This is a genomic window from Clostridium sp. AM34-11AC, from assembly GCF_003435375.1.
Taxonomy (GTDB): domain Bacteria; phylum Bacillota; class Clostridia; order Lachnospirales; family Lachnospiraceae; genus Pilosibacter; species Pilosibacter fragilis.
In genome coordinates, this window is the sequence record NZ_QWGL01000003.1 from 57,672 (window position 1) to 115,342 (window position 57,671).

Here is a 57,671-nt window from a genome sequence, read left to right on the forward strand (position 1 = left end):
GTACCGTCGCGGACCTCTGCGATCTCAGCCTCAAACAGACGTCTTACGAGGTCCGGATGCGTTCTGGATACGGAGATTCTCGGTCCCTTCGGGCTGTCCTTAACTTCCAGGATATAAACCTTGATGCGCTCAGTTCTCTGGAATACTTCGCCCTTTACCTGCTCAGCTTCCGGAAGGATCGCATCGATCTTTCCGAGATCTACGCTGACATTGCGGCCAATATAACGCTGGACAATACCCGTAACGACCTCTTTCTCCTTGCACTGCCACTCGCTTAACTGGGACTTACGGCTCTCCTCGCGGATCTTCTGTAAGATCACGTTCTTCGCGTTCTGCGTCGCGATTCTGCCGAAATCATGGGAATCAATGGGGATCTGGACGATATCACCAAGGACATGTCTCGGAGCGATCATTCTTGCGTCAGCGAGGCTGATCTGTGTGATCGGGTCCTCCACAGTCTCAACGACCTCTTTTTCCATATATACAGAATAGTCGCAGCCATCCGGATCAATGATGACTTTCACATTGTCAGCTTTGCCGAAATGGTTCTTGCAGGCTGTGAGAAGTGAATTCTCAATTGCCTCCAGCAATGTGTCCTTACTGATGTTGTACTCTTTTTCGAGTATATTCATCGATTCCATCAGTTCCTTGTTCATTTTTTATCCTCCTTATTAAAAATCGAATGCCAGACGGATTAAGGCAATGTCTTTTCTATTAAATGTGCTCTCGGAACCGTCCTCGTAGCGGATCGTTACGGTGTCCGCGTCATATGCCGTGAGAATTCCGGAGAAATCTTTCTGTCTCTCGATGGCGCGGTACAGCTTGATATCGACTGCTTCGCCGAGACTTCTCTTGAAGTCCTTCTCTTTCTTTAACGGTCTGCCGAGTCCCGGGGAGCTTACTTCCAGGATATAGCTGTCATCGATAAAGTCTTCTTTATCGAGCCAGTCGCTTAAGCGTCTCGATACCATCTCACAGTCATCTACCGTGAAGCCGCCCTCTTTGTCGATATAAGCTCTCAGATACCAGGTGCCCGCTTCCTTCACGTACTCCACGTCCACCAGTTCAAAATTATTCTCTTCCATGATCGGAATTAAAAATTTCTCGACCCTGGATTCATATTCATCTCTTCTTGCCATGGGTTTCCACCGCCTTTCTGCCGGAATATTCCGGTTATGCAAAACGAAAGAGTGGACTTTTTCGTCCACTCTTTTGACCGGTTACTTATGTTATCGTCAAAATCATAGCATAGAACATCTGAAAAATCAAGGGGTTTGCTGGGAAAAGTGCCTGTTTGCGGGATTTCTGTGCAGTTTTCCGGGTGTTTTCTATGATTTTGGGGCAATGACCAGCCCGACAGACCTGTCCGTTTACGCAAATCATGCTGATCCTGGTGAATCCTGTGCCGGTGCCTCGTTGCATGGGATTCTGTTTTCTGATATACTATGTTTACGCTGCCGCCTTTTATTTTCTTTCAGGAGGCAGGTCACTTATTATATCTATATTACAGAAAGCAGACCTTATTGTATATGAAACGATTTGTTATCGGTATCCTCGCGCATGTCGACGCTGGAAAGACGACCATGTCCGAGGCAATTTTATATGAGACAGGAAAATTAAAGAAAATGGGGCGCGTAGACAACCGGGACGCGTTTCTCGATACGTTTGCACTGGAGCGCGCCCGTGGCATCACGATCTTTTCGAAACAGGCGGTCTTTCCGTTAGGCGATGCCTCCGTGACACTTCTTGATACGCCGGGTCATGTGGACTTTTCGGCGGAGATGGAGCGGACACTGCAGGTGCTGGACTACGCGGTGCTCATCGTCAGCGGGGCTGATGGGGTGCAGGGACATACGGAAACGCTCTGGAGACTTTTAAGACGATACCGGATCCCGGTGTTTATCTTTGTGAATAAGATGGATCAGAAATGGACGGATCGAGATGCGGTGCTGGCATCGCTGAAGGAGCGGCTGGATCATGGAGTCGTGGACTTCAGCGGGGTGATCGGGAATGAGGATGTGTTGACATTTTCAGCTTCTGCTGAACCGTTTGCGGCGGTCTGCAGAGATCCAGAAGAGGCAGCCGAGGAGATCGCCACCTGCGATGAAGCGCTTCTGGAAGCTTACCTCGCAGACGGTACTTTAAAGACAGACGATGTGCGGAAAGTCATCCATGACCGGAAACTCTTCCCGTGCTTTTTCGGCTCTGCGTTAAAACTTTCCGGCGTCCGGGAATTTCTGACCGCCCTCGGGGAGTTTGCGTCATGTCCGGACTACACGAAGGACTTCGGCGCGAAGGTGTTCAAGATCTCCCGCGATGAGGCAGGCGTCCGGATGACACATCTGAAGGTCACGGGCGGAAGTTTGAAGATCCGCGATTCGCTGTCCCCTGATTCTGAGGAGAAGATCAACCAGATCCGGCTCTACTCCGGCTCAAAGTTTGAGGCATTGAAGGAAGCGGAACCTGGCATGGTGGTGGCCGTCACCGGAATCTCCGACACGAGGCCTGGACAGGTCTTCGGAACTGCCTCCGAGAGTGCTCTTCCGCTTTTAGAGCCGGTCCTCACCTACCGGATCCTGCTGCCCTTTGGAACAGACTCCCACACCATGCTCAAAAACATGCGCATGCTCGAGGAGGAAGACCCGCAGCTCCATATCGTCTGGAACGAGGCGCTTGGCGAAATCCAGGCACAGGTCATGGGCGATGTACAGATGGAGATCCTGAAAAGTCAGGTACAAGAACGATTCGGCGTGGAGATCGAATTTGGCGAAGGAAATATTGTATATAAGGAAACGATCGCTAAGATTGTTGAGGGCGTCGGGCATTTCGAACCGCTGCGCCACTACGCGGAAGTCCATCTTTTAATGGAACCGGGTGAGCCGGGAACCGGACTCGTCTTTGATACCAACTGCAGCGAAGATATGCTGGATAAAAACTGGCAGAGACTGATTCTGACACATCTGGAGGAAAAGCGGTTCCGGGGAATCCTCACCGGTTCCGAGATCACCGATATAAAGATCACTCTGATCGCCGGGCGTGCCCACCAGAAGCACACAGAGGGCGGCGATTTCCGCCAAGCAACCTACCGCGCTGTCCGTCAGGGACTCTGCGAGGCGGGGTGTGTGCTCTTAGAACCCTACTACGCGTTCCGGCTGGAAGTCCCATCGGAAAACCTTGGGCGCGCAATGGCGGATCTTGACCGGATGCAGGGTGAATTTTCCGCACCGGAACAGGACGGCTCCATGGCTCTTCTTACGGGGACCGCTCCGGTTTCCACCATGAGAAATTATCAGCGCGATGTAATCTCCTACACGAAAGGCCGCGGACGGCTGACCTTGAGTCTTTCCGGCTACGAACCGTGCCACAACGCCGAGGAGGTGATCGCGGCCTCCGGCTACGATTTCGATTCCGACCTTCAGGATCCTGCCGGATCCGTCTTCTGCTCCCACGGGGCAGGCTTCGTGGTGCCGTGGAGCGAGGTGAAGCAGTATATGCATGTGGAGAGTCCGCTGGCAAAGCAGCTTGCGAAGGAACAGCAGGAACGGGAGCTTAAGGAAGCGAATGAACGGCTGCAGGCGATGGCAGCGGATGTAGCTGCGGGGAAAGTTCCGAGTGGAGCGGCTGGCGGCAGCGCTGCTGGCTCTGGTTTTTCTGGCAGTAAAAATTCTGGCTCTGGAGCTGGACCTGGTTCGAGCGGCTCTGCCGCTTCTGGTAACGGTATCGACTCTGGAGCTTCCGCGAATGGCACTGCCGGTTCTTCCTCCGACAGCCGCGGAAATGGAGATTCTTCCCTTTCCTTCTATGACGACAAGGAACTCCAGGCCATCTTCACCCGTACATACGGCGAGCCGAAGCGGAAGCTTGCCTCCGACTACGACTCCCGCACCGTGATCCGCGCAAAGAACGCCAGCCCGGTGAAGCCGGTGAAGGAAAAAGAGGCGCCAGAGGACGAGTATCTTCTCGTTGACGGCTACAACATCATCTTTGCCTGGGAGGAGCTGAGCGACCTGGCGGCAGTCAGCATCGACGCAGCCCGCTACAAGCTCATGGACATCCTAAGCAACTACCAGGGATTCCGGAAAATATGTGTCATCGTCGTCTTCGATGCCTACAAGGTCCCCGGCGGTGTGGAGAAGGTCCAGAAATACCACAACATCAACGTCGTGTATACAAAAGCGGCGGAGACCGCCGACCAGTACATCGAAAAAGTCGCGATCCGCATCGGCAGACGATACCGCACCACAGTCGCTACCTCCGACGGCGTGATCCAGCTCATCATCCGCAGCCAGGGCTGCATCCTCTGGTCCGCGAGGGATTTCCGTGAGGAGATCGAACGTGTCGGAAAGCTGATCTCTGAGGAAAAGGGAAAGCACACCGGCAATGCAAAAAATTATCTGTTCGCGCATGCGGACGAGGAGACACAGAAGTATTTAGAGGCAGTACGACTGGGAAAAAAATCCTGAAATGCCACAAAAGAATGTGCCTTGGCACATTCTCGCGCCTCGCGCGGTCGCTTGCGACAGTCTACATCTTCGCGCGAGTGCGCATCTTTGGCACGTCAGTGCCTTTTTCTGACCTCATTTCAGACATTTCCCACACTTTTTCCGTCCTATTTCCAGCCATTCTCTACATTTTCCGACCTGCCCTCAATATCTCTCCCTTGAACCACCAACACGCAATCCAGCGAATTTTCGAAATTTTCGAAATAGAGCGCGATTTTAAACCTTCAGACTCAAGCACATAACTTCTCCTCGCTCCTGTCAACACACCGCGCTGATACGCAATCTTCCAAACCGCCAACGCACAGCGCCGGTGAGTCTTCGGGCACGGACGCTTTGTGCAGGGAGCCTGGCTTCCTCTTGGCTCGCAGGAGAATGCGTTGGAGGACAGGCGGCACTAGTCTGAGCGTCAGCGAGTTGTGCCGACTGTTCTCCGCCCTTAGCATTCTTCTGCAAGCTTAGAGGAACCGCTCCCGAACCCCTGCGTTCGCGCCCGAAGACTCACCGGCGCGTACCTCTAGCCAATCTATTTCCCACAAACCTCAAGGATCTCCCCGCAGATTTCTTCTGCCGTCTTCCCATCCGTAGCTATAGTCACATCAGCCGCCGCCTCATACTTCGGCCTGCGCTTCTCCATCAGCTCTTCAATATACCCAACATTCATATTCCCATTCAGTACCGGTCTCTCCGTACTGTCCTTCACACGCTCGTAGATCGTCCCCGGCTCTGCCGTGAGAAGCACGATCTTCCCAGACTCCTTCATAAGCCGCACATTCTCCTCCTTCAAAACAGCACCTCCCCCACAGGAGATCACCGCCGGCTCCACTCCCGCAAAGCTTTTGATCAGCTCCGTCTCCAGCTCCCTGAAATACGCTTCCCCCTTCTCCTCAAAAATATCCGCGATCGCCATCCCCTCATTCTCCACGATCATCTGATCCATCTCCACCTGCCTCGCCCCGGTCATCTCCGCCAGGCACTCCGCGTTCGTACTCTTCCCGCAGCCCATAAATCCGATCAGAAAAATATGTTCCTTCAATCCCGCCATAATCTAAATTCTCCTTTTCGTACTAATAGTCTCTCAAAATCTCTAACTGTTTTCTCCCACACCCAAAACACTTTTCCACTTTCATGCGTCATTTAGTGCAAGTATACCAGATTTTAACATACTCTGCAATCAAAGAACCTTCACATTCCTGATCTATTCCGCTTTTAGCCCTCTTTTTTAAATTTTTCTGCTTTTTACATTTTCACACTTTAAAATCATAAATTTTCTTTTGCATTTTCTTTCCTGCACTGTTATAATAAGGCAAGAAAAATCACTCCCCGGAGGTACACATAAAATGGAAAACACCACACCTGCAGCTTCACCGATCACCGGACACACCGGTCTTATCTGTCTGCTCGGCAGCCCCTGCGCCCACAGCGTCTCCCCGATGATGCACAACGCATCCTTTGAGGCTCTTGGGCTCGACTACCGCTACCTCGCATTTGATGTCAATGAGGAGACACTTCCCACCGCAGTTGCCGGTTTAAAGGTTCTCGGTGCCCGCGGCTTCAACCTGACCATGCCGGATAAAAATCTCATGGTCTCCCTCTGCGACGAACTCTCCACCGCTGCCCGGATCATCGGTGCTGTCAACACGGTCGTAAACGAAGATGGACGCCTCATCGGCCACAACACCGACGGAATCGGTTACATGCAGTCCGTAAAAGATGCCGGTTACGATATCATCGGCAAAAAAATGACACTTCTGGGCGCAGGAGGCGCTGCCACCGCAATTCTGGTACAGGCTGCCCTCGACGGCTTAAAAGAGATCTCCGTCTTCGTGAGACCCACCAGCCGCTTCTACGACCGCCTGGTACATACCGTCGATGAACTCACAGAGATCACTGACTGCAGGATCAGGATCTGCGACTTCTCCGATGCAGACCTCTTAAAGAAAGAGCTTGCGGACAGCGCTATCCTCACAAACGGGACCTCCGTCGGCATGGCCCCCCACGAGGACACCTGCCCGATCCCGGAAAATCTGACTTTTCCGAAAGACCTCATCGTCTCCGATATCATCTACAACCCGCGTGAGACAAAGCTCCTCACCATGGCTAAAAATCAGGGCAACCCGTTCTTCAACGGCTCCTATATGCTCCTCTACCAGGGTGCCGAGGCTTTCCGCCTCTGGACCGGAAAGGAGATGCCAGTGGAGAAGATCAAGAAGGAATTTTTCTCTGATCCTTTTTATTCAAAAAGCAACTTAGATCACTTACGCCGTGTCATTGCTGCTTTAAACGCCGGAAACGGTGTTTCACATGAGTTAATCACTGACGAAAAATAAATACTCTACTTTTAAAGTTTCTATTTACACATGACCTCCAGAACCTGCCACCGACAGTTTTCTCTGGATGCATGGCATCAAAAAAGGAAAACGATCTGTCTGTGCAAACCATCAATACCACAAACAGATCGTTTTCCTTAATCAAATCTTTTATTTCAGGCTTTCATCATCTATCTTATGAACTGCCAGTTGTTTTATCTTCTACTTACTCTGTCCCGCAATAATCTCTTCCGCCATTCCAAACATCTCCTCAGCGCCGAGATCCTCACCAAACTTGAAGAGGCTGTAGCCCTGTCCGTCCATGTTCCACTCTACCGTGTAGGAAGTCATAACTTCGACCTTATCGCTGCCGTAAGCCAGGTTAAAATTGCCGTCTTCCTGGGCCTTTTTGTCCTCCTCGGTGAGCTCATAATCTGCCGGAACGAACTTGTTGGTCAGCTTGTAGAAACAGAGTTCTGTACCATCCTCGCATGTCCTCACCTCTGCCGGGGTGAGTTCTCCATCCATGCCGACTTCCGCGGAAAACGTGACATCCTCCATGCCGTCTTTTCCGTATGTGACGGAAAGCTGTGTTCCGTTTCCCAGTTTATTTCCATCTTTATCTTCCGTCTCATAGTTTACCGGCACAGCAGCCTTAAACGCGTACCCGTTGGAGAATTTCTCCGGGAAATCTACCATCGGTCCATTCTCCTTCTGAAGCTCCAGCGCCTGTTCATAGGTGTGGACTTCATCTCTTATATCGGTGCGGGATGTGATTCCCGCGATCTTTCCAATCGCGAACGCCGTCATGCTTCCAAATACACAGATCGCTGCAACTGCTGCTACCGCTTTTTTCATAAAACCTTTCTTCATATAATTTTCCTCTCTTTCTATCTTCTCATATACATTTCTCCGGATCCGCGCCTCCCGCACCGATTCGTCCGGAAGTTCGCCTGCGCGGCTCTCAAACATATTTTTCAGTCTCTTTTCTAAGATAGGATCGTCCATGTTTTTCCTCCTTCCTCCTGTGTGAGGATTTGCTTCAACTGTTCCTTCGCGTGGAACAGCCTGGATTTCACCGTTCCCTCAAACACTCCGCAGACCCTTGCGATCTCGCGGATCGGCATATCATTGTAATAGTACAGGATCAACACGGTCTTCTGCTTCGGCGGCAGCTTTTCCACCGCCTCGTAGAGGATCCGCTCCTCTTCCTTCATAATGCAGTTTTCCAGGACGGACCTTCCGGTGTCCGCCTGCCCGGATGCAGGTTCCTCCTCCGGCTGTTCTTTCCGCGACTTTCTGCTGATCTTCCACGCGGACCTTGTGAGTATCCTGTAAAACCATGTCTTAAAGGCTGCCGGATCCCGGAGCTTCTTTCTGTTTAAATAGCAGGCGGTGAATGTCTCCTGGACAATGTCCTCGCTGTCCGCCGCGTTCCCGGAGATCAGCCAGGCCGCCCTGAGCGCCGGCCTCTCATACTTCTCCATCAGCTCCCCGAAGGCATCCATGTCCCCGTTGATCATGCGTCTCACGATATTCTCTTCATCCATGTCCTGCCTCCTCTCTTTTTTGATGCATCTGTCTTATAGAGACAGGCAATTGGGAGAAAGTTCATTTTTATCGGAAATTTCTTTTCTTCTTTATTCTTCCAAATATATAACTTATTTTTCCACCAGACATATTTATTTTTGTTTTTCTATCTACACTGACTTCCACCGCGTCTACCGTCAACCATTTTCATAGAGCCGCAAAAAACAGGACAGCCACCCGCATCCACGCAGATGATCTGTCCTGTTTCGATTGATGCCTTAATATGATTTTTCGTACTAATACCTTAACTTGATCCTAGAAAGCTCCACATCCACCTCATATCCATGGCTGTGAAGATACTCCTTCATGCCCTCCCGCGCGAGGTCGATATGATTCTTCGGGGCAACGGTAATGCTGCGGATCGGAAGCTTCTTCCTGCCTCCGCTTAAGTCGATCGCGATATATCTTATTATAAAAAAGAAGATGAACCTGAGGAAATCACGCAAAGTTCCGGTATGTTCGGACTGCCTCCTCCTCTGCCTCCTTCATGATCTCTTCCACGGAATTGCCCTCGATGTCAAGTCCCTCTGCGGTATAGCACACAGTCTTATTGATTCCGTAATATACCTTGCAGAGTTTCTCGACATACTCATATCCGAGATTCAGATCCCCGATGGAACCACCGCTGGTGGTCACATAATGGAGACTGTCGGCATGGCACAGCCCACCTGGGATTCCCTTGGAAGAAAAGGTAAAGGTCAGCCCTGTCACACAGATCTGCTCCAGATAACATTTCATTCTCGCCGGGAAAGTAAAATCCCAGTACGGAGCCGCCACAAGGATCCGGTCTGCGGATGCAAACTGCTTTGCATAGTCAAACATCGGTCCCTCATAAATTCCGGCTCTCGTGAGCTGTTCCCGTCCTGCACTCTCTTTTCCGGTAAAAAGCTTCAGATCTTCATCCTCTAGGCACATGGTCTCGACCTCATATTCCCCGTTCTTGTTCATTTCCTTTAATAAAGCCTGCGCAAGTCTCTCCGTTCTTGAAACATCGCGGTTCACGCACGCGTCAATGTACAATAATTTTTTCATACCTTTCCCCTCCAGATATTTTTGGTATTACATGTATCTATAAATTCAACAGTCTTCTCGAAAGCTCCAGCACATCCTCCGTATTCTTGCTGTTAAAGATCTTCACCTCACCTCCGGACTCTTTCCCCGATAACAGTCCACACTCAGTCAGGCGCTTTCTCGTCTGCTTCGCGGTTCCGAATCCGCCGTCATAGATCGCCACGCCGGGCAGATGTTTCTGGATCTCATTTTTTACTAACGGGTAATGCGTGCAGCCGAGTACCACCGCATCGATTTCCGATTTTTCATACGGCTCGAACTGTTTTTCCAGATACTCGTCCAGAACAGGTCCCTCTAACATTCCGCCTTCGATATACTCCACAAGTCCCGGGCACGGCATCTTGATGATATTCGCCTCGTCCTCGTAGACATGCAGCATGGAATTAAATTTTGTCTGGGAGAGAGTCATCGGAGTCGCCATAACGACAACCTTTGAGTGCTCTTTCGCAAGCACCGCCGGCTTCAGCGCCGGTTCGATTCCAATCACCGGAATATCCTTCTTCTCATACTCCTCCCTCAGTTCCCTAATTGCCACACTGGTTGCCGTGTTGCAGGCTACAACTATGGCTTTCGCCCCGCGTTCCAGCAAAAAATCCACATCCTTTTTTGTGAGGTCAATGACCTCCTCCGGGGTACGTGTGCCGTAAGGGGCATTTGCGGAGTCCCCGTAATATAAGAAATCCTCACCCGGCATCAGTTTCACTAATTCTCTCAAAACACTGATCCCACCGAGTCCGGAATCCAAAACACCGATCGGCCGATTGTCTGTATTCATAATGTACACCTCATTGACTGCCGCAGAGATCCGCCGGATCTCATGCAGCATATTATATGAATCCTCGTGTTCTCAGGCTGTCATGTTTCATTTCCATGACCGCACATCTCTTTCCTGCACAACACCAGTTATTTCATCGAATTATTCTTTGTGATGATCTCTTATATCTTATCACACTTTCCCCGTTTTGAACATCCACAGACTTTCTCCGCTCTGTTTTTGTGCACTTTTTAAAATTTAGGCCTTGATTTTTTTTATTTTTGGTTAATCTGTTTCTCAAAACACTGCTATACTTACGCTGTAACAAGAAAGAAGCGGTAACTGTTCAGTACCTTCACGGTTACGCAAAAATCCATTCCGAATTGCCTGCGGCAATGGGATTTTTGCCTGCTGGCCAAAATTATGTTACGGTCAGCGCAGTAAATGCGCAGACCTATTGAACAGTTATTAGTCACAAACTTAACAAAACCCCTTTATACACTAAAGCTGAGGGCTGCTAAGCGAATCCGGCAGAACGAATACTGGTTCGTTTGCCGGGAATCAGATTTTTGGAGGAAAAGATAAATGACTACTTTAAAAGCTGAAAAAAGAAGCATGGATGTAAAGGCAAAGAGATTAAGACGTGAAGGATTTGTTACAGGTAATGTTTTCGGACATGCCATCGAAGGCTCCATTCCGGTAAAGATGAACTCTGTAGACGCAGAACGTCTTTTAAAGACCGAACATAAAGGCGGTCAGATCAACCTCGACATCGAGGGTCAGGTATATGATGTCCTGATCAAGGAAGTGGACTACAATGCAATGACACGAAAGATTGATGAGATTGATTTTCAGGCACTTGTAAGCACTGAGAAGGTTACTTCCACGGCCGAGATCGTTATCCTGAACCGTGAAGCTGTTATCGGCGGCGTTCTTCAGGAAGACTTAAGCGAAGTTGCTTACAGAGCATTCCCGTCCGCACTGATCGAGAAGACAACACTGGATGCTGCAGGTCTCAAGGTTGGTGACATCGTACATGTCAAGGATCTTGACATCGCAAAGAACAAAGACATCGACTTAAAGACTGATCCGGAGGCTGTTGTGCTCTCCGTCATCCCGGTTCACAACGTTGTTCCGGAAACTGAAGTTACAACTGCACCTGCTGCAGCTGCTGCTGAGGAGAAAGAGACCAAATAATCTCCGCGTCCATATATAGAAATGGATATAAAAATGGCGGTATCGCTTCAATGGTGAGCGATGCCGCCATTTTTACATCCGTAGGAAATGAACACTCCTTGTACTTCCCGCTGGAATCAAGTATAATAAAAACAATCAAAGACGCTTTTTCTGATGGGAGGAATTTGCATGGGAAGTTATCTGAATCCGGGGAATCTTTCATTCCGCGGTAGTCTCCGCTCTAAAATTTATGTCGACAAAAGCGAACTGATCGCCAGAACCAATGAAGCGCTTTGTACCGAGCAGAAATATATCTGTGTAAGCCGTCCAAGAAGATTCGGAAAATCAATGGCCGCTAATATGCTCGCCGCATATTATGACCGGAGCGAGGATACAACGGAATTATTTCAAAATCTTGCTATCAGTAAAGACAGATCGTATAGGGAAAATCTGAACCAATATGATGTGATCAAAATCAATATGCAGGAATTTTTAAGTATGTCTGAAACAATGGAAGAAATGCTGGAGATGCTTAAAAATTATCTGATTTTGGATTTTAAGGAGACATTTCACGAAATACAGTTTCGTGATGAAAAGAATCTGATTCAGGTCATGAAAGACGTATTCCGTTATACTAAATGTCCTTTTGTGATCCTGATCGATGAGTGGGACTGCCTGTTCCGGGAGTACAAGCAGAATAAAGAGGCTCAGAAAAAATATTTAGATTTTCTGCGCGCATGGCTGAAGGATAAGGATTATGTGGCATTGGCCTACATGACCGGCATATTACCCATTAAAAAATATGGCTCCCATTCCGCATTAAATATGTTTACAGAATATTCCATGACCGATCCAGGCGATCTGGCCGGGTATTTCGGCTTCACTGAACAGGAAGTATCCAGACTCTGCGATACATACGATATGAATTTCGAGGAAGCGAAAACATGGTATGATGGATATCATCTGATCGCACATCGCCAGAATGGTGATGAACATTACTCTATTTACAGTCCTAAATCGGTTGTGGAAGCCATGCTGCGACACAAGTTGGGAACTTATTGGAATCAGACGGAAACATATGAAGCCTTAAAAATTTACATTCAGATGGATATGGACGGACTGCAGGACTCTGTGGTCAGAATGCTTGCAGGTGAAGCAGTACAAATCAATATAGGTACTTTCAGCAATGATATGACCACATTTGCCACTAAAGATGATGTCTTGACATTACTGATCCATCTCGGCTACCTGACATACAACAGCGTAGATGGTACCGTTGCCATTCCTAATAAAGAAGTCTCACAGGAATATGTGAATGCAATCAGCACCATGAACTGGCATGGCGTGATCGACTCCGTAGAATCATCCCGTAAACTTTTAGAATCATTGTGGGCCATGGACGCCGACGCAGTTGCGGCAGGAGTTGACAAGGCTCACGATGAAATTTCGATTCTTCAGTACAACGATGAAAATTCTCTGAGCTGTACCATAAATCTTGCATTTTACTTTGCACGTGAATATTATACGATAATCCGTGAACTGCCTACAGGTAAGGGTTTTGCTGATATATGTCTGATTCCGAGAAAACTGCATTTAGATAAGCCTGCGGTAGTGATCGAACTTAAATGGGATAAAAGCGCATCTGGAGCTTTAGACCAGATCAGAGAAAAACAGTATGGAAATGCATTGAAAGATTATCATGGTAGTATATTACTTGTTGGAATTAATTATAACAAAACAACGAAGAAACACGAATGCATGATCGAGACTATGCAGAAATAAATATAGTATCACGTGAACATCAGCAATATCTTTCAGCTTAAAAGATCAGAAAAGTCGCTGAGTTGACAATTCTGTATTTCCCTGCTATACTGTCTTACAGCTCATCGGAGGGCTTGTAAACGCATTTACAAAGCTGGATAAGATGCCGAAGGATCGTTCGGTATTTTATCCGGCTTTTTTGTATAACTGGAACCTTCCATATCTTCTCATCCTGCAGCACAAGCCCTTCCGTCAGGATTATATTTCCGTCATTACCAAGTACTATATCAAGTCCAAACAGATCATGATAAAACCTTATCGATCTCTCAATATCTTTTACGATAACCAGAATATTTCTCAATCTCATTCTACTTTTCCTGTACCTCCTTGCCGCTCATATGCTCGATCTCGATTTCAAACATCTGCACAGCCCTTCCCGCCTGCGCGATCTCCTCATCAGCCAGCTGTTCATTCGGATAATATTTCATCGCAAACCGTTTTAACATTTCCATTGCTTTCTCACTGCCATTTTCCATCAAATGACATTTCCCGAACACAACCGTACTCTGCATAAACGGTGCCCAGGCTTCCTCCCTGATCGTCTCATTTCCATAAACCGTAAAACATACCTTATCACACACCCGCAGAGCATCGACCTTATGCCCCGCGCGCGCACCATGAAAATAGATTTTCCGGTTCTCCCTGTCATAAAAATAATTGAGCGGGATCGCATACGGATATCCATCATCCCCATTCACCGCAAGAACACCTCTCCTGCTGTTTTGCAGAAGTTCCTCCACCGCGCTATCCTCGATCTTATTTCTCTTTTTTCGAATCTCTCTAAACATAATTCTACACTCCTGATTCATAATATTACCAACCTCATCTTTTCCTTCTCCAAACACCGGCAAATTCTTCCAGATCCATTATATCTCACACGATTGGATTCGTCATCCTCTTCCTTCTCCAACGCGTTTTCCATCCCCGGTCATCCTTCATATTTTATCAATATCTGTTTTTCACTTTGCCGCATACAAGCGCTCACACTGTAACGTGCACGTTTGACAACTGTACATTTTTCACATATGATTGACACGCAAATACTAATACGAAAAAGGGAATCTCACCATGTTTGAAAAACTAAAATATTTCTCCACGATCTTCTTCGGCACCTTCATCATCGCCGTGGGAGTCTATTTCTTCATGAACCCGAACCATATCATCAGCGGAAGTATCTCAGGACTCGCCGTGGTTCTCGTAAACTTTGTCCCGCTGTCCCTGTCCGCCATGACGCTGCTCTTAAACATCATCTGCATCATCCTGGCATTCCTCTTCGTGGATAAGACCTTCGGGACAAAGATCATCTTTATCTCCGTCCTGCTGCCGGCGCTTCTCTTTGTGTTCGAGATCCTGTTCCCAAATCCGGGTTCTCCCACAGGAAATATCGCCCTGGACGTGGTGGGAATGATCGTCGTGATCTGCTACGGACAGGCAGTCCTCTTTAACGCCAACGCCGCGTCCGGCGGTCTCGACATTATCGCGAAGATCATGAACAAGTACCTCCACATGGATCTCGGAAAGTCCATCATTATCGCCGGAATGGTGACCGTCGCAAGCTCCTATTTCGCCTACGACCTCCAGACCGTGATCATCGGCGCCCTGTCCACCTACTTCAGCGGCCTCGTCCTGGACTACTTTATCGACGAGTTCACCGGAAAGATCCGCGTCTGTGTCATCTCCGAGCACAATGATGATTTTAAACGTTACGTCATCGAGACGCTCCAGCGAGGTATCACCGTCTACACCGCCACCGGCGGCTACAGTGATGCGCAGAAGGAGGAGATTCTGGCTATTCTCACCAAAAAGGAATATGGTCAGTTTATGGACTACGTCCAGGCAAAGGACCCCAACGCCTTCGTAACGATCTCCAACGTGAAGCGCGTGGTGGGAAGCTGGAATACGCCGAAGAGACGGACGTACTTCTAAGACCATGCGCCTCCAGAACCTGTTACCGGCATTCTCTGCAGAACACACACAATTCCTACAGATCCTGCCGCCAGCAGTTTCTTCCGAATTTATGCAGCAAAAAGGCTGATGCAGTTTCAAACCAACGCATCAGCCTTTTTTTTATTTCCTACTATTCTTCCATCCATTGATCGTCCTCCAATACACTCCCATCCCGGTCACTCCAACAAGCACCTCTGAGATCGGAAACGCAAACCAGGTAAACTGAAGTCCCAGAAGAGACAGCGCCCAGAAAATCGGGATCAGACAGAATATCTGGCGCATCACAGACAGGAACAGACTGACTCTTCCATTTCCGATCGCCTGAAAGAACACCGGTGTCATCAGTGAAAATACCGCCGGAATAAAACTCGATCCAATGATCGGAAACGCCGTTTTTCCGATTGCAATGACCTCACTGCTGTCCGAAAAGATCCGGAGCAGTTCCACCGGAAAGAACACGAAACAAACCCCCCCGATCAGCATAAACCCACAGGAAAACAGATAACTGTCCTTCATGGTCTCCCGGCATCTCCCATAACTCTTCGTCGCGTAGTTGAAACTCAGCACCGGCACAATACACGTCTGCAGTCCCATCAGCGGGATAAAGAAGAAGGTCTGCATCTTATAATAAAGTCCTAAAACCGTCACCGCGGAATCCGAAAATCCCGCGAGGATCGCGTTTAAGATCACAATATACACCGTGTACATGGCCTGCTGTAAAATCGATGCGTATCCAAGCCAGTAGATCTGTTTTATGTAAACCTTCATTTTCCGAAACTCCGGCGGCCTGCGCACTCCCCCGAAGGCCGTGATCACAGCCGCGGCCACCTGACCGCAGACTGTAGCGTAGGCAGCTCCCGCCACGCCCATCTGCGGCACAGGACCAAGTCCGAAGATCATGATCGGATCCAGGACGATATTAGTCAGCGCGCCAACGGTCTGGGCGATCATCGGGCGCCGCATATTTCCCTTGGACTGGTGTACTTTCGTCCAGTTTCCCTCTAAAAACGCGCCAATACTGCCGATGCAGACGATCCGCCCGTAGATCACCGCGTCCTCGATCGCCTCCGGAGACTTCGCGCTTGTCATGACATAGGGACGCATAAACACGGCCGCGAGAACCGCAAATATAAGCCAGGTCATGAATTCCAGAACCATGCCGGTTCCCGCTGCCTCCTCGGCTTTCTGCTGGAATTTCTGCGCATACTGTCTCGCCATGTACGTGTTGACACCGACACCGGTTCCCACCGCCAGGGCAATAATGATAAGCTACAGCGGATAGATCACCGACAGCGCTGTCAGCGAATTTGCGGAATACTGACCGACGAAAAAGCTGTCCACGATGTTGTACATGGCCTGAATGAGCTGCGCCAGCATGACCGGCGGCGCGATCTTCAAAAGAATCTTCGGAATCTTTTCCGTGCGGAAGAGATCCGTTCCAGTCTCCATCTTCTCCTTCATCACTCTTCCTCCTCCAGCGCGTCTTCCAACACCCGGTCATACTCCATGAACAGCTCCGTCATCATCCGGATCCGCTCTGCTCCGAGCTGAGCCGCCGCCCGCTCCTCCATAAGACTTAAAGAATGCAGGAGCCGTTCCGAATACTCTTCTCCGCTCTCCGTCAGCACCAGCGCCTTCTCTTTTCCGCGGCTCATCTCCTCGCTGACCGCAAGGATCCCCTCTTTCCGCATCTCCGTGATCACATGGTTCACCGTCTGCCGCGGCAGCATATAAGAATCGCAGACCTGTTTCTGTGTGCAGGATCCATATTCCCGGATCGTATAGAGCACCAGCATCCGGTTATAGCTGACCTTATTTTTCTTCGCCCACACCGAGTAGACTCTTCGGCACCGGATGATCGCCTGGTTTACCTGGTCGTGAAGCTTCTGTATTTCATGGTCCATAATCGTTTTCTCCTTTTCAATCCCATTTGAGACTGAAAAGGAGTATACTCCCGTCACCATGATTTGTCAATCCCCGCAGCTCCGCTTCCACCATCAAAGTTCCACCTGCAATTCATGCCGATTTTCGACATCTTGTGCAGCGTTTATTGACAACACCCGAAAAAATGATATCCTAAAGATAACCGATTCCGTTGCAGGATCAGTTTTTTATACCATTTTTCAGCTTTTCTTACGAAAATAAAGGGGGAATCTCTATGAGAAGTACATATAAGAAACCACTGGCGCTCCTGCTGTCCGCGGCATTGAGCTTTACACTGTCCGGCAGCCCCGTCTATGCGTCAAACAGCAGCTTACTGCCAGAAACAGGCACACGGAGCGCACTTCCGGCGCAGACGGCAACCTCTTCCAATGCTGTGGAAAACCAGGAGCCCGTTGTTTCTGTGGACTACATTTCTGGAACAAAAGAATTCACCGATATCTTTGAGGCACTCGACTGGATCGTTCCGGGAGTGACATTCACCCTGCTCAGAGACACCACGATTACACGCCAGCTGAAGCTTGACGCCAACGTATGTGACTGGGATAATATAACCTTCGATCTCAACGGTTATACCCTGTCCGGAAATTTTGATGATGAGGCCGTTGTGTATTTCGATCCTGCGACAGCATATCATGTCGCATTTAAAAACGGAACCATCGAAAATACAGCGGAAAATGGTACTGCCGTTCAGTTATGGGACGGCCAGATAACCATGGAAAATGTAACTATCAACGGTGATTTTGTTATTAAATATGATTTTCTTAACCTCTACAAGAGCTATACACCGACCTTCCTCGGCGGCGGAACGATCAGTAAACTCCGCACGGAATCCGAAAATCCGGCGAATTTCGGCAATTCCCTGGCCCCAGGATGTTACTTTGTTGGTTCCGATGGCCGCCGCGTGCAGGGAAATGCCCTGGAACGCAGCACCAAACTGGAAAACGTCACAGTCATGACGTGTGAGCATGAAAACGGATTTGTCAGGGATCCTGACACCTTCTTTACCAGATATATCTGTCCAGTCTGCGGCAATGCCTGCACACATGATACCCGCAGTTCAGATGACAGGGAATGTGAGATCTGTCATATGAAGATCAACGACATTGTGTACAATCCCGGAGAGACGGAATATGTCACCTCCTTTAACGATGCAACGACTGCCGCGAATCCTTTCAGCAGCAGGATCCTTCTGTTAAGCGATCAGGATTCATCCTCCAATTTCATCCGCGATCATATGACCGTTGATTTTAATGGTCACACAATGACATGGACCGGAAGTTACGGTAACACCACGGTCTCTCTTTCCGGTACAGGGGTAACATTTCTGAATACCGGTACCTCCCAGGGACACTTTATCGGCACGATCAACCTTTGGGGATCTTCCCCCAGACTGATCATCCCGGCTGGCGCAAACCTTCTCATCGATGCTCTCGAGGTCAAAGAAGGAACTGCCTCCCTCTCCGGCGGCACCTTCGGCACGATTACCGTTTCAAATGGCAATACCCTCAACGGCCTTCTTGCGCCAGGATACTGCTACGTACAGAATGGTCAGATCATCGTTCCGTCTGACAGCGACACAAAACTCACCAATGTGTCCGTGGTTCCCTGCGACCACACTTCGGCAGCCGTGACGACCACTAACGGATCCACGATCACCTACAAATGCCCCTGCGGCGAAGTGACCTACACAGGCAGCGTGACAAAAGACGGAAAGACTCTGTACTATGCGGATCTTCAGGACGCCCTCGATCATGCGTCCGGCGGTACATTCCATTTCCTCACTCCGTCTCTCAATACCCGGCTTATTGTCCCGGACAATGTGACGATTGATTTCACCAATATGTCACTGTATCACGATACTTCAGACTCAGAATTGGTCCTCAGTGGCAGAGTCACGCTCCTCAACCGTGGAACTCCATATGCGCTCATCCAGAATATTCCTATCGTCGTCCAGTCCGGCGGTACACTGATCGTTCCAAAAAATTACAGCATTTCAGAAGAAAATCAATTAGACCTGTCCTCCGGATCATCCATCACCATTGAGCCTGGCGGACATGCTGAACTATACAGCGGTACATACAGTTATATCTACGCAGACACAGACAGTGAGATCCATATTTCCGGCTGCAGCAACCCTGTCCTTGTTATGAAGGACGACAGCAGGGCAGTCCTGACCGGCGGCAGCTACCGGTCGCTCTATCTGGAAGGGATCTGTGACGTAAAGATCTCCGGCGGAAGTTACGGCAGAATTGAGATCTATGAGACGGACCTTCAATCAGCTCTGGTTCGTCCGAAAGTCACTTACGCGGATTTCTCCGCTCTGCTGACGAATGGATCAGGATTTCAGAAGTCTGACGGCAGCTGGCTCTCCAAGAACGATGTAACCAGTTCTCCCGAATATATGAACAGAAAAAGTAAATATATTGAAGATGTGACCGCTGTGGATGCGCCTGTCCAGGATGCAGCCGTATATGCCCGGATTTCCGGTACAGAGTACAAAGAGTCTGTGAACGTCCAGTACAAAGCACGGACCGGCAGGGAATTCAGCCTGATGCCTGATATCCACTTCAGATCAGATGTAACTCCGTCTGCCTCCTGCCAGTGGTACCAGGTAAATTCCGACGGCAGCATGACGGAGATCGAAGACGCCTCAGACATGGCTCTCCACCTCTCTCCGACGATACCCGTCGGCACATACACCTATGCCGCGGAGATCACCTGCGGCGGATATATCTGCTACAGTGACCCGTACACCGTGACCGTCACTCCCCGGGAACTGGAGCTGACCGTCGATGAAGATTTCATCTCAAAAGTCTATGACGGTACAGCGAATGTACCCGACATAAAGCCTATATTCATTGCGGCTGGCGGCGGAGATCTCCCGGATGCAGACGAGATCACATGTCTGATCGGCGATTCCTGGTACTTTAATTCTCCAGCACCAGAAACACCAAATCCAGATTTTTCCGATGAAAAAGGGGTAAGCTTCCTCTGCACCCTGACAAACCCGAACTACTCGTTTGCAGGCGGGGAAACGGAAAAACGTTTTTTCTGCGGTCAGGCACCGTACATCAAAAAAGCCACCGCATCCAATGCAAAACCAGGAACCATGACTGTCCTCAATCATACGGAAGCCGCGTACCGCTTTGACCTCAGTTCCCTTCTGCCGGAGCTCGACACGCCGAAGAAATACGGCACGGTCGAATACCATCTTGAGGACGTGGCTCTCGGAGACTATTACGACAGCGGCGCGTCCATCTGTGATGGAGTACTGACACTTCCGGTCCGTCCGGTGGATTCTGCGCTGGAGCAGCAGATCGGCACCGTGACAGTTAAAGTCATCTCCCAGAATTACCATGACTTTCTCCTCACGCTCCAGGTCAGCGCTGTCAACAATAAGCTGCCCGACAGCGGCGAAGACAATAAGCCAGGCGGGAACTCCGGCGGCAATACTTCCGGCGGTGGAAATTCTTCCTCCAATGGCAGTAATTCCGGCGGAAACAGTTCTTCCGACAGTGACAGCGATTCTTCCTATGAAGATACGTTCCTGTCCTCAGACTACTCCGGACAGGCACAGTCCAAATCTCCGTCCACGATCAGCATTCCATCCGCTGTACCGGATAAGAACGGTAATGTAACTCTCGATCACAATATGATCCAGTTCGCCATCAAAGCCGCCCGGAAAACTGTGAAAAAGAATGGCAGATCTGCAAACGGCATCGCGGTGTCCATCCCTGTGGTATCAGAAAAGAGTCATTCCGCATTCTCCGTGACGATAAGTGCCCGCATTCTCGACACACTGATCCGCGAAAACGTGACTCATTTAGCACTCGGACTTAACGGCGCTTCGACCGCAGACCTGGATGCAGACCTGTTAAGATGGCTGGATGCCAGATCTGCCGATGCAGATATCCTCATCAGGATCCAGCCAGCAGTCCAGATCACCGGCAGCGCAAAACCGGCTTATACGCTGTCTGTATTTCTCTTTACTGGCGGAAAAGAGACACCTGTCACTGATTTTGGCAATCTCTCGATCACAATAAAATAATTATGCGTATGTTTTCTTACGGTCAACGCAGCAAGTGCGCCGACCTACTGAACAGTTACAATTCTGCTTACATCTGCATTTCTGACGTGTAATTGCGAAAAAAAGCAGGTCTACATCGGTGTTTTTCACCTGCAGACCTGCTTTTATTATGCATAACCTTTCGATTTTAGTTCAGGAAGTTCTCAATAATAACGCTCTCCGCCTCTTCCTCGGTAAGTCCAAGTGTCCTAAGCTTTAAGAGCTGCTCATCGTTGATCCTTCCGATCGCCGCCTCGTGAATGATCGCCGCGTTTAAGTCGCGCGCACGGATCTCCGGAATGGATCCGATCTCGGCGTGGTCCATAATGATGGAGTCACACTGGATATGGGCCTGGCATTTGTTGTTTCCGACCGCCTTCGGGTGGAAGGTCTGGACGGAATTGCCTTTTCCGACAGATCTGGAGATGATCTGGGCTGAGCTGTCCTCGCCGTTTAAGCGTACCTCGATGTTGGACTCCGCCGTCTGGTCTCCCTCGGTCATGAGGCGCTCTGTCACATACAATCTGGAGTTTTTATCCATCTCCACAAGCGTCTCGCGGACTGTGGAGTCAACGCCCTTGATCTGTGCCGTATCCAGCGTAAATACGGAATTTTCTCCGACATAGATATTCGTCACCGGATTCAGCACACGGCCGCCGGTTCCATTTCCCTCTCCATAATGTTTTTCCTGATAACAGACGTTCGCGTTCTTTCCAACATGAAAGGTGTGGATCCCGTCATGTCTGCTCTCATTGCATCCGCTGTTGTGGATCCCGCAGCCCGCAACGATGGTCACGTCCGCGCCGTCCGCGATATAGAAATCATTGTATACAAGGTCTGTCATGCCGGAAACGCTGACGACCACCGGGATGTAAACTTTCTCGCCCTTTGTATCGCCATCAATATAGATATCGATCCCCGGCTTGTCCGTCTTCTTCTTGATCTTAATATGTTCACTGTCACCGTGACAGATGGATGTTCCGTTCTGGCGCAGATTGAAAGCGCCCTTCTGGGAAAATCCGTTGTCATTGATGACTTTCAGTACTTCTTCTACTACATGATCCAGCTCTACCATTACGCTCTCACCCCCGCATTTCCTGCACATGCATGACATTTATCAAGACCTTCTAAACACGGCAGGACATCTTCCTTCCGTCCTTCCGCCTTGATCTTCCCGTCATCGATCACCATGATCCGGTCTGCCATGCTGATGATCTTCTCCTGATGGGAGATGACGATCAGACTCTGTTTTTTCTCTTTGTGGATCTCCTCGAATTTCCGGATCAGCATGGAAAAACTCCAGAGATCGATCCCGGCTTCCGGCTCATCAAAAATACATAAGGTATGTTCCTTCGCAAGAACCGTCGCGATCTCGATCCGCTTCATCTCGCCTCCGGAAAGCGTTCCGTCGATCTGACGGTTTAAATATTCCTCCGCGCAGAGTCCCACGTCGGACAGAAGCCTGCAGCACTCCTGATCTTCCAGCTCTCTTCCTGCTGCCAGCGCAAGAAGTCTCTGCACCGTCATTCCCTTAAATCTCGGCGGCTGCTGGAACGCATAGCCAATCCCGGCGTTGGCGCGGTGGTTGATATCAAAATCCGTGATATCTTCCCCGTTTAAAAAGATCTTTCCGCTCTCCGCCTTCTCAATTCCGATCAGGACTTTCGCCAGCGTGGACTTTCCGCCGCCGTTCGGTCCCGTGATCACCAGCATCTCCCCATCGTCCACCTGGAAAGAAATATGATCCAGAAGACATTTTTTCGCCCCGTTATCCTCCACATGAAGGACTAAGTTTTCTGCTTTTAACACGATTTCACCTCTCTGTATCTCTAAACGAGTCAAACCTCATTTTCACTGCCGGAACACAGCGTATCCCCATCTCACTTTTTGCGCATGCTGAACCCATCCGCGTATAAACTGTATTTATCCGGTAGGTATAATCGCATTATAACGCAAAACTGCCAATTTCGCCATCAAATTATAGGATTCTCCGGATGTTCCTTTTTTTATACATTCTATTTTCCCCTCAACACTGGTTTTTCCGCGATATGACAAGGCCATATTTCCCGTTCCATCATCTGCTCCGCCATTCTGCCTCCTGATTATACCTCTCGCCGGTTCTATTCCAATTTGAGCGTCTGCGGCAGATTAAATTGCCTTTTCCCATGTTCTATGGTAGACTATCTCTTACACGCACAAATGTATTTGTGACAAAAACACGAGGAGACCTTAATTATGAATCATAAACGAAGTTCGTTCTCCGGAAAGCTCGGTTTCGTCTTATCGGCGGCGGGCGCGTCCGTAGGACTTGGAAACATCTGGCGTTTCCCCTATCTCGCAGCAAAGTATGGCGGAGGAATCTTTCTGCTCGTCTATATCATTCTGGCACTGACCTTTGGCTACACGATGATCGTGGCGGAAACTGCTCTCGGCCGCATGACCAAAAAGAGTCCTGTGGGTGCCTATGAATCCTTCGGAAAGTCAAAATGGCTGTCCTTCGGCGGCTGGATCAATGCTGTGATCCCGATCCTGATCGTCCCGTACTATTCTGTGATCGGCGGCTGGGTCATCAAATATCTGGCTGAATACCTTCTTGGACATGGACAGGCCCTTGCCACAGACGAATATTTCTCCGCGTTTATTTCCAACGGTCGTTCTACGGAGATCTGCTTTATTCTCTTCACCCTGTTTACAGTTGTTATCATTTACGCAGGTGTACGCAACGGGATCGAGCGTGTATCGAAGTTTATGATGCCGATCCTCGTGGTCCTTTCCCTGCTCATCGCGGGCTATTCCGTATCGAGACCAGGGGCTATGAGTGGTGTGAAATATCTTCTGGTACCAAACCTTGAGAACTTCTCATGGATGACGGTGGTATCCGCTATGGGACAAATGTTCTACTCCCTGTCCATCGCTATGGGAATCCTTATCACCTTCGGTTCCTACATGAAAAAAGATACTTCGATCGAAGATTCCACCCAGAATGTTGAGATCTTCGATACCGCGATCGCGATCATGGCCGGTCTCATGATCATCCCGGCCGTCTTCGCCTTCTCCGGCGGTGACCCGGATACCCTGCAGGCCGGTCCTGCGCTGATGTTCATCACGATCCCGAAGGTGTTCGCAAGCATGGGACTCGGAGCCGCAGTCGGCATCCTGTTTTTTGTCCTGGTCCTGTTTGCGGCTGTCACAAGTTCCATCGCCCTGACCGAGAGTGCCGTCTCCACTTTTGAGGATGAGCTGCACTGGAGCCGGAAAAAGGCGACGGTATTTATGGCTGTCATTATGCTCCTGCTCGGAACACTCTCCTGTCTCGGCTATGGTCCACTGGCCGGTGTGACCGTGATCGGAATGCAGTTCCTTGACTTCTTCGATTTCCTGACAAACTCTGTCATGATGCCGATCGCGGCGATCGCGACCTGCCTTCTCGTATCGAGAGTCATCGGAGTTGCAAAGATCGAACAGGAGGTCACAGACGGCGGTCATCCATTCCGCAGAAAAGTGATCTTCCAGTTTATGATCCAGTATCTCTGCCCGATCTTTGCGGCTATCATACTGATCAGTTCTGTGGCGAACGCGTTTGGGTGGATCTCGATGTAACGTATCTTTATATTTGTGGTTATCGACCTTTGCCGTCCCTTCCGTCAGGATCAGGACGGCTTTTTTCAAGTGACATGATTCTATTTCTCCTTTGTTGATAATCCGCTGACTGGATTTTCGATCTCCGTAATATCAGCATCCAAATAACTTTGCAGTCTTCTCCATCCGCTCCGCGATCGGAACGCCAAACGGGCACCGTGCTTCGCACAAATGACATCCGATGCACTCCGATGCCTTATGTTCCAGAAGCTCATAGTGGGATTGCACTGTCGCCGGGATCTGCGGCTGCATGGTTGCCAGATCATAAAACTTGTTGATCATGGCAATATCCAGATTTGCGGCACACGGCTTGCAATGTCCGCAGTATGTACATTCGCCCCGGTAGGAATGGAACGGCGCATTCGCGATCACAGACGCATAGTCTTTCTCCGTCTCTGAGGCAGTCTCATATCCCACTGCCGCATCTACCTGCTCCTTTGTGTCATATCCACACATGATGGAGCAGACAGCCGGTCTCGTCAGCGCATAGTGAATACACTGGACCGGGGTAAGACAGACACCGAACGGAGATCTCTTCGCATCGAAAAGTCTTCCGCCCGCGAATCCCTTCATGACCGTGATCCCCACATCGTTCTCCTCACAGGCCTTATAGAGCATCGCCCGGTCCGGATCGATCCCCTTAAGTCCCGCGTCAAACTCCTCCGCAAACATCGTATCGATATCCTCACTCGCCGGCAGCATATCAAACGCCGGGTTGATACTGAAAAGGATCATCTCTATATATCCGGACTCAACCGCCTTCATAGCTACCTTCGGATTGTGGGAGCTCATGCCGATGTGCCGGATCACGCCTTTTTCTTTCAGCTCCATCACATAATCCAGATAATCAGAGTGCTGGATCTTCTCCCACTCTTCCTCTGAATCCACATAGTGGATCATTCCGAGATCGATATAGTCGGTCTGCAGTCTCTTTAAAAGGTCCTCAAAGGCCGGACGCACATATTTCATCTCCCGCGTGCGGAAATACTGGCCGTCCTTCCAGGTAGATCCGATGTGTCCCTGAATGAACCACTGATCCCGGTTCTCTTTAATTCCCTCGCCGATGATATTTCTCGATTTCGGATCCGCCATCCAGCAGTCCAGCATATTGATCCCTTTCTCTGACGCATACCGGATCAGCTCAATGCCCTCAGTTTCCGTATGCCGTTCCAGCCATTCCCCGCCAAATCCGATCTCACTCACCATGAGCCCTGTTTTTCCCAATCGTCTTGTCTTCATGTGTTCTCCTCCGATCATCTGTTGCCTCCGGCATTTCTCCCATCAGGATCCTACTGAAATGCCCCCGGTCCGTCGCTCTCCGACACGAATTTTGCGATCTTCACCGCTCCATTTCCATTCTTATCCACAGCATAGAACGTATACGTTCCTTTTTCCGTGATCTGGAACGCCGCCATATCCTTCTCATTCACCGTAAACGCCGTTCCTTCCACAGTCCCGTTCGCAAACTCCCCGGCTGTATGCTCGCCCTTTGCATAGAAGAGCTTATCAAGATCCCCGTCAATATCGAGGACGCGGACCGTCAGATACATTCCACCATTCCGGTTCGAGGTCTGCATCTCCAGATATGGAGCCGTTCCGTTCGCCGGTCTCGTTCCACCGTTCTGAAATCCCCTTCTTAATAAACTGCCGATATCATAGGAAAGGGCTGCGCCCACATTCAGCATACCGCCGGACACCGTCACGTCCTTGAGACTCTCCATCGGTGTCACCGTGGACATCAGGATCTCCTTCACATCCGCAACCCCGATCCCGTCAAAATACGAATAGATCATTGCCGCCGCCCCGGACACCATCGGTGCCGCCATGGACGTTCCGCTCATGTATCCATAGGTGTTTCCAGGGGTCGTACTTAAAATATAACTTCCCGGCGCCGCAAGATCCACAGTCGTTTTTCCATAGTTGGAGCTTGCGGACAGTGCCCCATCAAAGCTTAGATTCGCGACGGAAATAATATTGTCCAGATCATACGCCGCCGGATAAAACGGGATCATATCCGTATCAACGCCTTTTCCCGTCTTCGGATTTCCGTTTCCCGCTGCCACTACAAACAGCATACCGGAATTCTTCATCGCCTCATATAACGCCTTATCATCTGTCGTCGACGTCAGGCTCAGGTTGCAGATCACCGCTCCGTTATCCTCCGCATATTTGATCGCCTTGATGACAGCCGCCGTGCTTCCGCCGCCGTCATTTCCCCCAAGAGCCTTTAACGCCATCACCCGAACCCGAGTTCCCGGCACGATTCCCGAGATTCCGATCCCGTTTCCTGTCCCGGCACTGATCGTCCCGGCCCCGTGGGTTCCATGGCTGTCCTCATTCCCGGTGAAGATCTGATTGTTATTATTGTAGAAATTCCACCCATACCGATCATCCACGTAGCCGTTTCCGTCATCGTCGATGCCGTTTTCCGGAATCTCATCGGTATTGACCCATAAAGTGTCCTTCAGATCTTCATGCGTATCATCAATTCCCGTATCGATCATTGCGACGATGGTATCATGGCTTCCGTTCCCATATGTCTCCCATGCCTGTTTTAGGTTGATATCCACGCCGGAAACCGCCTGTCTCTTCTTTACCTCCACGAGAGTTCCAAGAAGCTCCGTGTTCTCCGACGGCTGCCCGAACGGATCCGAGTAGACCGGATACTTCGTAACCTCTTCCGACGTGAACGATCCATCGTTGAAGAATGCCCACTGCTCCGATGCGGACGGGTCATTCGTCTGAAGTTTTTCAGACGCATACACCATAGACGGCTGTCCCGCTGCCGCGAGTATCACCGCCGCCATAAATCCGGCCGCACGTCTGCAGACCGCTTTTCTCTTTCCATAATCATTCTGATCCATAAAAATTCTCTTTTCTCTCTCCATTTCCAGCCCTGCAAAGCGGACATTCGCAATTCGTTTCTGCTGTCTTCTGAGCTGGGTTCAAATCTGTATTTTATTTTACCAGATATTCTTGTCTTTTTCATGAATTATTTCTTTTAATTTGCTGATATAGAAAAATGGGCAGGATGACACTTTTTGTCACCCTGCCCACATTTATCCATATTTAGTTCTGCTGCTCCGGATTCTGCTCCGTCGGGGCCTCCAAAGCCTCAGCAGCCTGTACCGGCTGGCTCGCCGCGTCCTCCGCGAACTCGCCTCCCATACGGCTCTTCTCTTCTTTCTTTCCTTCCTCCGGCTCCGGGATTCCCTTCACCTGGCGGAAGATCTTCATGAACTCCTTGCCTGTGATCGTCTCTTTCTCGATCAGGAACGCGGCGATCTGATCCATCGCATCACGGTTTTCGGAGAGAAGACGCTTTGCCTCAGCATAGGCGTTCTTTAACATCTTCATGACTTCCGTATCGATCTCAGCCGCCGTAGCGTCACCGCAGTTTAAGACGGTGCGTCCTGTCAGATACTGGTTCTCCTGGGTCGCAAGCCCCATAAGACCGAACTTCTCAGACATACCATACTGGGTGACCATCGCTCTCGCGATCCTTGTCGCCTGCTCGATATCGTTCGCAGCACCTGTCGTCACCGTGTCAAACACGAGTTCCTCAGCCGCACGTCCGGCAAGGGAAACCACGAGCATTGCCTCAAGTTCTTTTTTCGTATTTAAATATTTTTCCTCTTCCGGAACCTGCATGACATATCCCAACGCTCCCATGGTACGCGGAACGATCGTGATCTTCTGGACCGGTTCAGCATCCTTCTGAAGCGCGGTGACAAGCGCGTGTCCAACCTCATGGTAGGAGACGATCCGGCGCTCCTCTTTGCTTAAGATCCGGTCTTTCTTCTCTTTTCCGACGAGAACAAGCTCCACAGCCTCAAAGAGGTCTTTCTGGGAGACAGCCTGGCGTCCGTTCTTGACTGCGTTGATAGCCGCCTCGTTCATCATGTTCGCGAGATCCGCGCCCACAGCACCGGAAGTCGCAAGGGCGATCTCCTCGAAGTCGACAGTCTCATCCAGGCGCACATCCTTGGAATGTACCTTTAAGATATTGACGCGGCCCTTCAGGTCCGGCTTGTCAACAATCACACGTCTGTCAAAACGTCCCGGTCTCAAAAGTGCCGGATCCAGGATCTCCGGACGGTTCGTCGCGCCCAGGACGAGAAGTCCCTTAGAGGAATCAAATCCATCCATCTCGGAAAGCAGCTGGTTTAAGGTCTGCTCTCTCTCATCATTTCCGCCCATCCGGCTGTCACGGCTGCGTCCGATGGCATCGATCTCATCAATAAAGATGATACACGGTGCGGACTGCTGTGCCTGCTTGAAGAGGTCACGGACACGGGACGCACCCACGCCGACAAACATCTCCACGAAATCAGAACCGGAAAGGGAATAGAACGGAACATGGGCCTCACCGGCTACCGCCTTCGCAAGCAGAGTCTTACCTGTTCCCGGAGGTCCCACAAGGAGCGCTCCTTTCGGCAGTTTTGCACCGATCTTTGAATATTTCTGCGGGTTATGCAGGAAATCAACGATCTCCACAAGGGATTCCTTCGCCTCGTCCTCGCCCGCTACGTCAGCAAACGTAACTCCCGTCTCCTTCTGGACGTAGACCTTGGCGTTGCTCTTTCCAACGCCCATCATTCCTCCGCCGCCCATCCGGCTGTACATCATATAGAGAAGTCCGATCATGAGCGCCGACGGGAGTACCCATCCCATCAGAAAGTTTAAAATACTCGCGCTCGTACTCGTATCTTCCGCCACCACATGGACCCCGTTGGCATCTAAAAGACGCTCTGCAAGATCAACATCCGGGATTCTTACCGTATAATACTGGATGAAGCGGGAAAGCTTCGTGGAAGAAGTCTTTGGCGTTAAGTAGATCCTGTTGCTGGAGATCTTCGCCGTATCGATCTCTCCCTCTTTTAAGTATTCCACAAATTCCTCATACCCGAGTTCCTGGGTCTGGTTTTTGCGGACCATGTTGTTCATAACGGTCACAGCGATCAGCGTGATCACTAGGATCAGGGCGAGCACCCCGATATTCTGTCCGCTTGGCCGCTTTCCGCCATTTCTGTTCTGATTGTTATTGTCCATTGATTTTCTCCACTTCTTTTGCGCATATATCACATTTGGGTATATTGACCCATGATTTTGTGATACCTAATCATTATAAGTTGAGTTTCCCCATAAGGCAATAAAAAAAGTATGAAATTTCTATGTTTACAAAAAATATCAGAAACGCTACAATACAACATGGATAGCAATTTTATCATTTAAAATATATCTGAAAGGATATTTATCATGAATACCGTCACACACCCGATTCCGCCTGTTTTTGACAGCGCCTCCAGGATTCTGATCCTCGGTTCCTTCCCGTCCGTCAAATCCAGGGAAGGACATTTTTTCTATCACCACCCGCAGAACCGTTTCTGGAAGACCCTGGCCGGAATTCTCGCGGTTCCGGTTCCAGGCAGTATTGATGAGAAAAAGGAATTTCTCCTCTCCCATCATATTGCCCTCTGGGATGTGATCGCATCCTGCTCCATCGAAGGTTCCAGCGACAGCTCCATCCACGATGTCGTGCCCAACGATCTCTCCCGGATCCTGTCTGCCTCCAGTATTCAGGCAATCTTCTGCAATGGGAAGACCTCCTGGAACTATTATAAAAAATATCAGGAGGCCGTGACCGGAATCCCGGCAGTCTCCCTTCCCTCCACGAGCCCGGCGAACGCGGCGTGGACGCTGGAGAAATTAGAAGGAGCCTGGGGTGTGATTTCAGATTATCTCGAATAAAAAATTATGAATTACTTTCCTGTTTTATTTTCCTTTTTCGATGGAAACTATCATTCAGGAGGTGATTCCATGAAAAACTCATCAAAGAAACTGCTTACCAGCGCCGACTGGGACATCGACATCCAGGCCTGCTCCGCCACCGACTGCACCGGCCTGATCCCGGCGCTCCCGGAGACCGACGCAGAATTAGAACATTATCAGGAGCTCTACCACTACCTGCCGGATTCCCCGGACCAGACAGCTGATGATTCCGACCATTATAAATCCTAAACCAACACGAAAGAAGCATTTAAAGTTATGTTAACCGAATCCATCTACAAATCATGCACTCTCTGTCCCAGGGAATGCCACGCCGACCGTACAATCTCCACCGGCTTCTGCGGCGCCGGGCACGAGCTCCGCGCCGCCAGGGCCGCCCTGCATATGTGGGAAGAACCCTGCATCAGCGGCACCACCGGAAGCGGAACCGTCTTCTTCTCCGGCTGTACGTTACGCTGCGTCTTCTGCCAGAACTTCCAGCTGAGTCACGAAAACTACGGAAAAACCATCTCCGTCTCCCGCCTCGCCGATATCTTCCTGGAACTCCAGGAAAAAGGCGCCGCAAACATCAACCTCGTGACCGGGACCCAGTTCGCCCCCTCCATCATCCGGGCTTTGGATCTCGCAAAGCCGAAGCTTCAGATTCCAGTTGTCTTCAACTGTGGGGGATATGAAAAGACCGAGACGATCCGGGAGCTCGCCGATTATGTCGATATCTGGCTTCCGGATCTCAAATACATGGACAGCAGTCTCGCAAAAAAATACTCCTCCGCACCGGACTATTTTGAAAAAGCTTCCACTGCCATAAAAGAAATGATCCGCCTCACCGGCGGACTTTCCTGGAATAAAAAGAACCCGGCTATGTTAGACCGCGGTGTCATCATCCGCCATATGGTCCTTCCGGGCGCAAAAGAAGACTCGATCCATCTTCTTCACTGGATCAGGGAAAATCTCCCGGATCACCAGTATCTTATCAGCATCATGAGCCAGTATACGCCGTTCTACAGGAGCACCGAATATCCGGAGATCAACCGGCGGATCACCTCCTATGAGTACAACAAAGTCGTTGACACCGCGATTGACCTCGGTCTCACGGAAGGGTTTGTGCAGGAAAGAAGCAGCGCGAAAGAAGAATATACGCCACCGTTTGACTGTGAAGGGCTTTAATACAGATTAATAAGCCTGCCCGGTTACAGACCTGCACCTGGTTCATACAGACAGTTTGCTACTCTCCCCCCAAAAGCAAGGGGCAGTAATTCTTTTCTGCGCATAAAAAGTGGGTACCGAATCAATTTTCTTGTTTCGATACCCACCTTAATGTTCTGCGTTATCCAATGGATCTTACCTCGTTTTCATTAGATTTTTTTCTATATGAAGTTTTCCTTTTTCACTCCACCGGCTTTTTCCGAAATCTTATCTTTCTTTTCGTTCTCATATCGATTATTGTATTTCTCTTTTTGATACTTTCTCGTCATATCTTGAAGGATTTCAAATAATCTTTTTTCGATTAATTACCCGGTTTTGTGTTTTTCCTTTGTTCCGGATTTTTCAAATTTGAAAAACGGAACGAGACTTATGTGTTCGGTGGACTGTACCTCCTTTACTTAGATTTTTTTAAGTACGAACCTTTTCGTCTTCTTTGCTTTGTTCTCTCTTTCTTTTTGTTGTCTTCATTATATTCGATAACTTCTTATTTGTCAATATGTTTTTAGAAAAAATATTTTTTATTTTATTGTTATTAGTTTATTGTTTTATTGTGTATAATTATTCAAATAATTATATTATTTCGCAAAAGAAATTCCCTCTCTTTTTTCATCCTTCTCCCATCCGCAATGACCTTTCTATATGGCTTCTACAGCTTTCTTCTTTCTCCGCACCCGCGAAACAGGACAGCAAAGGTGATGGAGATCCCAGCTATCATGAGAAACAGATCCGAATACACCCCAAAGGCCGCCGACACCTTCTCCCAGGAATCCCCAGCGATCCTCCCGGCATAGACGAGGACCGTGTTCCACAGAAGACTTCCCGCCGCCGTAAAGACAAGAAACGGCACAAACGGCATCCTGGCAATCCCTGCAGGGATGGAGATCAGGCTGCGGACGATGGGGATCAGCCTGCACAGGAACACCGCCGATCTCCCGCGTTCCCTGAACCATCCTTTCGCAAGATCCACATCTTCCAAGTGGAAGTGAAGCAGATGTCCGATCTGTCCGCAGAGCAGTTTCCGGAACACCTCATCCGGCAGAAACCGTCCCACGCTGTATAGAATGACAGCCCCCGCTAGCGATCCGGCAGTGGAAAACAGGATCACACCGACGGGCGTCATGTCCGTGCAGACCGTCATGACGCCCCCAAAGGTCAGGATCACCTCCGACGGGATCGGAGGAAAGAGATTTTCAACTAAAATAAGGAGGAACACAGCAAGATTGCCGTATTCCCCCATCAATTCCAGTACCAGCTCCCGCATACAGACACCCCCGCTTTACCATGGGTATAATATATGCAGCATCCAGTCTGTTTTATTCACTTTTCCCGAATCCATTCATCTGCAGATTCAGCTTTTATATTAACCGTTATACTTCTTACTCTGCTCCGCAATCAGCGCCGCATCGTCAAAGTAGTTGATCTTCATAGCCGCACGCATCTCCTTTAATGTCTGTGCAGCCACGCGCTCTGCCTTCTCGCTTCCGCTCTTTAAGATCTCGTATACAGCCGGGATGTCCTGCTCCCATCTCTTTCTTCTCTCGCGGATCGGACGGAGCTCCTCCTCAAGCACACGATTCAGGAACTTCTTGACCTTTACATCGCCAAGTCCACCGCGTTTGTAGTGCTCTTTCACCTCGTCGAGGTTCTTGTAATCCGGCCAGAACTCTGCGAAGTATTCGTCCTTGCAGAATGCGTCCAGATATGTGAAGACGGTATTTCCCTCAACCTGTCCCGGATCGCTTACCTTTAAGTGGTTCGGATCTGTGTACATGGACATGACTTTCTTCTTTACGTCCTCCTCTGTATCGGAAAGGTAGATGCAGTTTCCTAAGGATTTGCTCATCTTTGCCTTTCCGTCGGTGCCCGGAAGACGGCGGCATGCGTCGTTTGTCGGAAGAAGAATATCCGGCATAACAAGAGTATCTGTATTGTATACCGTATTGAATTTGTGAACGATCTCTCTCGTCTGCTCCACCATCGGCATCTGGTCCTCACCAGCCGGAACCACGTCTGCCTTGAAGGCTGTGATATCGGCAGCCTGACTGATCGGATAGGTAAAGAAGCCAACCGGGATGCTGGCCTCAAAGTTTCTCATCTGGATCTCACTCTTTACGGTTGGGTTTCTCTGTAATCTGGAAACCGTAACGATGTCCATATAGTAAGCGGTCATCTCGTAGAGCTCCGGCACCATGGACTGGATAAAGATCGTGGATTTTTCCGGATCAAGACCTGCAGACAGGTAATCGAGCGCAACCTCCAGAATATTCTGGCGGACCTTCTCCGGGTTATCCGCGTTGTCTGTGAGCGCCTGGGAGTCAGCAATCATGATATAGATATCGCTATACTCTCCGGAATTCTGAAGCTCTACTCTTCTTCTAAGAGATCCTACATAATGTCCTACATGAAGACGACCTGTCGGACGGTCTCCTGTTAAAATAATCTTTCCCACAACAATATTCCTTTCTCTCCTGTGATGTCAGGTTTCTGTGATACCGGCGGCTCCACGACTGCAGTCCCATTTCGATCTCCAGAAATCCTGTCGGCTGACCCCAAGTTTCAGGCTACAGCCGGTGGATGAAAATTCCGCTTCGCAGTTTCGGTTCAAACCAGGTCGATTTCGGCGGCATCAGAAGCCCCGCGTCCGCAACAGACAGCAGTTCTTCCATCGATGTCGGATACATGGAAAAGGCGATCTTCATGTCCGCCTCACAGCGGCGCTCCAGTTCTTTCACGCCGCGGATCCCGCCCACAAAGTCGATGCGCTTATCCGTTCTCGGGTCTCCGATTCCAAGCACCGGAGCCAGGAATTTCTCCTGGAGCACGGACACGTCAAGTCCCTTCACCGGATCATCCGGTCGGACTCCCGCCTTTAATTTCAGATCATACCATGTTCCTCCGAGGTACATGCCGACCTCACCGCGTTCCTTCGGCTCCACAGCTTCCTTTAAAGGTCCGGAGACCTCAAAAAGCTTCGAAGCTTCCTTTAAGAGCTCCTCCTCCGAGTGTCCGTTCAGATCCCACACTACACGGTTATACGGCAGGATCGTCAGTTCATCCTCTGAGAACAGTACGGAGAGGAAGTAGTTGAACGGGGCGTCCTTCGGCGCGTCCGGGTGTTCCGCCCTGCGCTTTAAGGCAACCTTCACGGCAGAAGCCGCGCGGTGATGACCGTCTGCGATATATGTCGCCGGGAGCTTTTCAAATTCCTCCCGGATCTCTTTTATCATATCACCGGATCCGATTTTCCATACCCGGTGTCTGATTCCATCCTCTGAGATAAAATTATAAAGCGGATTCTCCTCTTTTGCAAGTGCAACCAGTTCTTTTAAGCGTTTTACCGGGCGATATGCGAGAAAAATCGGTCCGGACTGGGCGTCCATCACATCGATATGGCGGATCCGGTCCAGTTCCTTCTCCTCTCTCGTGTTCTCGTGCTTCTTGATCACGCCGTTTACATAGTCATCTACGCTTGAGCATGCCACGATTCCTGTCTGGGGATGATCGTTCATCGTGAGTTCATAGAGATAGTAGGTCTCATTCGGATCTTCCACATAGTTTCCGTCCTTCACCCATTGTTCGAAAAGATCCTTTGCGTGGGCATAGACCTCCGGCGCGTACATGTCCGCCGTGTCCGGGAATCCCGTCTCCGGGCGGTCGATGGCGAGGAAGGAAAGCGGATGGGACTTCACCTCTCGCTTTGCCTCCTCCCTGTTGTATACATCATACGGAAGTGCCGCGATCTCTGCCGCATGTTCTGCTGCCGGGCGCACGCATGAAAACGGTCTCACTACTGCCATGCCTGTTACCTCCCCATATTATTTTATCCTGCCTCTATATTACACTCAATTCTCTATAAACGCAATTCATCCATGACGATTTTTCGTACATGGATGAATTACAATTACATTTCACAGCTGCCATCTTCTTATGCAGCCGTATTATTCTCTTTTCGACTATATTTTTTAGCCCTTGATCACGCGGACCTTATACATTCCATTGATCTTTTCAAGATGGGAAACTGCCTCCGCTTTCGCCGGATCTTCCAGATCAAGAAGTGTGTACGCGTACTTGTCACGGCTCTTGTTTGTCATGTTGGCGATGTTGATTCCCTCAGCAGCCAGGATCGACGTGATCTGTCCGATCATGTTCGGAACGTTCGCATGGAGCAGACCGATCCTTCCTGCAACCTGGCAGATTCCCATGTCGCACGCCGGATAGTTTACAGAGTTCTTGATATTACCATTTTCTAAGTAATCCTTTAACTCATCCGCGGCCATCACCGCGCAGTTGTCCTCGGATTCCTCCGTGGATGCGCCAAGATGCGGTGTAGCGATCACGCCTTCCATTGCGGAAGTCTTTGCGTTCGGGAAGTCGGTGATGTATTTTTTTACCTTTCCGCTCTTTAACGCCTCTGCCATATCATCATCATTTACAAGCAGGTCTCTCGCGTAGTTTAAGATCACAACACCGTCCTTCATCTGGTCAAAAGCATCCTTGTTGATCATTTCCTTCGTGGAATCAAGAAGCGGCACATGGACTGTAATGTAATCACAGTCTTTGTAGATCGTGTTCACGTCCATGATATGTTTTACGGAGCGAGACAGCATCCATGCGGCGTTGACGGAGATAAACGGGTCATACCCGTAAACTTCCATTCCGAGAGCCGCGGCAGCGTTTGCGACCTCACAGCCGATCGCACCGAGACCGATGACGCCGAGCTTCTTGCCCTTGATCTCGTTTCCTGCAAAGGCCTTTTTGCTCTTCTCCATCTTCTTCGCAATGTCCTCTTCCCCGGCATGTTCCCTGCACCACCCGATACCACCGACAACGTCCCTGGATGTCAGGAACAGGCCTGCGAGAACAAGCTCCTTTACACCGTTCTTATTTGCGCCCGGTGTATTGAATACGACGATGCCTTTCTTCGCACATTCGTCGAGCGGGATATTGTTGACTCCGGCTCCGGCTCTGGCAATGGCCTGGAGTCCGGACGGGAATTCTGTCTCGTGGAGAGACGCGCTACGGACCAGGATTCCTTCCGCGTCCTTAATATCATCTACAAGTTTATAGTCTCCCGTGAGGCGGTCTGTGCCATAGTGGGAGATCTGATTTAAACAACAAATATTTCTCATGATTTTTCCTCTGATATTTTCATCCGGCAGTCTTACGCGTCCGCGTGCTCCGCCTCAAATTTCTTCATAAATTCTACAAGCTTCACAACGCCCTCCTCCGGCATTGCGTTGTAGATGCTGGCTCTCATGCCGCCGACGGTACGGTGTCCTTTTAAGTTCACGAATCCGGCTGCCTCTGCCTCTTTTACGAACAGGGCATCCAGATCCTTATCGCCTGTAACGAACGGCACATTCATGATGGAACGGTCCTCTTTGCGGACAGTTCCGTGGAAGAGCCTGCTCTGATCCAGATAATCGTAAAGGATCTTTGCCTTTCGCTCGTTTCTCTCCTTCATAGCTTCCAGTCCGCCCTGCTTCTTCAGCCATTTGAAGACCTTGCCGCAGATATAGATTCCGTAACACGGCGGAGTGTTGTAGAGGGATCCGGCCTTCGCCTGGACATCGTAGCGCATGATCGTCGGTGTCTCCGGAAGAACATCCTCGCGGATCAGGTCTTCACGGATGATCACGATCACAACACCTGCCGGTCCGATATTTTTCTGGACACCGCCATAGATCACACCGTATTTTGATACATCCATCGGTTCAGAGAGGAAACAGGAGGACACATCAGAGACGAGTGTTTTTCCCTTTGTGTTCGGGAGTGTGTGGAATTTTGTTCCGTAGATCGTATTATTTTCGCAGATATAAACATAGTCAGCATTCTCATCGACCGGAAGATCGGAGCAATCCGGAATATAGCTGAATGTCTTATCCTCACTGGATGCAATGGCGTTTGCGGTTCCGTAAAGCTTTGCTTCCTTCCATGCCTTCTTTGCCCACTGTCCGGTGATAATATAATCGCCGACACGGTTCTTGAACAGGTTCAACGGTACTGCAGCGAACTGCTGGTGAGCGCCGCCCTGTAAAAACAGGACTTTGTAGTTATCCGGAATCTTTAAGAGGTCTCGGATGTCCTGCTCTGCTGTCTGGATGATCTCCTCAAAAGCTTTTGAGCGGTGGCTCATCTCCATGACGGACATTCCGGTTCCATTGTAATCAAGCATCTCGGCTGCTGCTTCTTTTAAGACTTCTTCCGGCAGCACGGCCGGACCTGCGGAAAAGTTGTAGACTCTGCTCATAGTTTTGTTCCCCTCTCTCTGATTGCTCTATGATCGGTCCTTTCAGGAATGACCACACATCCATCCTTTGTCTCGCGATCCGGCGCCACACTTTACTCTGTCTCTTCTCTACCATTGCAACGCGACGCCTTAGGATGATTTGACATATATCCTAACACAAGTGCCCGGGCAAATCAATGATAAATTTTTGCTTTGCCCCGAATTATGCAAACTTTTTTCCATTTTTGGTAATTTTTTTTAAAATATATGACTGCCGTCGGCAATTTCTTCCGGATTTCTATAAAAAGAATGTGCCTTGGCACATTCTCGCGCCTCGCGCGGTCGCTTGCGACAATCTATATCTTCGCGCGAGTGTGCATCTTGGACACGTTAGTGCCTTTTTATGTAACAGGGAATTTCCTGTTACATAAAAAGGCAGAACACATGAACTCATGTATTCTGCCAGTCTCGTTCTGCTTTATTTTATCAGATTCTATCACAGATCAGATTTCCCATCTCGGTGGTTCCAACCTGCTTTTTGCCCTCGTCCATGATATCGACGGTGCGGTAGCCCTCTGCGAGGACCTTTCTGACCGCATCCTCAATAGCATCTGCTTCCTTGTCAAGGTCGAAGGAGAAGCGGAGCATCATAGCTGCGGAGAGGATCGTCGCGATCGGATTTGCGATGTCTTTTCCTGCGATATCCGGTGCGGAACCATGGCTCGGCTCGTAGAGACCAAATTTGCTCTCATTTAAGCTTGCGGAGGACAGCATACCGATGGAACCGGTGATCATGCTCGCCTCGTCGGATAAGATGTCGCCAAACATGTTCTCTGTTAAGATAACATCGAACTGGCGCGGGTTCATAACGAGCTGCATTGCGCAGTTGTCGACCAGCATATTTTCAAGAGTGACTTCCGGGTAGTCCTTTGCGACTTCCGCAACGACTTTTCTCCAGAGTCTGGAGGAGTCAAGTACATTTGCCTTATCGACGCTGGTTACTTTCTTCTTTCTCTTCATGGCGATCTCGAATGCCTTGATCGCTACGCGGCGGATCTCCTTCTCGCTGTATACGAGAGTATCTGTCGCCTGCTCAACACCGTTTACGGTCTCTGTGTGGCGCTCACCGAAGTAAAGGCCTCCGGTCAGCTCGCGGACGATGACCATGTCGAAGCCGTCACCGATGATCTCCTGTTTTAACGGGCATGCGCCTGCAAGATCATTGTAGAGGTATGCCGGGCGGATATTTGCGAAGAGATTTAATCCTTTGCGGATCGCAAGAAGTCCTGCCTCCGGTCTTAAGTTCGGGGCAACATCGTACCAGCGGGAGTTGCCGACATTTCCACCGACTGCACCGAGAAGAACAGCGTCACTCTTCTTTGCAGTCTCCAGCGCCTCGTCTGTCAGCGGCACACCGTAGGTGTCGATGGAGATTCCACCCATGAGGACCTCTTCATAGTTGAATTTATGACCGTATTTCTGACCTGTTTTATCTAAAACTTTCTTTGCTTCTCTCACGATTTCCGGACCGATCCCGTCACCGGAGATCGTTGCAATTCTATATTCCATGTCTTTTTCCTCCATATCCCGCCTGAAAATTCACGAAATGCTGCCGTCATTTCCATATTTTTCGGGTATTTTACTTTTCATATTTGTACCGGACTAATTCCTTTTCTGTCCGATTATCTCTTTGTAATCATACTCTAATTTTTCTTAATTTTCAACAAATTGGAGGAATTACTGGCATATATGTTTTCTATTATTTATATGAATCACAGTTATACTTTAGCGGGGTTCACTCTCACTGCTTCTCTTCATGATAAAAGGCACATCACCCGGAACCAATGTTTATTCCATGGCATGTGCCTTTTTCGTTACTGTTCACGCTTTGCGCAAACAGTAACTGATTTTGCCGATGCTTCGCATTCCGAATCGGCAAAATCCACTACCACCACTGTATTGTACGGAATTTTCAGTTCAGAAAATTCCTACCCGTGTACAGTAACCCTTTTTCTTCTCAGAATTTTTCTTACTCGTGGTACATCTCCGGTCTTCTATCGCGGAAGAGTCCCCATGAGAATCTCTCGCGCTCCAGCTCATCCAGATCAAACTCCGCTGTGATCACGCCCTCGCTGTCGCGGTCCATGGACTGGATCACTTCGCCGACACCGTCCGTGATGAAGGAGGAGCCATAAAATTTCAGGGCTGATTTCTGGTTTCCATTTGCCTCACATGGCGTTACCTCTTCCAGTCCCACACGGTTTGCCGCGATCACCGGCATCAGGTTCGACGCGGAATGTCCCTGCATACAGCGTCTCCAGTGGGGCATGCTGTCCACGGAGAGGATCGGCTCGCTGCCGATGGCTGTCGGGTAGAATAAGAGCTCTGCGCCCTTTACCGCCATAAATCTCGCGGTCTCCGGGAACCACTGGTCCCAGCAGATGCCCACGCCGATGGTGCCGTAGCGGGTCTTAAATGCCTTAAATCCCGTGTCGCCCGGTGTGAAGTAGAATTTTTCCTGATAATAGTGGTCATCCGGGATATGGGTCTTCCGGTAGATTCCAAGATTTGTTCCATCTGCGTCAAGGATCGCAACAGTGTTGAACAGGCGCTTTCCGTCCTTCTCGTAGAAGCTGATTGGAAGAACGACTTTGAGCTCCTCCGCCACCTTCGCGAAGTGTTTTACCGCGTCGTTCTCCTCCACCGGCTTTGCAAACTCATAGTATTCGTACTGGCGCTCCTGGCAGAAATACTGGCGCTCAAAAAGCTCCGGGAGCAGGATGATCTGGGCTCCGTCCGCTGCCGCTTTTCTCACGAGTCTCTCCGCGTTTGCGATATTCGCATTCACGTCTCTTGTGCAGCGCATCTGTACCGCTGCGACTTTTACTTTTCGCATTTTATATTTCCTCCTGTGGGGTATCCGTTTTATTGTCCCTATGTGCTGTCTATATTCCAGCTCTATATTGTTCTTTCATTTTTAATTTTTTGAATTGCTCCTCAGGTACAGCGTCTATCCTGGTTCAATACACGTTTTCTGATTCTATTTTTTATCGTATTCTTTTCCTATCTTCCCTGCGGGATCTGCTGCGTAATACAGTGGATATTTCCGCCGCCGAGCAGAATATCCCGGGCCGGGATCGGGCAGATCTTTCTTTCCGGGAACACTTTTCCGAGGATCTCCACCGCCGTCTTATCATGCTCATCCCCAAACTGCGGCACGATCACCCCGCCGTTTGAGATATAGAAGTTTACATAACTTGCCGCCAGACGTTCCCCGACTTCTCTCGTGTCCTCGCCGTCCTCAAACTCATAACCGCCGAGGTCTTCCTCCGTCACACAGATCGGTGTCTTTGGGATTGGAAGCTTGTGGACTTTGATTTTTCTTCCCATTGCATCTCTTTCCCGTTCCAGAATGTCCAGGCAGCTCTTTGACATGGAATACTGTGGGTCTGACTCGTCGTCTGTCCAGCCTAAGACCACCTCGCCCGGGCGCACGAACGCGCAGATGTTGTCCACATGTTCATTCGTCTCGTCATTGTAGATTCCATGTTCCAGCCAGATCACCTTTTTAGCCCCGAGGTAAGCACAGAGCTTCTTTTCGATCTCGTCCTTTGTGAGCTTCGTATTTCTTCCTCCGCTCAGGAGGCACGCTGCCGTCACAAGAACCGTCCCCTCTCCGTCAGAATGGATCGAACCGCCTTCCAGAACGAAGGGGTGGGCCTCGTAGCAGTCATAGCCAAGCTCCCCACAGACTTTTTCCGCCACAAGATCGTCCTTCTCCCAGTGGGCGTAAAGTCCGTCCACGGTTCCACCCCAGGCGTTGAACTCCCAGTCAATGCCACGGACAGTGCCTTCCCCGTTCACCACAAAGGTCGGTGCCACATCCCGCGCCCAGGCATCGTCGGACTCCATCCGGATCACGTGGATCCCGTGTCCCGGATTCCCGGCTAACATCTCGCGGGCATTCTCCTCCACATCCGGCTCCGCCAGCATAAAGACCTCCTCGCTCTCCGCGATGGCCCATGCCACGCGCTTGAATGCCTCTCTCGCTTTTTTCGCGCCGTAGTTCCAGCTTCCCGGACGCTTTGGCCAAATCATGATGCAGCCTCTGTGGGGTTCAAATTCTCCCGGCATGCGGAATCCATCTGCTGCCGGTATCGTGTGAAGTTTGTTCATTCTTCAGTTCCTTTCCTGACTTATCTTCATTAACTACTAATTATACCAATCTATCTCATGTCCATCTTCCCGCTGTTCGACCCGGAAACAACTCTCACTTCCAGGTTTTTTACCGCCACTTTTTTATATAACCGCCTTTTTCCTTGTCACAAGGCGGAGAGCAGCCACAATCCATATTACACGGCGGTGGACAGTCACATCTTCCTCCCGGCTCACATGGAGGTGGGCAGGGACAAAACGGCGGCTTTGGCGGCGGTGGACACGGCTTCGGGGGCTTCGGCGGCTTTTCCTTCTTCTCCTCAACCCGGACCAGAATAATATCGTCCCCGATCTGGCAGATATCCCCAAAAGGGATCACAAATTCCTTTTCCCGTCCCAGGAATCCGCAGACACAGCCCGGTCCCGGCACAATGATCGCTAAAATCCTGCCTGTACACGGATCAATGTCCAGATCCCCCACAAAGCCCAGCCGTTTGCAGTCGCAGACATTGATCACTTCCCGCCTCTTTAACTCGCTCATCCGCATGGCATCATCTCCCGGACAGAAACATTTTATGTATCCCAGCAACCACAGACCTGTTATTCGCGCAGGCTGCCGTCAACCAGTCATACTCTCTATTTATAGTCTATGTTCCATTTCTTGTCCCTGAGATAAATATCCAGCATTATTTTCACTTAATTGTAATTTTTCTGAAGCTTTACAACTCAATATTCTCCGGCAGTTTTCCCACTGCCTTCAAAATCTTCGCCGCGTTTTTCCACAGCATGTCTTCCTTTTCGCTGTCCGAAAAGCTGCTGTCCTTGATCCTCGCGATTGCGGCTTTCTGGCTGCCATAAGGAAAATCGCAGCCGTAGAGCACCCGCTTTGTGCCGAACTGCCGGACGATCTTCTCGAACTCTCCGGCTTCCTCCAGCTCCGCGCTCATGGCCGTATCGATAAACACATTTTCCGGCAGATTTTCAAGATTCTCATTGGGATTTTTCATCATGCAGAAGCTTCCCATATGGGCCATGATAATTGGGATATCCGGGGCAGATTTTAAGATTTTTCGGATTCCCGATGGGTAAAGATCATAAGGGCGCACGATCCTCGCCGTCCCCATATGGATCAGCACCGGAAATCCCAGCTCATTGATCTTTCTCCACATCTCCTCGTACTTTGGATCTTCCAGATGGACCTTCTGAAATGGCGGATGGAACTTGATTCCCGCCATCTCCATATCCTTCAGCTTTTCCAGTTCCTCGATCACATTCGCACAGTCCGGGTGAAGCCCCCCGAATGGGATAATATTCTTCCTTGCCGATTCCTTCGCGAACCGGTTTACCTCCCCCTGATTCTGTGGTTTCGATACCACCGGCAGGTTCACGGAGATATCCACTCCCGCCTCCCGCATCCGCGCCAGCAGATTTTCCCTGATCGGAAGCTTCTTAAAGTCATCATTTTCATGCCCGGTGACCTCCATGGCCCGTCTCGCCAGGGCAACCGGATAGATATGCGTATGAATGTCAATGATCCTGCAATTCATCTATTCTTCTCCAGTTCTTCCTCCATGCACCGTTTTCGGCAGCATGTTCCTGAATTTTTCTGCGGCTTTGGTTTTTATTTGCAATGAGTCACTTTTTCTTTACCATGCAGCGCTTTTTAAAAAACGAAATACCGTAGCAAAGAATCTGGTCATAGTCTTCCTCATACTCCTTTGCGTACATTCGATCATCAATTTGCCGCAAAGCTGTATCGCACGCACTCCCCAGATTTTCCAGAACCTTCGTATACTTTGCCTCAAAAATTGCAACACGGGCATTCATAGAATCGTAAATAACCACATCGCTCCGGCCTTCTCCGTGTTCCTTGTTGGAATCCACCATATATCCGGCGCCGGTGAAGATACCTGCAAGAAAAGCGTGGTAGAAGTCTTCCCGATAGTCATGGTAGCTGATCGTCCGCCGGAGCAGGGCATTCATTTCTTTGGTAATCCTCTCACTGTCACCGTTCCATACAGCGTCAAACAAAGCATTTCGATTCCACTTCTTCGTGCTGTCATCGAACCATTTAATAACTGTCGTTTCAAAAATCTCTTTGATTTCTGCATTCGGAATCATAAGAGCAGCCATGCCATCCGGCAGTTCGTCCTTGTAATCTCCCTTGCGCGCTTTGGTTAAGTAGCCCGTCAGATATAGTGTACTCCAAAGATTCTCTTCCGAAGAATGCAGATAATCATAGGTCAGGTTTTCATCTACACGCTGAACAATGCAGCCGCCCGCCATCAAAGTTTCAAGCTTATTTGTAATCGTACCGCCTGCATACTCAATAAAGGAACGTATGATGGCATTGTCGCTGGTGTTTTTCCAATAGCTGACCGGTCTGGCTTTCGGATTTCGCTGCAGTTCCAACATATAATTCATAACATCCCACGGGCAGTAAACATCAAAATCACCGAAATGGTAACCATCATACCATTTCCTGATATTGTCAGCCTGTTCCGTCAGACCGGCGTCATTCAGCAGCTGGTCAACCTCGCTCTGTACAAAACCAAAATACTCGTTCAAACGGGAATTTGTGATCGTATCCGACACAAACTTATTTGTTCCAGTAAAGATGCTCTCTTTTGCAATCTTCAAACACCCCGTAACAACCGCGAACCGAAGTGCCTGATTGTCCTTCAGTGCCTGCATCAAGCCTTTCATAACATCGAGCATTTCATCATAGTAACCGTTGTTGTTCGCTTTTGCTACGGGAACATCATACTCATCTATAAGAAGAATTACAGGCTTTTCATAATAGCTTTGCATCATCGTTGTCAAAAGCATAAGGCTGCTCTTAACTTCTTTTATCGAACCGCTGCCATGTGCGAGATGTGCAAACGCCGCTTTTTGGAATTCCGTGGCATTTTTACCATCAAGCAAATAGAGATGTCTGTTGTACAAATCCGCAATCACCATTGTGAGCATATCGTATGCCCCAGTGAAATCCAGTCCATCTACCTGTCGAAACGAAACAAAAATTGTCGGATACTGGTTCATCCACGCATCGCACAATGCCTGGTTTTCTGTAATTTTCAGTCCCTCAAACAGTTTTCTGCTCTCCTTGCGGATGTCGAAGAATCTTTCCAGCATGCTCATGCCCAATGTCTTGCCGAAGCGCCGGGGACGGGTAATAAGCGTTACTTTTATCCCCGTTCTGCTGAGCAGCTCTCCTATTAATTCCGATTTATCAATATAGTAATACTCATTTTTACGAATTTCTTCAAAATCCGAAACTCCAACAGGAATGTTCATTTCTTTCATCTCTGCTGCTCCTTTCGTGCAGCCATGCACAGATTTTTCATTGCTTCTATGCTACCATGAATCTCGTGTTTTTACAAGAAAAAGCTCTGCTTACTGCGGCTATTCCGGCTTCCGCTCATTCTGCGTAATTTGCTATAAGCCATAACAAAAAATGGCCCAGCTCCATTTCTGAAGCCGGACCGTGTGCGCTCTGCTGCGCTTATCTATTCATTTTCTCCCAATCATGACCTCTTTTAGCAGCAAAGATCCACAATCACCTGTGCAAAGATCTTCGCACTCATTGTGAGCTCGTCAACCACCGCGAACTCATCCGGGCCGTGCATGTGGTTCTCGGTCTCCGGAAGGGCAGCGCCGAAAGCAACGCCGTTCTTTAAATTGTGGACATAGGTTCCGCCACCGATGGCGATACACTCGCCCTTTCTTCCGGAATATTTCTCATATGCGGAGAGCAGAGTCTTCACAAAATCAGAATCTGCCGGTACATGGTGCGGCGGCTTCATTTCTTCTGTATTGAAGGAGATTCCATCTGCTTCCATTTTTTCACGGATCACATTGATGGTGTTTTCCTTTGTGGCACAAATCGGACAGCGGCTGTCAAATTCGCCCTCTAAACTTTTCTCGGAAATATCCAACATGCTGAATGCCAGTGTCAGCTCGCCGGACTCCTCATCGCTCATCTTGATTCCAAGCGCTTCGCCGTACCAGTCACCGTGAGGCATCAGGCGGTTTAACGCGCGGACTGCCTTTACCTGTCCGCATTCCGCCAACGGAAGACGCTCGATCAGGGATAAGAGTCCTGTCAGGGCATTCTTTCCTTTCCACGGTGCCATTGCATGGCCGTTTTCGCCAGCTGCAGCAATCTTCAGGCAGCCATCCTCAGAGGATACCGTAAACCGGATTCCAAGCTCCTCTTCCATGCTCTTTGCGAGAGTTTCTGTCTCATCTCCGTCAAGACCCTCAAATAATGCCTCTGCCGCGCCCGGAACCACATTCGTCTTTGTTCCGCTGTGGAAGGATACCATCTTCGGAAGACAGTCAGACGGCTCGAACTCTGCCGTAAAATTACCTCCGATCCGACCTTTCTCGATATTGATCACCGGGAAGGATGCATCCGGTGAGAAGGTCATCGGAGCTTCCTTTTCCACACTGTAGTAGTGGGTGATATCGGAGCTTCCGCACTCCTCGTCAGTGCCAAGGATCAGGCGGACGTTCTTTTTCATCGGGATTCCAAGTTCATTTACGGCACGCATCGCGTAGAGGGCAGCAATTGCCGGTCCCTTATCGTCCGCGGTTCCGCGGCCATAGATCTTTCCGTCTTTTACTACCGGCTCAAAAGGTTCTGTAACAGTCCAGCCGTCTCCGGCCGGAACAACGTCCAGATGTGCCAGAATATCGAGCTGTGCCTCTTTGTCATTCATGTCAACGGTTCCAACATAGTTGTCGTAGTTGTTGATGGAAAAACCGTAGCATTCCGCAATATGCAGAGCTGTACGCAGTGCCTCGGAGCACCCTTCCCCATACGGTTTTCCGATACGGTAAGACCCCTTCACACTGTTGATCCGGCAAAGAGCTCCGATGTCCTCCAGCATTTCTTTCCTGTGCGCGTCAATATACCGGCTGATCTTCTCTTTATACATAAATTTCCGCCTCCATATTTCTTTTGTTATAACCCATTTTACAGACAGGCGGGACCGTCTCATCCCGGGCGTTTCCGAGATCGTAAAGCCAGCCCCGCTTATACCATACTTATTCTGTGCGCCAGTTATTGGCTGCATGCCTGATCACAAACCTGCACTTACGCGCTTTATTGTCTGCTTCGCAGGCGTTTTGTTCGTTTACCTTATTTCATGAATCCAGCTAAGATCTCATTTACGATCTTGCCGTCTGCCTTCCCCTTTACGAGCGGCATCAGGGATTTCATGATCTTTCCTTTGTCCTTTGCTGTCGGGGCTTCGATTCCAAGCTCTGCGAGAACCTTTGCGATCGTCTCCCTGATCTGGTCCTCAGTCATATCAGCCGGAGCAAACTCCTGATATACGGCAAGTCTCTTCTTTGCCTCATCGATGATATCGGCGCGGTCTGCCGGAGCTGTCTCGATGGTCTCCTTGACCTGCTTGATCTCTTTCTTTACGATCGCGTTCTCCTCATCCTCTGTGAGCGGAGCTTCACGCTTGTCGATCTGCGCATTCTTTAACGCAGAGAGAAGCATGGAAAGGGAATCCTTTCTCTCTTTATCTTTTGCTTTCATCGCCTCGACCATAGCTGCTCTTACAACATCGATCTTACTCATCTTATATTCCTCCTGTCTATGCGGTATTCCCAGTCGAAACAACTGGTTCCGCATGTTTCTGTGATGATATATTTTGAAATGAGAATGTGCCAAGGCACATTCTTGCGCCTCGCGCGGTCGCTTGCGACAATCTACATCTTCACGCGAATGCACGTCATTGGCATGTTAGTGCCTTTTGAAATTCACTTGATTAGTTCTTTCCGAACTCACTGAGCTTTAAGTTCGGATTTCTCTCCTCGACCATGCCGACACTCCAGCTGTTGATGAATAACAATAACGGATTGCCCTTGAGGTCGCAGATGCGTTTCATATCGGATGTGCCCTGGATCTTCGCCACATCCACTTCCTCCGGGTTCTCAACCCAGCGGATGTACTCAAACGGAAGCTGTTCCAGTCTTACGTCTACATTATACTCATTCTTTAAGCGGTAGGTCAGGACCTCAAACTGCAGGACACCGACAACGCCGACGATGATCTCCTCCATACCGGTATTGAACTCCTGGAAGATCTGGATCGCGCCTTCCTGAGCGATCTGGTTGACCCCCTTTAAGAACTGTTTTCTCTTCATGGTATCGATCTGGCGGACTCTCGCGAAATGCTCCGGCGCAAAGGTCGGGATACCCTCAAACTGGAACTTCTCGTTGGACGTACAGAGCGTGTCACCGATGGAAAAAATACCCGGATCAAAGACGCCGATGATATCTCCGGCATAAGCCTCGTCAATGATCTTACGGCTCTCAGCCATCAGCTGCTGCGGCTGGGTCAGACGGATCTTTTTGCCTCCCTGGACATGGTTGACTTCCATTCCGGCCTCGAACTTACCGGAGCAGATGCGCATGAACGCGATACGGTCACGGTGTGCCTTGTTCATGTTTGCCTGGATCTTAAATACGAACGCGGAGAAATCTTCCCGGAACGGGTCGATCACGCCTGTCGTTGTCTTTCTCGGAAGCGGAGAAGTCGTCATATTTAAGAAATGCTCCAGAAATGTCTCAACACCGAAGTTTGTGAGAGCAGATCCGAAGAACACCGGTGAAAGCTTTCCGGCACTTACAAGTTCCTGATCAAACTCATCGCTTGCCCCGTCGAGAAGCTCAATATCGTCCCTTAACTGAGCGTGGAAATCGGAACCGATGACGGAATCCACGTCTGTTCCCTCCACGTCGAAAGTCTCTGTGGCAACTTCCTTCTGTCCGCCCATGGCAGCCGTGAAGGTCGTGATCTTCTTTGTCTGGCGGTCATAAACGCCCTTGAAGCTCTTTCCGCAGCCGATCGGCCAGTTGATCGGGCAGGTATGGATTCCGAGAACCTCCTCGATCTCGCTCATGAGCTCGAACGGGTCTCTCGCCTCACGGTCCATCTTGTTTACAAAGGTAAAGATCGGGATATGGCGCATCACACAGACTTTGAACAGTTTGATGGTCTGCGCCTCGACACCCTTTGATCCGTCGATGACCATGACCGCGGAGTCCGCTGCCATCAGGGTACGGTAGGTATCCTCGGAGAAGTCCTGATGTCCTGGGGTATCAAGAATATTGATGCAGTATCCCTCGTAATTGAACTGGAGTACGGAAGATGTTACGGAGATACCTCTCTCCTTCTCGATCTCCATCCAGTCGGAGACTGCGTGCTTTGTCGCTTTGCGTCCCTTTACGGTTCCGGCAAGGTTGATCGCGCCTCCGTATAACAGGAATTTCTCGGTCAGTGTCGTTTTACCGGCATCCGGGTGAGAAATGATCGCGAATGTCCGTCGTCTCTTTATTTCATCATTTAATGAAGCCAAAAAATTTTCCTCCAAATCTATCTTGTGTTTCGTCTAACAATATTTTCCTGCTGACAGCACAAAAGAACCGCGGTCCTTCATTGACTGCCGTTTTTTTCTGCTGCTCTTATTCCAATTAATTTTTACCAGTATTTAAGAGTTTCGTCAAGAAGAAAGCCCTAAAATTCGTTATATTTATAGCAATCTTCACCACTCTGTGCCTGCTTTGCGTTTTTCACCTGTAAAGGCATCTGAGTAGTCGAATCTTCTATTTTCTGGTAAAGATTGGAATTTTCTATCTTTTAATTTCAAAGATCTCGTCTAAGATCGCCCCTGCAACCTCTTCCTTCGACATAATCGGAAGCTCCGTCTCCTTATTCTCGCGGATCATCGTCACTACATTCGTGTCCGTTCCGAAACCGGCACCGGCAACCTTCAGATTGTTGGCAACGATCATATCGAGGTTCTTCTTCTTTAATTTTGCCCTGGAATTCTCCAGCATATGTTCCGTCTCCATAGAAAATCCGCAGAGGAACTGGCTGTCTTTTTTATGTTCTCCGAGCCATTTTAAGATATCGTCGGTGCGCTCCAGTTCGATCGCCATATCTCCGTCTTTCTTCTTCGTTTTTTCCGTGTTCACGAATTTCGGGCGGTAGTCAGCGACAGCCGCGGCCTTGATCACCGCGTCCATCTCATCACTGCGGCTTGTCACGGCCTCAAACATATCTTTGGCGGTAACCACCGGAACAAAGTTTACGAACATCGGCGGCTCCACCTCTGCCGGTCCGGAAACAAGAGTCACGTCAGCGCCGCGGAGAGCTGCCGTCTTCGCGATGGCATATCCCATCTTTCCGGTACTGTGGTTTGTAATATAGCGCACCGGGTCGATGGCCTCCCTCGTCGGGCCTGCGGTCACGAGGATCTTCTTTCCTTTTAAGTCTTTCTCGTACTGGACTTCCTTTAAGATATACTGGAGCAGCACCTCCGGCTCCGGCATCTTTCCGGCTCCGGTATCGCCGCAGGCGAGGTATCCGCTTGCCGGGCTGATCACTTCCATTCCGTAGTGTTCGCAGATCTTTAAGTTGTCCTGTGTGATCGGATTCTCGAACATTCTCGTATTCATCGCCGGGCTGATGATCTTCCTGCAGGTACAGGCGAGAACCGTGGTCGTCAACATATCGTCCGCAAGGCCATGGGCCAGCTTCGCGATCACATTCGCGGAAGCCGGGGCAACGAGGACAACATCCGCTGCCTTCGCAAGGGAAACATGTTCAACGGAAAATTCAAAGTTCCGGTCAAATGTATCCACCAGGCATTTATTTCCGGTCAGTGTCTCGAATGTAATCGGGTTGATGAAATTTGTCGCATTCCGGGTCATAAGCACATGGACATCTGCCTTCAGTTTTTTCAGTGCGCTGGCGAGATATGCGATTTTATATGCAGCGATACTGCCGCTCACGCATAAAAGTACGGTTTTTCCTGCTAACATTTGGAATCCTCCGTTGTAATTTTAGTCAATTTATGGTAAGATAATTCGAACTTTAAAATTATGAGGAACCTGTCTCACACGTTTCTCATATTCACAGTGACGGTTGACAAATCCCGCAAATACGGAACCTTTGATCAACTGCACACGTAAAAACAGTATAACACGTTACTTAGAATTGTGGAAGGAGTTTTCTCAATGATTTTAGCAATCGACATGGGAAACAGCAATATCGTTGTCGGAGGTCTTGACGACAATAAAACATATTTTGAGGAGCGCATCACCACCGATGACCGAAAAACGAGTCTCGAATACGCGATCCTTTTAAAGAATATTCTGGAGATTCATAAAGTAAAGAAAAATGATATCGAAGGTTCCATTATGGCGTCCGTTGTCCCGCCACTGAACGCGCCGATCTCTTCCGCCGTGAAGAAGATCACCGGAAAGAAACCGTTTCTTGTTGGTTCCGGCATGAAGACAGGCTTAAACATCAAGATGGATAACCCTAAGACCGTCGGCGGTGACCGGATCGTGGCCGCTGTCGCTGCAAATGCCAAATACAAAGGACCGATCATCATCGCGGACATGGGAACCGCGACAACGCTCGATGTGGTGGACCACGATGGAAATTACATCGGCGGTGTGATTCTCCCCGGTGTAAAGGTTGCCTTAAACTCCCTCGTTTCCAATACAGCCCAGCTTCCGAGGATCAGCTTCGATGTTCCGAAACGTACGATCGGAAAGAACACCATCGAATGTATGAGAAATGGTATCATGCTTGGCAATGCCGCAATGCTTGACGGTCTTATCGACCGCATGACCGCAGAGCTCGGCGAACCGGCAACCCTTATTGCTACCGGCGGTATGGCAAGATTCATCACACCGCTCTGCACCCACAAAATCACCTATGACCCGGATCTTCTGCTCCGCGGACTGATGATCCTGTACAGACAAAATACAGAAACAAAAGATGCGTAAAGCTTCACTGCCGAATGAAATTAACGTTCATTCGGCTTTTTTATTCAGAATTGTCCTCCCGACTGTTGCTGTCTATACATTTCGTTTGAAACGAAATATAAGCGAAATGCAGAGTTGTAATATTTCGTTTAATGGGATATACTTATGATAGAATTACGTTTGGAGGTGTTCTATGAACTATTTATCCAGCATGGAAACGGCAAAAGCAATGGGAATCACAGTGCGCAGAGTCCAGCAGATGTGCAAGCAGGGCGAAATTTCCGGAGCTGTGAAAAAGGGACATTCCTGGCTGATTCCAGAAAATGCAGTTTGGCCAGATTCAGGCGAAAAGAAAAAGCCGATGCCCATTGGGATTTCTGATTTCAAGACGGCGACCACAAGCTATTATTATGTAGATAAAACCTTGCTGATCCGTGATTTTCTGGATACGAAACCTATGGTATCGTTGTTTACCCGTCCGAGACGTTTCGGTAAAACATTGAATATGGATATGGTTCGGGTCTTTTTTGAAAAAACACAGGAGGACACCTCCATTTATTTCAAGGATAAGCAGATATGGCAGTGTGGTTCTGATTATACCCGGCATCAGGGAAAGTATCCGGTCATATTCCTGACATTTAAGGATGTAAAATGTCTGACATGGCAGGAGACATTTCAGAAGATCCGTAAGCTGATTTCACTGGAATTTATACGGCACAGTGAACTTGAGGAAAGTACTGCACTTGGAATCTATGAAAAAGAACAGTACCATCGCCTTGCCAGTGACAATGCGAATGAAGTAGACTGCCAGATGGGATTACAAATCTTATCTCTGTTGCTGCACAAGCATTATGGACAAGAATGTATTATCATTATTGATGAATACGATACACCGATCCAGCAGGGACATCATTGCAATTTTTATCCTGAAATCGCGAATTTCATGCGTAATTTCTTTTCCGGCGGCCTGAAGGATAATCCACATCTGGCTTTCGGCTTTCTCACAGGAATTCTCCGTGTTGCAAAAGAAAGCATTTTCAGCGGCATGAATAATTTGAAAACCAATTCAATTTTGGATGACAGTTACAGTGAATATTTCGGATTTACGCCTGAAGAAGTAAAAGAAATTCTGCACTACTATGGAAAAGAGGATAAATATCAGGAGATCTGCAGCTGGTATGACGGATACCGATTTGGTCATACAGAAATCTTTAATCCATGGTCTGTGATCAATTACATTACCGATCAATGCTTCCCAAAGGCATTCTGGCAGTCTACCGGCAGCAACGAAATCATTGGTGAGATTATCGCGACATCTACTCCCGAGATAACGGAAGGACTTCATAAACTGCTCTGCGGTGAAAAAATCACTACCTATATAGACACCAGCGTGATCTATCCGGAGATCCAGAATAATCCATACACGATTTATAGTTTTCTTCTTGTTGCGGGTTACTTAAAAGTTGCAGAAATTTATCCACAGAATGATGGGAATTTCATGTGTGATGTTGCAATTCCAAATAAAGAGATTGCCTGTGTTTATGAAAAAGAAATTTTGAATCGGACGAATCAGAACAGCGTCGCGATTTCTATCAATCAGGCGATATTCTCCGGAAATGCAAAAAAGCTTCAATCTTTGCTGGAGAATTTTATGCTGCAGAGTATTTCTTCTATGGATGGGGCAAATGAAAGTTTTTATCATGGCATGATGCTTGGATTATGTGCGATCCTTGGAAACAGGTACCAGATTCGTTCCAATCGAGAATCGGGACTTGGCCGATTTGATATTCAACTGAATCCATTAGTAAAAGGAATTCCGGGATTCCTGTTTGAATTCAAACACACAAATGATGATCATGTGGATCTGGATGCGCTGGCAGATCGCGCCCTCCAACAAATAGATGTGAAAAAATATGACACGGAATTGCGGGATGCAGGTGTCCGGCCGATCATAAAAATCGGGATTGCTTTTCGTGGAAAAACAGCCGTTGTGAAACGAAAATAATGAGAAGGGGCTGCCGCACCAATTTTGGTATGCGGCAGCCCCGTTTTCTATAATCATGTTTCTATTTTATCCCAGTCTTCTCACAAATTCCTCATACCCAAAGGTTTTCACCACACTGCACTCCCCATTCTCATCCATTCGCGCGATGGACGGCAGGCACATGCCGTTGAAGGTGTTGTTTTTTACCATGGAGTAGATCGCCATGTCCTCGAAATAAAGTCTGTCACCAATCCGGATCTCGTGGTCGAAGGAATAATCACCGATCACGTCACCCGCAAGACAGGTCATGGAGGAGAGACGGTAGGTATACTGCTTTTCGTCTGCTTCGCCGGAGTCTTTTAACGGCGGACGGTAGGGCATCTCCAGCACATCCGGCATGTGGCAGGCAGCGGAGGCATCCAAAATCAGAGTCCTGATGCCGTTATCCACAATGTCCATGACTTCCGTCACGAGATATCCCGCGTTTAACGCCACGGCTTCCCCAGGTTCCACATAGACAGTGACATCATATGTCTCCTGCATATGGCGGATGCAGCGCTCTAAACGGTCGATGTCGTAATCGTTTCTCGTGATATGATGTCCGCCGCCCATGTTAAGCCATTTGATATTCGGAAGCTTCAGATACTTTCCGAATTTATCTTCCACAGCTTTCAGAGTTGTCTCCAGATCATCCGAGTTCTGCTCGCAGAGAGTATGGAAATGGATCCCGTCAAGCTTTTCCACGAGATCTTCCCGGAAATTTGCCAGGGTCACACCGAGTCTGGAGCCGGGCGCGCATGGATCATAGATCGCGTGGTCACCCTGAGTAGAACACTCCGGGTTTACGCGGATGCCGATGCTGACGCCTTTTTCCTTACAGAAGTCCGCGTATTTTTCAAGCTGGGAAAAGGAATTGAATACCAGATGTTCGCAGATATCGGTGAGTTCCCCGATCTCCGATTCCTTGAAGGCCGGAGCGAATACGTGATTTTCTTTTCCCATTTTTTCATATCCAAGCTTTGCCTCGAAAAGACCGCTGGCTGTGGTTCCGTCCAGATACTGCCCGATCAGTGGGTACTCAAAGAAGTTCGAGAATGCCTTCTGGGCAAGAAGGATCTTACAGCCGGTGTCGTCCTTGACCTTCTTTAAAATTTCCAGATTCTTCCGAAGCTTTTTTTCATCAATTACATAACATGGAGTTGGTAATTCATTAATCTTCATCTTGTTCTCCAATTACTGACTCGTTCCTGATACACATCTCAGCCCTACCAGAAAACGAAGTTCATTTTTCTACTGCCGTATCACAATACAGCAACACCCCTGACAACTCGTTCCTGCCAGAGGTGTTTTCTGTACTTGAACCTGTTCCACATTCCGCGCTTTTCCTGCATTCATCGCGAATATGCCAAACAGTCATTCATTTTCAAATTTTTATTTCACAATCTCCGGATTCTCATCCACAACCCACGGAAGTCCCCACTTGTTCAGTGCTTCCATATACGGATCCGGATCGAACTCTTCGACGTTGAATACGCCTGCGCCCTTCCAGGTTCCGTCAACGACCATCATGGAACCGATCATAGCCGGTACGCCTGTCGTGTAGGAGATGGCCTGGGAGCCGACTTCCTTGTAACACTCCTGATGGTCACATACGTTATAAATATAGATCGTCTTCTCTTTTCCGTCCTTCACACCGGTAAAGATACAGCCGATGTTTGTCTTTCCGACGGTTCTCGGACCTAAGGATGCCGGATCCGGAAGAAGAGCCTTTAAGAACTGGATCGGAACGATCTCCTGTCCGTTAAAGTTTACCGGGGAAGTGGAAAGCATTCCAACGTTCTCTAAGCATTTCATGTGGGTCAGGTAGCTCTGTCCGAAGGTCATGAAGAAGCGGATGCGCTTTACGCCCGGAATGTTCTTTGCAAGGGATTCGATCTCCTCATGATGTAAAAGGTACATGTCCTTCTCGCCGACCTGCGGGAAGTTGTACTCGCGCTTGATCTCCATCGGCTTTGTCTCTACCCAGTGACCATTCTCCCAGTAGGAACCGTTTGCGGATACCTCGCGGAGGTTGATCTCCGGGTTGAAGTTTGTAGCGAACGGGTAGCCATGGTCGCCGCCGTTGCAGTCTAAGATGTCGATGGTGTGGATCTCATCGAAATAGTGCTTTAACGCATACGCGGAGAAGACACTTGTGACACCCGGGTCAAAACCGGTTCCTAAGAGTGCCATAAGTCCAGCCTCTTTGAATTTCTCCTGATATGCCCACTGCCAGGAATAATCGAAGTATGCGGTAAAGCCCTCTTCCTTGCAGCGTTTCTCATAGATTGCGCGCCATGTCGGATCGTCGGTGTCCTCCGGCTCGTAGTTTGCGGTATCGATATAGTTTACGCCGGCCTTTAAGCATGCATCCATGATCGTCAGGTCCTGATACGGGAGTGCAACGTTTAACACTGCATCCGGCTTGTAGCTTTCCATTAAAGCCACCAGCTCGTCCACGTTGTCAGCATCCACTTTCGCGGTCGTGATCTTCGTCTTTGTCGTTCCCTGAAGTTTCTCCTTTAAAGCATCGCACTTGGATACGGTACGGCTTGCGATCATAATTTCTGTGAATACATCACTGTTCTGACAACACTTGTGGATCGCTACGGACGCAACACCTCCGCAGCCGATGATCATTAATCTGCTCATGTTTATTTTTCCTCCTCTTTTAAAAGATCCTCAACATACTTCGGCAGCATGAATGCTCCCATGTGAAGATGTGTCGTGTAATACCAGGTTTCGATATTTAATGCATCCCATTCCCGGGGTTTGAAATCCTTGATGGGATGATATTTCTTTGAAGCGAAGCCGAAGAGCCAGTATCCGGACGGACAGGTTGGAATATGCGCCTGATACACACGGCTGATTGGGAAGGAGCGGAATGCCTTGCGGTGCATGCTGCGGCAGGCCAGCTCGTCCTCATCGTAGAATGGGCTTCCGTGCTGGTAGACCATGATTCCATCTTCCTTTAAGGCGCTGTAGCAGCTACCGTAGAATTCCTTCGTGAACAGTCCCTCAGTATGGCCGAAGGGGTCTGTGGAATCGTTGATGATAAGGTCATACTTTGCCTTCTTGTTTCTTAAAAATCTCAGACCGTCATCATAGTGGACCTCGACACGCGGATCATCTAAGGCACAGGCTACCTCCGGGAAAAATTTTCTTGAAACCTCCACAAACATCTCATCCGTCTCCACGACATCGATATGTTCCACGCAGTCATACTGCAAAAGCTCTTTCGCGACACCGCCGTCGCCGCCGCCGATGATCAGTACGTCCTTCACACACGGATGGACCGCCATCGGCACATGGGTCACCATCTCGTCATAAATAAACTCGTCCTTCTCGGAGAATACGATCTCCCCGTCCAGAGAGATAAATTTTCCAAATTCCTCGGAATCGAACACATCGATCCGCTGATATTCACTCTCCCCGGAAAACAGCTGCTTTTCGATTTTGATGGACAGCTTGACATTTCCGGTGTGCAGTTCTGAAAACCAGAATTCCATATCTCGTGACTCCTTGTATCGTATTGGCCAAAGCCTGTATGCGGGCAGACAGCCTGTTTGCCTGCAGCCAGCTCCGGCGCCTTAAAAATTCATGCTATATGTTTGCCAGCACCATCAGATGATCCACTGCCGGATCCTCTGT

Annotated in this window: 48 protein-coding genes and 1 pseudogene (2 of these 49 cut by a window edge); 12 read left to right on the plus strand and 37 right to left on the minus strand. The window is 49.3% G+C overall.

Annotated elements, in window-relative coordinates:
- A protein-coding gene (gene nusA, locus DW826_RS04110) for a transcription termination factor NusA (protein ID WP_015553629.1) crosses the window boundary here: on the minus strand, positions 1-656 show its 5' portion. Its footprint begins 511 nt before the window's first position; 656 of the gene's 1,167 nt are visible here — the first part of the coding sequence; its start codon is at positions 654-656; the stop codon falls past the left edge of the window.
- Positions 657-671: 15 nt separating this feature from the next.
- Positions 672-1,139 (minus strand): ribosome maturation factor RimP, encoded by a 468-nt coding sequence (gene rimP, locus DW826_RS04115; protein WP_021904666.1) that lies wholly within the window; start codon positions 1,137-1,139, stop codon positions 672-674.
- A 390-nt stretch (positions 1,140-1,529) separates the two neighbouring features.
- Here rimP and DW826_RS04120 point away from each other — a divergent pair, with 390 nt between their 5' ends.
- Positions 1,530-4,463: a TetM/TetW/TetO/TetS family tetracycline resistance ribosomal protection protein gene (locus tag DW826_RS04120; protein WP_117552107.1), complete on the plus strand. Its 2,934-nt coding sequence runs from the start codon at positions 1,530-1,532 to the stop codon at positions 4,461-4,463.
- A 562-nt stretch (positions 4,464-5,025) separates the two neighbouring features.
- Here the strand turns inward: DW826_RS04120 and DW826_RS04125 are convergent.
- Positions 5,026-5,544 (minus strand): shikimate kinase, encoded by a 519-nt coding sequence (locus tag DW826_RS04125; RefSeq protein ID WP_117552108.1) that lies wholly within the window; start codon positions 5,542-5,544, stop codon positions 5,026-5,028.
- Between the two features lie 295 nt (positions 5,545-5,839).
- Here DW826_RS04125 and aroE point away from each other — a divergent pair, with 295 nt between their 5' ends.
- Positions 5,840-6,829, plus strand: coding sequence for a shikimate dehydrogenase (aroE, locus tag DW826_RS04130; RefSeq protein WP_117552109.1), 990 nt, complete (start codon positions 5,840-5,842; stop codon positions 6,827-6,829).
- A gap of 201 nt (positions 6,830-7,030) precedes the next feature.
- On the opposite strand, the gene DW826_RS04135 is transcribed toward aroE, so the two are convergent.
- The 5 genes from DW826_RS04135 to murI form a co-directional block, all read right to left on the minus strand.
- Positions 7,031-7,816, minus strand: a complete 786-nt coding sequence (locus DW826_RS04135; RefSeq protein WP_117552110.1) for a hypothetical protein — start codon at positions 7,814-7,816, stop codon at positions 7,031-7,033.
- Entirely contained in the window at positions 7,798-8,358 is a 561-nt protein-coding gene (locus DW826_RS04140) for an RNA polymerase sigma factor (protein WP_015553637.1), read from the minus strand. Before DW826_RS04140 ends, DW826_RS04135 begins: the two co-directional genes overlap by 19 nt.
- Positions 8,359-8,634: 276 nt before the next feature.
- The gene (locus DW826_RS04145; RefSeq protein ID WP_117552111.1) at positions 8,635-8,844 is read right to left on the minus strand and encodes a hypothetical protein; all 210 of its coding nucleotides are present in this window, start codon (positions 8,842-8,844) and stop codon (positions 8,635-8,637) included.
- Positions 8,837-9,430, minus strand: coding sequence for an NAD(P)H-dependent oxidoreductase (locus DW826_RS04150; RefSeq protein ID WP_117552112.1), 594 nt, complete (start codon positions 9,428-9,430; stop codon positions 8,837-8,839). The genes DW826_RS04145 and DW826_RS04150 overlap by 8 nt, the downstream gene beginning before the upstream one ends.
- A 37-nt stretch (positions 9,431-9,467) precedes the next feature.
- Complete coding sequence (gene murI, locus DW826_RS04155) at positions 9,468-10,244, minus strand: glutamate racemase (protein ID WP_166462247.1); 777 nt, start codon at positions 10,242-10,244, stop codon at positions 9,468-9,470.
- Positions 10,245-10,808: 564 nt separating this feature from the next.
- Between murI and DW826_RS04160 the strand changes: the two genes are divergently transcribed.
- Both DW826_RS04160 and DW826_RS04165 read left to right on the plus strand, forming a co-directional pair.
- Positions 10,809-11,420 carry a 50S ribosomal protein L25 gene (locus DW826_RS04160; RefSeq protein ID WP_117552114.1) on the plus strand — a complete coding sequence of 204 codons (612 nt, stop codon included), beginning with the start codon at positions 10,809-10,811 and terminating at the stop codon, positions 11,418-11,420.
- Positions 11,421-11,588: 168 nt separating this feature from the next.
- The gene (locus DW826_RS04165) at positions 11,589-13,181 is read left to right on the plus strand and encodes an AAA family ATPase (protein ID WP_117470750.1); all 1,593 of its coding nucleotides are present in this window, start codon (positions 11,589-11,591) and stop codon (positions 13,179-13,181) included.
- 193 nt (positions 13,182-13,374) lie between these two features.
- On the opposite strand, the pseudogene DW826_RS04170 reads toward DW826_RS04165, so the two are convergent.
- A pseudogene (locus tag DW826_RS04170) lies at positions 13,375-13,527 on the minus strand (VOC family protein); the annotation flags it as partial.
- A 1-nt stretch (position 13,528) separates the two neighbouring features.
- Complete coding sequence (locus DW826_RS04175; protein WP_117552115.1) at positions 13,529-14,008, minus strand: pyridoxamine 5'-phosphate oxidase family protein; 480 nt, start codon at positions 14,006-14,008, stop codon at positions 13,529-13,531.
- 280 nt (positions 14,009-14,288) lie between these two features.
- Between DW826_RS04175 and DW826_RS04180 the strand changes: the two genes are divergently transcribed.
- On the plus strand, positions 14,289-15,146 hold the full coding sequence (locus tag DW826_RS04180; RefSeq protein WP_117552116.1) for a YitT family protein: 858 nt from the start codon (positions 14,289-14,291) through the stop codon (positions 15,144-15,146).
- 141 nt (positions 15,147-15,287) lie between these two features.
- Here DW826_RS04180 and DW826_RS04185 read toward each other — a convergent pair whose 3' ends face one another.
- From DW826_RS04185 to DW826_RS04190, 3 genes are read right to left on the minus strand one after another with little or no spacing between them, the layout of a single operon-like run.
- Positions 15,288-16,433 carry an MATE family efflux transporter gene (locus DW826_RS04185; RefSeq protein ID WP_347472275.1) on the minus strand — a complete coding sequence of 382 codons (1,146 nt, stop codon included), beginning with the start codon at positions 16,431-16,433 and terminating at the stop codon, positions 15,288-15,290.
- A gap of 3 nt (positions 16,434-16,436) precedes the next feature.
- On the minus strand, positions 16,437-16,628 hold the full coding sequence (locus tag DW826_RS18560; RefSeq protein WP_242994038.1) for a hypothetical protein: 192 nt from the start codon (positions 16,626-16,628) through the stop codon (positions 16,437-16,439).
- Complete coding sequence (locus DW826_RS04190; RefSeq protein WP_117484379.1) at positions 16,628-17,071, minus strand: MarR family winged helix-turn-helix transcriptional regulator; 444 nt, start codon at positions 17,069-17,071, stop codon at positions 16,628-16,630. Before DW826_RS04190 ends, DW826_RS18560 begins: the two co-directional genes overlap by 1 nt.
- Positions 17,072-17,325: 254 nt before the next feature.
- Between DW826_RS04190 and DW826_RS04195 the strand changes: the two genes are divergently transcribed.
- Complete coding sequence (locus tag DW826_RS04195; protein WP_117552117.1) at positions 17,326-21,159, plus strand: hypothetical protein; 3,834 nt, start codon at positions 17,326-17,328, stop codon at positions 21,157-21,159.
- A gap of 166 nt (positions 21,160-21,325) precedes the next feature.
- On the opposite strand, the gene DW826_RS04200 is transcribed toward DW826_RS04195, so the two are convergent.
- Entirely contained in the window at positions 21,326-22,252 is a 927-nt protein-coding gene (locus DW826_RS04200; RefSeq protein ID WP_117552118.1) for a SufD family Fe-S cluster assembly protein, read from the minus strand.
- A complete protein-coding gene (locus DW826_RS04205) occupies positions 22,252-22,986 on the minus strand; it encodes an ATP-binding cassette domain-containing protein (RefSeq protein WP_117552119.1) in 735 nt (244 codons plus the stop codon). Before DW826_RS04205 ends, DW826_RS04200 begins: the two co-directional genes overlap by 1 nt.
- Positions 22,987-23,412: 426 nt before the next feature.
- Between DW826_RS04205 and DW826_RS04210 the strand changes: the two genes are divergently transcribed.
- Positions 23,413-24,777, plus strand: coding sequence for a sodium-dependent transporter (locus DW826_RS04210; protein WP_117552120.1), 1,365 nt, complete (start codon positions 23,413-23,415; stop codon positions 24,775-24,777).
- A gap of 132 nt (positions 24,778-24,909) precedes the next feature.
- Here DW826_RS04210 and DW826_RS04220 read toward each other — a convergent pair whose 3' ends face one another.
- The 3 genes from DW826_RS04220 to ftsH form a co-directional block, all read right to left on the minus strand.
- Complete coding sequence (locus DW826_RS04220) at positions 24,910-26,055, minus strand: aldo/keto reductase (protein ID WP_117552149.1); 1,146 nt, start codon at positions 26,053-26,055, stop codon at positions 24,910-24,912.
- 50 nt (positions 26,056-26,105) lie between these two features.
- On the minus strand, positions 26,106-27,680 hold the full coding sequence (locus DW826_RS04225) for a S8 family peptidase (protein ID WP_242994039.1): 1,575 nt from the start codon (positions 27,678-27,680) through the stop codon (positions 26,106-26,108).
- A gap of 205 nt (positions 27,681-27,885) precedes the next feature.
- Positions 27,886-29,868, minus strand: a complete 1,983-nt coding sequence (ftsH, locus tag DW826_RS04230) for an ATP-dependent zinc metalloprotease FtsH (RefSeq protein ID WP_117484374.1) — start codon at positions 29,866-29,868, stop codon at positions 27,886-27,888.
- Positions 29,869-30,075: 207 nt separating this feature from the next.
- On the opposite strand from ftsH, the gene DW826_RS04235 reads away from it, so the two are divergent.
- The 3 genes from DW826_RS04235 (at position 30,076) to DW826_RS04245 (ending at position 31,773) form a co-directional block, all read left to right on the plus strand.
- Positions 30,076-30,567, plus strand: coding sequence for a DNA-deoxyinosine glycosylase (locus DW826_RS04235; RefSeq protein WP_117552122.1), 492 nt, complete (start codon positions 30,076-30,078; stop codon positions 30,565-30,567).
- A 69-nt stretch (positions 30,568-30,636) separates the two neighbouring features.
- Positions 30,637-30,837 carry a hypothetical protein gene (locus tag DW826_RS04240; protein WP_117513673.1) on the plus strand — a complete coding sequence of 67 codons (201 nt, stop codon included), beginning with the start codon at positions 30,637-30,639 and terminating at the stop codon, positions 30,835-30,837.
- Between the two features lie 27 nt (positions 30,838-30,864).
- Positions 30,865-31,773: a radical SAM protein gene (locus DW826_RS04245; RefSeq protein ID WP_117552123.1), complete on the plus strand. Its 909-nt coding sequence runs from the start codon at positions 30,865-30,867 to the stop codon at positions 31,771-31,773.
- 685 nt (positions 31,774-32,458) lie between these two features.
- On the opposite strand, the gene DW826_RS04250 is transcribed toward DW826_RS04245, so the two are convergent.
- The 15 genes from DW826_RS04250 to coaBC all read right to left on the minus strand — a co-directional run bounded on the left by DW826_RS04250 (position 32,459) and on the right by coaBC (position 51,043).
- Positions 32,459-33,073 carry a DedA family protein gene (locus tag DW826_RS04250; protein ID WP_117552124.1) on the minus strand — a complete coding sequence of 205 codons (615 nt, stop codon included), beginning with the start codon at positions 33,071-33,073 and terminating at the stop codon, positions 32,459-32,461.
- 99 nt (positions 33,074-33,172) lie between these two features.
- On the minus strand, positions 33,173-34,261 hold the full coding sequence (trpS, locus tag DW826_RS04255) for a tryptophan--tRNA ligase (RefSeq protein WP_117552125.1): 1,089 nt from the start codon (positions 34,259-34,261) through the stop codon (positions 33,173-33,175).
- 112 nt (positions 34,262-34,373) lie between these two features.
- Entirely contained in the window at positions 34,374-35,609 is a 1,236-nt protein-coding gene (locus DW826_RS04260; RefSeq protein ID WP_015553655.1) for a DUF1015 family protein, read from the minus strand.
- A gap of 165 nt (positions 35,610-35,774) precedes the next feature.
- The gene (locus tag DW826_RS04265; protein ID WP_117552126.1) at positions 35,775-36,941 is read right to left on the minus strand and encodes a phosphoglycerate dehydrogenase; all 1,167 of its coding nucleotides are present in this window, start codon (positions 36,939-36,941) and stop codon (positions 35,775-35,777) included.
- 32 nt (positions 36,942-36,973) lie between these two features.
- Complete coding sequence (serC, locus tag DW826_RS04270) at positions 36,974-38,062, minus strand: 3-phosphoserine/phosphohydroxythreonine transaminase (protein WP_117552127.1); 1,089 nt, start codon at positions 38,060-38,062, stop codon at positions 36,974-36,976.
- Positions 38,063-38,527: 465 nt separating this feature from the next.
- Positions 38,528-39,610, minus strand: coding sequence for a 3-isopropylmalate dehydrogenase (leuB, locus tag DW826_RS04275; RefSeq protein ID WP_117470390.1), 1,083 nt, complete (start codon positions 39,608-39,610; stop codon positions 38,528-38,530).
- A 460-nt stretch (positions 39,611-40,070) separates the two neighbouring features.
- Positions 40,071-40,937, minus strand: coding sequence for an N-carbamoylputrescine amidase (aguB, locus tag DW826_RS04280; protein ID WP_117552128.1), 867 nt, complete (start codon positions 40,935-40,937; stop codon positions 40,071-40,073).
- 167 nt (positions 40,938-41,104) lie between these two features.
- On the minus strand, positions 41,105-42,217 hold the full coding sequence (gene aguA / locus DW826_RS04285; RefSeq protein WP_117552129.1) for an agmatine deiminase: 1,113 nt from the start codon (positions 42,215-42,217) through the stop codon (positions 41,105-41,107).
- A gap of 109 nt (positions 42,218-42,326) precedes the next feature.
- A complete protein-coding gene (locus tag DW826_RS18940) occupies positions 42,327-42,737 on the minus strand; it encodes a YlmC/YmxH family sporulation protein (protein ID WP_347472274.1) in 411 nt (136 codons plus the stop codon).
- Between the two features lie 178 nt (positions 42,738-42,915).
- Entirely contained in the window at positions 42,916-43,743 is an 828-nt protein-coding gene (locus DW826_RS04295; RefSeq protein WP_117552131.1) for an amidohydrolase family protein, read from the minus strand.
- An 88-nt stretch (positions 43,744-43,831) separates the two neighbouring features.
- Complete coding sequence (locus tag DW826_RS04300) at positions 43,832-45,502, minus strand: AAA family ATPase (protein ID WP_117552132.1); 1,671 nt, start codon at positions 45,500-45,502, stop codon at positions 43,832-43,834.
- A gap of 233 nt (positions 45,503-45,735) precedes the next feature.
- On the minus strand, positions 45,736-47,139 hold the full coding sequence (gene pepV, locus DW826_RS04305) for a dipeptidase PepV (protein ID WP_117552133.1): 1,404 nt from the start codon (positions 47,137-47,139) through the stop codon (positions 45,736-45,738).
- Positions 47,140-47,342: 203 nt separating this feature from the next.
- On the minus strand, positions 47,343-47,792 hold the full coding sequence (locus DW826_RS04310; protein WP_015553671.1) for a GatB/YqeY domain-containing protein: 450 nt from the start codon (positions 47,790-47,792) through the stop codon (positions 47,343-47,345).
- 190 nt (positions 47,793-47,982) lie between these two features.
- The gene (locus tag DW826_RS04315; protein WP_117484361.1) at positions 47,983-49,575 is read right to left on the minus strand and encodes a peptide chain release factor 3; all 1,593 of its coding nucleotides are present in this window, start codon (positions 49,573-49,575) and stop codon (positions 47,983-47,985) included.
- A 274-nt stretch (positions 49,576-49,849) separates the two neighbouring features.
- A complete protein-coding gene (gene coaBC / locus DW826_RS04320; protein WP_117552134.1) occupies positions 49,850-51,043 on the minus strand; it encodes a bifunctional phosphopantothenoylcysteine decarboxylase/phosphopantothenate--cysteine ligase CoaBC in 1,194 nt (397 codons plus the stop codon).
- A gap of 195 nt (positions 51,044-51,238) precedes the next feature.
- Here coaBC and DW826_RS04325 point away from each other — a divergent pair, with 195 nt between their 5' ends.
- Both DW826_RS04325 and DW826_RS04330 read left to right on the plus strand, forming a co-directional pair.
- Entirely contained in the window at positions 51,239-52,018 is a 780-nt protein-coding gene (locus DW826_RS04325) for a type III pantothenate kinase (protein WP_117552135.1), read from the plus strand.
- 172 nt (positions 52,019-52,190) lie between these two features.
- Positions 52,191-54,002 (plus strand): AAA family ATPase, encoded by a 1,812-nt coding sequence (locus tag DW826_RS04330; RefSeq protein WP_117552136.1) that lies wholly within the window; start codon positions 52,191-52,193, stop codon positions 54,000-54,002.
- Between the two features lie 66 nt (positions 54,003-54,068).
- On the opposite strand, the gene nspC is transcribed toward DW826_RS04330, so the two are convergent.
- The 4 genes from nspC to DW826_RS04350 form a co-directional block, all read right to left on the minus strand.
- Positions 54,069-55,202, minus strand: coding sequence for a carboxynorspermidine decarboxylase (nspC, locus tag DW826_RS04335; RefSeq protein WP_117552137.1), 1,134 nt, complete (start codon positions 55,200-55,202; stop codon positions 54,069-54,071).
- 210 nt (positions 55,203-55,412) lie between these two features.
- Positions 55,413-56,672 (minus strand): saccharopine dehydrogenase family protein, encoded by a 1,260-nt coding sequence (locus DW826_RS04340; RefSeq protein ID WP_015553675.1) that lies wholly within the window; start codon positions 56,670-56,672, stop codon positions 55,413-55,415.
- Positions 56,673-56,674: 2 nt separating this feature from the next.
- Complete coding sequence (gene speE, locus DW826_RS04345; protein WP_015553676.1) at positions 56,675-57,529, minus strand: polyamine aminopropyltransferase; 855 nt, start codon at positions 57,527-57,529, stop codon at positions 56,675-56,677.
- A gap of 94 nt (positions 57,530-57,623) precedes the next feature.
- Positions 57,624-57,671, minus strand: partial view of an aminotransferase class V-fold PLP-dependent enzyme gene (locus DW826_RS04350; RefSeq protein WP_117552138.1) — the 3' end only. Its footprint extends 1,407 nt past the window's final position; only the last 48 of its 1,455 coding nucleotides appear in the window; its start codon lies off the right edge, out of view; the stop codon is at positions 57,624-57,626.

Coding starts and splice junctions, on each gene's coding strand:
- rimP (WP_021904666.1), bottom strand. CDS start 1,139: ATGGCAAGAAGAGATGAATATGAATCCAGGGTCGAGAAATTTTTAATT.
- DW826_RS04120 (WP_117552107.1), top strand. CDS start 1,530: ATGAAACGATTTGTTATCGGTATCCTCGCGCATGTCGACGCTGGAAAG.
- DW826_RS04125 (WP_117552108.1), bottom strand. CDS start 5,544: ATGGCGGGATTGAAGGAACATATTTTTCTGATCGGATTTATGGGCTGC.
- aroE (WP_117552109.1), top strand. CDS start 5,840: ATGGAAAACACCACACCTGCAGCTTCACCGATCACCGGACACACCGGT.
- DW826_RS04135 (WP_117552110.1), bottom strand. CDS start 7,816: ATGGACGATCCTATCTTAGAAAAGAGACTGAAAAATATGTTTGAGAGC.
- DW826_RS04140 (WP_015553637.1), bottom strand. CDS start 8,358: ATGGATGAAGAGAATATCGTGAGACGCATGATCAACGGGGACATGGAT.
- DW826_RS04150 (WP_117552112.1), bottom strand. CDS start 9,430: ATGAAAAAATTATTGTACATTGACGCGTGCGTGAACCGCGATGTTTCA.
- murI (WP_166462247.1), bottom strand. CDS start 10,244: ATGAATACAGACAATCGGCCGATCGGTGTTTTGGATTCCGGACTCGGT.
- DW826_RS04160 (WP_117552114.1), top strand. CDS start 10,809: ATGACTACTTTAAAAGCTGAAAAAAGAAGCATGGATGTAAAGGCAAAG.
- DW826_RS04165 (WP_117470750.1), top strand. CDS start 11,589: ATGGGAAGTTATCTGAATCCGGGGAATCTTTCATTCCGCGGTAGTCTC.
- DW826_RS04175 (WP_117552115.1), bottom strand. CDS start 14,008: ATGTTTAGAGAGATTCGAAAAAAGAGAAATAAGATCGAGGATAGCGCG.
- DW826_RS04180 (WP_117552116.1), top strand. CDS start 14,289: ATGTTTGAAAAACTAAAATATTTCTCCACGATCTTCTTCGGCACCTTC.
- DW826_RS18560 (WP_242994038.1), bottom strand. CDS start 16,628: ATGAAGGAGAAGATGGAGACTGGAACGGATCTCTTCCGCACGGAAAAG.
- DW826_RS04190 (WP_117484379.1), bottom strand. CDS start 17,071: ATGGACCATGAAATACAGAAGCTTCACGACCAGGTAAACCAGGCGATC.
- DW826_RS04195 (WP_117552117.1), top strand. CDS start 17,326: ATGAGAAGTACATATAAGAAACCACTGGCGCTCCTGCTGTCCGCGGCA.
- DW826_RS04200 (WP_117552118.1), bottom strand. CDS start 22,252: ATGGTAGAGCTGGATCATGTAGTAGAAGAAGTACTGAAAGTCATCAAT.
- DW826_RS04210 (WP_117552120.1), top strand. CDS start 23,413: ATGAATCATAAACGAAGTTCGTTCTCCGGAAAGCTCGGTTTCGTCTTA.
- DW826_RS04220 (WP_117552149.1), bottom strand. CDS start 26,055: ATGAAGACAAGACGATTGGGAAAAACAGGGCTCATGGTGAGTGAGATC.
- DW826_RS04225 (WP_242994039.1), bottom strand. CDS start 27,680: ATGGATCAGAATGATTATGGAAAGAGAAAAGCGGTCTGCAGACGTGCG.
- ftsH (WP_117484374.1), bottom strand. CDS start 29,868: ATGGACAATAACAATCAGAACAGAAATGGCGGAAAGCGGCCAAGCGGA.
- DW826_RS04235 (WP_117552122.1), top strand. CDS start 30,076: ATGAATACCGTCACACACCCGATTCCGCCTGTTTTTGACAGCGCCTCC.
- DW826_RS04240 (WP_117513673.1), top strand. CDS start 30,637: ATGAAAAACTCATCAAAGAAACTGCTTACCAGCGCCGACTGGGACATC.
- DW826_RS04245 (WP_117552123.1), top strand. CDS start 30,865: ATGTTAACCGAATCCATCTACAAATCATGCACTCTCTGTCCCAGGGAA.
- DW826_RS04250 (WP_117552124.1), bottom strand. CDS start 33,073: ATGCGGGAGCTGGTACTGGAATTGATGGGGGAATACGGCAATCTTGCT.
- DW826_RS04260 (WP_015553655.1), bottom strand. CDS start 35,609: ATGGCAGTAGTGAGACCGTTTTCATGCGTGCGCCCGGCAGCAGAACAT.
- DW826_RS04265 (WP_117552126.1), bottom strand. CDS start 36,941: ATGAGAAATATTTGTTGTTTAAATCAGATCTCCCACTATGGCACAGAC.
- serC (WP_117552127.1), bottom strand. CDS start 38,062: ATGAGCAGAGTCTACAACTTTTCCGCAGGTCCGGCCGTGCTGCCGGAA.
- leuB (WP_117470390.1), bottom strand. CDS start 39,610: ATGGAATATAGAATTGCAACGATCTCCGGTGACGGGATCGGTCCGGAA.
- aguB (WP_117552128.1), bottom strand. CDS start 40,937: ATGCGAAAAGTAAAAGTCGCAGCGGTACAGATGCGCTGCACAAGAGAC.
- aguA (WP_117552129.1), bottom strand. CDS start 42,217: ATGAACAAACTTCACACGATACCGGCAGCAGATGGATTCCGCATGCCG.
- DW826_RS18940 (WP_347472274.1), bottom strand. CDS start 42,737: ATGAGCGAGTTAAAGAGGCGGGAAGTGATCAATGTCTGCGACTGCAAA.
- DW826_RS04295 (WP_117552131.1), bottom strand. CDS start 43,743: ATGAATTGCAGGATCATTGACATTCATACGCATATCTATCCGGTTGCC.
- DW826_RS04300 (WP_117552132.1), bottom strand. CDS start 45,502: ATGAAAGAAATGAACATTCCTGTTGGAGTTTCGGATTTTGAAGAAATT.
- pepV (WP_117552133.1), bottom strand. CDS start 47,139: ATGTATAAAGAGAAGATCAGCCGGTATATTGACGCGCACAGGAAAGAA.
- DW826_RS04310 (WP_015553671.1), bottom strand. CDS start 47,792: ATGAGTAAGATCGATGTTGTAAGAGCAGCTATGGTCGAGGCGATGAAA.
- coaBC (WP_117552134.1), bottom strand. CDS start 51,043: ATGTTAGCAGGAAAAACCGTACTTTTATGCGTGAGCGGCAGTATCGCT.
- DW826_RS04325 (WP_117552135.1), top strand. CDS start 51,239: ATGATTTTAGCAATCGACATGGGAAACAGCAATATCGTTGTCGGAGGT.
- DW826_RS04330 (WP_117552136.1), top strand. CDS start 52,191: ATGAACTATTTATCCAGCATGGAAACGGCAAAAGCAATGGGAATCACA.
- nspC (WP_117552137.1), bottom strand. CDS start 55,202: ATGAAGATTAATGAATTACCAACTCCATGTTATGTAATTGATGAAAAA.
- DW826_RS04340 (WP_015553675.1), bottom strand. CDS start 56,672: ATGAGCAGATTAATGATCATCGGCTGCGGAGGTGTTGCGTCCGTAGCG.
- speE (WP_015553676.1), bottom strand. CDS start 57,529: ATGGAATTCTGGTTTTCAGAACTGCACACCGGAAATGTCAAGCTGTCC.